Raw genomic sequence first — 57467 nt, forward strand, 5'->3', positions numbered from 1 at the left:
CGATATCGATACCATCACCTTCGAGTTCGGCTCGGCCCGCGTTCCCGACGATCAGGTACGAAAGCTGCAGTCGATCGGCCGCGCCATCAGCCGCGTCGTCTACCGCAACCCGGACGCGGTCTTCCTCATCGAGGGCCACACCGACGCGGTCGGCACCGACCTCGCCAATCTGGAGCTGTCGGATCGCCGCGCGGCCGCGGTCGCCGGCATCCTGTCGGATTATTTCGATATTCCCCGCGACGCGCTCGTCAGCCAGGGCTACGGCAAGCGCTACCTGAAGATCCCGACCGACGCGCCGGAACGGCAGAACCGCCGCGTCACCATCCGCAACATCACGCCCCTTCTGCATGGTGGCTACTGAGGCGGATTCCGGACAGGGACCTCGCAGGGCGAACCGGAAGAACCGGTTCGCCGGAGCCCTCCACAAGCGAAGGAGCCCGGCAGGTCTACTGCCGGGCTCCTTCGTTTCAGGACAAAACGGACGGATCCATCAGTGCAGGATCTGGCTCAGGAAGAGCTTGGTCCGCTCATGCTGCGGATTGGTGAAGAAGCTGACGGGATCGTTCTGCTCGATGATCTGGCCGCCATCCATGAAGATGACCCGGTTCGCCACCTGGCGGGCGAAGCCCATCTCGTGCGTTACGCAGATCATCGTCATGCCCTCGAGCGCCAGCCCGACCATGACGTCCAGCACTTCCTTGATCATTTCGGGATCGAGGGCCGAGGTCGGCTCGTCGAAGAGCATGACGCGCGGGTTCATGCAGAGCGAGCGGGCGATGGCGACGCGCTGCTGCTGGCCGCCGGAAAGCTGGCCAGGATATTTGTTGGCCTGTTCCGGGATCTTGACGCGCTTCAGATAGTGCATCGCGATGTCCTCGGCTTCGCGCTTCGGCATCTTGCGCACGTTGATCGGCGCGAGCGTGCAATTCTCCAGAATGGTCAGGTGCGGGAACAGGTTGAAGTGCTGAAACACCATGCCGACCTCGCGACGGACTTCGTCGATCTTGCGGAGGTCGTTGGTAAGTTCCTTGCCGTCAACGACAATCTTGCCCTTCTGGTGTTCCTCGAGGCGGTTGATGCAGCGGATCAACGTCGACTTGCCCGAGCCGGACGGCCCGCAGATGACGATCCGTTCGCCGCGCATGACCTTGAGGTTGATGTCGCGCAGGACGTGGAACTCGCCGTACCACTTGTTGACGCCGACCATCTCGACCGCGACGTCGGTCGAGGAAACAGCCAGTTCGGGCGGAGCGGGCTGCAGGTCGGCGGTAGCGACGGAAAGATCCGACATCACAATTTCCCCTTGAACATCATCTGCGACCCCGGTCGAGCCGTCTTTCTGTAAACGCAGCATAGCGCGACATCGAGAAACAGAATGCCCAAAACACCATGGCTGCGAAGATATATCCCGTCAGTCCCGTCACCGGCGAGGCCCATTTCGCGTCGTTGGCCGAGGCCTGGATCTGGCCGAGGAAGTCATAGAGGCCGATGATGATCACCAGCGTCGTATCCTTGAACAGCGAGATAAAGGCGCCGACGATGCCCGGTATCACGACGCGCAGAGCCTGCGGCAGGACGATCTTGCGCATCATCTGCCAATAGCCGAGGCCGAGCGCCATGGCGCCCTCATACTGGCCGCGCGGGATCGCCTGCAGGCCGCCGCGGATGGTTTCCGCCATATAGGCCGCCTGGAACAGCGCCACGCCAATCAGCGCCCGCAGCAACTTGTCGAAGGTGACGCCGTCGGGCAGGAATAGCGGCAGCATCACCGAGGCCATGAAAAGCACGGTGATCAGGGGCACACCGCGCCAGACCTCGATGAAAATCGTCGAGGCGAGTTTCACGACCGGCATATGCGAGCGCCGTCCGAGCGCCAGCAGGATGCCGAGTGGCAGCGAGGCGACCATGCCGGTGATGGCCACGACGAGAGTGACCAGCAATCCCCCCCAATTCGCCGTCTCGACTGGTTCAAGCCCGAAATCGAAGCCGAACAAGGCGAGCACGACCGCGATGCCGGCGAGCACGATGGCAAGGGTACGACCCGAACCGCGAACCGGCTGGCCCGACATCCAGGCAAACACCCGCACGGCGAGCAGCAGCAGCGCCGACAGGATCGCGTAGTCGAGCGCGAAGCGAAGCGGCGAAGGCGGCATGACGGAGCCAAGAAACAGGCCGCCCTGGTAGCGGACATGCCCACCGGTCAGCAGGATGAAGGCGGCGACCGGGAAGACGATGAGCAGATAGAGGGCGTTCAGGCGTTTGTAGGAGACGCGAGGGATCAGCATCGGGATCAGCCCGATGATCAGCATCAGGAACACGAGGTCGACGCGCCAGCGCTGGTCGATCGGATAGCGTCCATAGATGAATTGCGGCAGATAGGCCTTCACATAGGCCCAGCAGGCGCCGGCCGACTGCACGCAGGCCTGCCGGTCGGCGCCTTCCCAGGTGGCGTCGATCAGCGTGAAGCGGATGAAGGGCGTCAGCGCCCAGGCGACGAATGCCAGCAGGACGATCGTCGTGATGCTGTTCAGGGGGGTGGAGAACAGGTTTTGCCGGAGCCATCCGAGGACGCCGACGGAGCTTCTCGGCGGCGCCTGCGGCTGCAGGATCGTGGCGCTGACATAGCCTTGGCTGTTTGGTGCGTTCATGGCGCGGCCCTCACCGCTCGATCAGCGCGGCGCGCTTGTTGAAGTAGCCCATGACGAAGGAAGTCAGCACGCTGAGGCCGAGATAGAACAGCATCCAGATGCTGACGACCTCAACCGCCTGCCCCGTCTGGTTCAGCACCGTGCCGCCGACCGAGACGAGGTCCGGATAGGCGACCGCGACGGCGAGCGAGGAGTTCTTGGTCAGGTTGAGATACTGGTTGGTGAGCGGCGGGATGATCACCCGCATCGCCTGCGGCAGCACCACCAGCCGGAGGACCTGGCCGCCGCGCAATCCGAGCGACGAAGCCGCTTCCGTCTGTCCGCGGGGCACCGCCTGGACGCCGGCCCGCACCACTTCGGCGATGTAGCTCGCCGTGTAGAGCGACAGCGCCAGCAACAGGCCGATGAATTCCGGAATGATGGTCATGCCGGCATCGGACTGGAAGCCCCGACGCAGGAGTGGCCCCGTCTCGTTGAAAACCGGCACGTCGAAATAGGCCGGTCGGCCGGCAGCGAAGAAGGCTATGACCGGCAGGCCGATGATGATGGCCGTATTGATCCGACCGGTCGGCGGGCGGATGCCGGTGCGGTCCTGCCGCTCGCTTCCCCATTTCGAGACAAAGATAGAGATCGCGATCGCGATCGGCACGGCCGCCAGCACCATCCAGGCACCGTCGCTCAGAACCAGCTTCGGAACGTGCAGGCCGCCGATGTTGAGGTGAAAGAAGCCGAGGAACGTCCACTTCTCGCGCATGCCCGGCACGGCGCGCAGAACCGCGAAATACCAGAAGAAGAGCTGCAACAGCAGCGGAATGTTGCGCAAGATCTCGACATAGGCGGCCGCGACACGCGAGAGCAGCCAGTTCGAGGAAAGCCTGGCGATGCCGACGATGAAGCCGAGGATAGACGCGAAGACGATACCGAGGCCGGCGACGAGCAAGGTGTTCAGCAGGCCGATGAAGAGCGCCCGGCCGTAGGAGGAAGCCTCCGTGTAGGCCGCAAGCTTCTGGACGATGCCGAAGCCGGCCGTTCTATCGAGGAAGCCGTATCCCGCGGCGATGTTGGCCTTCTGCAGATTGCGGGCCGTGTTGTCGATGATGTCCCAGACGAACCAGCCGAGGACGAGCACGAAGACAATCTGGAACGCGTAGCCTCGGATCGTCGGATTGTTCAGAAGGGTAGCCATGCGTCCCCCTGCGGACGCCGCGCCTCTGTCAGCCAAACTTGTATCCCCTCATCAACCGGACCTTTGAGGTCAGCCGTCTTGCGACGGTGCGGCCCGGGTCTTGCTGCCCGTTGGCCGCAGCGGAATCCGGGACGGCGACAGCGCCGCCCCGGATCGATGCGCCGATTCTAGCGAATGGGCGGGGCGTACTGGATGCCGCCCTTCGACCAGAGATTGTTCAGGCCACGCGCGATGCCGAGCGGCGTCGAGGGGCCGATATTGGCGTCGAAGATCTCGCCGTAATTGCCGACGCCCTTGATCACGTTGTAGGCCCAGTCGCTGGACAGGCCGATCGGCTCGCCGAAATTGCCCTCGATGCCGAGGAAGCGCTTGATCTCCGGATTATCGGAGGTCTTCTTCTCGTCGATGTTGGCCTTGGTCAGGCCGAGCTCTTCCGCGTTCAGCAGCGCGAACAGCGTCCACTTCGCCAGCGTGAACCACTTGTCGTCGCCCTGGCGGACGGCCGGCCCGAGGGGCTCCTTGGAGATGATCTCCGGCAGGATCATGTGCTCGTCCGGATTGGTCAGCTTCAGGCGTTCGGCATAGAGGCCGGAGGCGTCGGTCGTGTAGGCGTCGCAGCGGCCGGCCTCATAGGCCTGCAGCACTTCCTCGTTCTTCTCGAACGCCACCACCTCGTAGGGCATGTTGTGCGAGCGGAAATAGTCGGCGAGGTTCAGCTCGGTCGTGGTGCCGGTCTGGGTGCAGACCTTGGCACCCGAAAGCTCGAGCGCCGAGGAAACGCCGAGCGACTTGCGGACCATGAAGCCCTGGCCGTCATAATAGGTGACGCCGACGAACTGCAGGCCGAGCGAGCTGTCGCGCGACATTGTCCAGGTGGTGTTGCGGGAGAGAACGTCCACTTCGCCCGACTGAAGCGCGGTGAAGCGCTCTTTGGCGTTCAGCGGCGTGAATTTCACCTTCTTCGGATCGTTGAAGATGGCGGCCGCCATCGCGCGGCAGAAGTCGACGTCGATGCCGCTCCACTCGCCTTTTTCGTCTGTCGCGCCGAAGCCGATCAAATTGCCGCCATTGGCGCCGCATTGAAGAAAGCCCTTGGCCTTCACGTCTTCGAGCGTGCCCGCCTTGGCTGCCGTCGCACCCGTCAGCGCCATCGCGGCGCCAACCAGAATAGAAGCAATCTTTCTGTTCATCGTTCGGCCTTTTGTTCCCCTGGAGTGCCCATCATTTCGATTGGATGCAGTATCGCCTCGTTTGCGAGATCTTGGCTCCGGCCGATCGACATGGCCGGGTCCTGCATTCATTTCGATGCGTCTAGGCCGGGCGACACCCGCCCGTCACTTGATCCAGACCCCGTGTGTCGGAACCTGAATTGACCCCTGCATCACATGGCATTATGCCAAGCGGGTCAAGGGGGCGCGCTTGTGCCGACAGACCATTGTTGAAGCAAGGTTTTTCGAAGAAGGCATGAGCGCGGGACCACGGTTCGGGCCCCCAGCCTGCTAATTTCTTCGGAGTCCTGCATGTCCCGCAATGACCATGGCCAGTCGATCGAAAAGCCGCTGACGCGCCTCGTGCGCAGCGGGCGGGATCACGGCATCACCGGTCCGTTCGTCAATCCGCCGGTCGTGCATGCCTCGACCGTGCTGTTCGAGAATTCGGACGATCTGCTGAGCGGCCAGCAGCGCTACACCTATGGCCGCCGTGGCACGCCGACTATCGAGGCGCTGGAAGGGGCGATCACCGAACTGGAGGGAGCCGAGGGTTCCGTACTCTGCCCATCCGGCCTTTCGGCCGTCTCGACCGCCCTGCTCACTGTGCTGCGCTCCGGCGATCACCTGCTGATGGCCGACAACGTCTATGACCCGGCCCGGAACTTCGCCAGCAACATGCTGAAGCGGCTCGGCGTCGAGACCACCTTCTTCGATCCGCGGATTGGCGCCGCCATCGCGGAACTGTTCAAGCCCAACACCCGCGCCGTCTATCTCGAGAGCCCGGGTTCGCTCACCTTCGAGATCTCCGATATCCCGGCGATTGCCGCCGTCGCCCATGCCCGCGACGCCTTCGTGCTGGCGGACAACACCTGGGCGACGCCCTATTTCTTCAAGCCGCTGGAGCACGGCGCCGATCTCGCCATCCTGGCCGGCACGAAATATCTCTGCGGCCATTCCGACGTGATGATCGGGACCGTCGCCGCCAATGCGCGCGCCTACAAGATGCTCCGCAGCACGCATGGCGACATGGGGCTCTGCGTCGGCCCGGACGACATCTACCTGACTCTGCGCGGCATCCGCACCATGGGCGTCCGGCTCGACCGGCAGATGGAATCGGCGCTGACCGTGGCCCGTTGGCTGCAGGGCCGCACCGAGGTCGCCCGCGTCCTGCATCCTGGCCTGCCGACCGATCCCGGCCACGCGGTCTGGAAGCGCGATATGACGGGATCGAGCGGCCTGTTCGGTATCGTCACGAACGACTGGAGCCTCGACAAGGTCAAGGCGTTCCTGGACGGCCTGCGGCTGTTCGGGCTTGGCTATTCGTGGGGTGGCTATGAGAGCCTGGCGATTATCGGACGCCCGACGCGCACGGCCGTGCCGTGGACGGTCGAGGACCGCATCATCCGGCTTCAGATCGGACTGGAAGACACGTCCGACCTGATCGCCGATCTGGAAGCGAGCTTCGCGCGCGTCAGCAATCTCAGCTGACGGCGCCGCTCTCGCGCGTCAGCTTCCGCTCGTGCAGGATGAACCAGACGTTGCGGAAATAGATGAAGAGGCCTGCTGCCTGACCGGCGATGAACACCGGATCCTTGCGGTAGATGGCATAGATCAGAAGAAGCGCGCCGCCGAGGATCGAAAAGGTCCAGAAGGCGGCGGGCACCACGCTCTTCTTCGCCCGCTCGCTGGCGATCCACTGCACAACGAAGCGCATGGTGAAAAGCGCCTGCGCGACGAAACCGAGCAGGATCCAGACGTCGAACTGCTCCACGAAGACGTGGTGCAGCCAGTTTGCAATTGCGCCGAAAAGATTACCGGCCATCGATCTTCACCTCTGTCGGGGCGGGAAGGTTCTTCCGCCGCCGGATCAACCACCAGACACCGAAGAGATCGAGCGCGCCGACGAGCGCGCGATCCAGGATGCCGTATTTGGACGTACCGTGGCGGCGATTGCGGTCGACCACGTCGACATGCGCCACCTTGTAGCCTTCACGGATCGTCAGGGCCGGCAGATAGCGATGCCAGCCGTCGAAATAGGGGAACAACAAGAAGACTTCGCGACGGACGGCCTTGAGGCCGCAGCCGGAATCGCGCGTGCCGTCCTTGAGGATCGAGCCGCGCAGCCGGTTGGCGAAGCGCGAGGCCATGCGCTTGGCGCCGGAATCGGTGCGCTTGAGCCTCTGGCCGGCGACGAGCGCGGTGCGGGGACCGCCCTGCTCCAGCGCGTCCAGCATGGCCGGCATGAACTCGGGATTGTTCTGGCCGTCGCCGTCGATGGTGAGCACGACGTCGCCGCGCGCTGCGAGCAGGCCCGTGCGCACCGCGGCGCTCTGGCCGCTCGAGCGAGTATCGCGCATCGAGCGCAGCCAGGGGCGATCGCGCATCAGGTCGCGGATCACCGCCGGAGTTGCGTCGGTCGAGCCGTCGTCGACGACGATGATCTCGAAATTGCGACCGGCCAGGGCAGCGGCGATCTCGCCGATCAGCTCGGGCAGGTTCTCCGCTTCGTTCTTGCACGGAATGACAACCGAAACCTCCGGCCGCGACAGCGGCCGGGCGGTGGCGTCATTGCTCGTCAGGACGGTGTCGCCGGGAGCGGGCATCGTCATAGGAACCGTCTCCGATGGACTTGAGCGCCGCGATCCAGATACGCCGCCCCACGAGCGCATCCAGAAGCCCGGCAAAGAGGATCGCGACACGCGCGGGACTTCCGAATGAGATCCGGATCGCCGCAGTGCGCGCGGTTATAGAGCCGGTCGATCCCCGTGCAAAGCCCCAGCCAGCGGCGGCAAAACGTCCGGCTAGCCAGAGGCTGAAGGCATAGCCGAAGATCAATCCGGCCAGGATGTCGCTAGGGTAGTGCGCGGCGACCACCACGCGGCTGCCGGCGATGACAAGACCGAGCAGGAGGAGGCCCAGACGCCAGCGCGGAACGACCAGGAAGCCGAGGGCGATCAGCGCGCCGGCCGTCGTCGCATGACCCGAAGGAAAACTCTGGAAGCTGTAGGCAAATTCGAACGGCCGCAGCACCAGAGCGCCATATTCGTCGAAGGTCGGCGGCCGGCCGCGGCCGATGAACTGCTTGACGATGTTGACGATGATGCCGGAGCCGGCGATCGCCAGAAAGATATAGGCCGCGAGCGCGCCGATCTCGGCCCAGGCGGCGCGCACCAGCGGCGGCACGATCTTCCAGCGGCCCGAGATCAGCACAAGAACCACGACGCCGGCCGGCACCAGCTCCCATTGCGACTTGCCGAAATAGGACAGCCAGTCGCCGACGAAATAGACTGCGCGCGGCAGGGCGCGGGCACGCTGGACCGACAGGCCATCGAAGGCGAGACCGACGATCAGGATCAGTCCCACGCTGATGATGACCAGCGCCAGAATGTCGGAAAGCTGGAACACCGGCGCATGGATCGACGGGCGCTGTTCAACCCGGCGGATCCGTTCGGCGATGGCCGCGCAGTTCTCGCGCGGCCAGGACAGGCGCTTGGAAAGACGGAAACGCCAGACGCTCACGGAGTCGCGCTCCGCGAGACGAGCACATGGAGATCGAGCATCCGGCCGCCATTGAGCGCATAGCCATGGACACGACCCGCCTCGTCCACCATCATTCCGAGATCCTCTGCCCGCTCTTTGAAGCTCTGCAACTGCCGGCTCTCGACAAAGGCGGCGCGGCAGTCGCCTCCGGCGAGGAAGTTGGCAGCGCCGCTGCCATCCGTCAGCAGCGTGTCCGTTCCGGCGAGAAGCACGAGGCTCGGTTCGGCATAGCCCGCGCTCGCGAAGCGCGGACCGGTGCAGGAGAGAGCCTCATGGCCGGCACGCGCCAGGTTTTCGCTGATCCGTGTCTGCTGATAGCCGGGCAGCACCATGCCGAAAATTCCGAGATACGTGATCATCGCCGACAGGACTGCGACGATGCTGCTTGATATGGGCGACAGCGTGAACAGCTTGCCGGAAACCAGTCCGACCAGGACGGCGACGAGCTGGACGAGGATGCCGACGACCGGTATCGGCTCGCCGAGCAGGACGGCGACGACGGCCGCGACGATGGCGAAGGCGAACGGGAACAGCGCCGCGCCGGAGGCGGCGAAACGCGCGAACCAGCCGCTCGTGCGGACGCCGCCCCCGTCGAGCGCAGCGGCTGTCGCCAGCGCCATCAGCGGATAGAGCGGCAGCACGTAATGCGGCAACTTGGTCGGAGTGGCCTCGACGGCGAGCCAGAATGGCACCACCGATACGACCGCATAGAGGATCGCCGGCTGCCTGAACCGGTCCATGATCCAGGAAATGCCGGCGGTGAAATAGGCGGCGGCGGGCCAGAAGGTGAAGAACATCAGCAGCAAATATGCGCCGGGCGGCGCGCCGTGCGATTCCTGGACGCTGACGACCTTGCCGATCAGGTCCTTGCCGACCGCTTCCTGGAAGAAGGCGCCTTTGCTGGCGATGCCGATCGCCACGAACCAGGGCGCGACAACCACCACCATCCAGATCAGGCCGGGCAGCGGCGCCAGTTGCTTGAACCAGCGGAACGAGCCGCCGACGAGCGACAGCAGGATCAACGGACAGGCGACCGCCGCTAGCCCGACAGGGCCCTTGATCAGGATCGAGGCGCCAAGCGCCGTCCAGAAGATCGCGGCGAGCCGGAGGTTCCGCTCTGTCGATTGCGAGAGCCAGGCACGGGCCAAAGCGCCATGCGCCACCAGGATGGTCGCCAGCAGCACGGCGTCCGTCTTGGCCAGCCGCGCCTCGACGCCGAGCAACACCGTGGACGCCATCAGCAGGCCGGCGAGCAGCGCCACGCGCGGACGCCCGAAGGCCATCGCCAGCCACCAGGTCAGGCAGGCGGCGAGAATCGCACCGATCATCGAAGGCAGGCGATAGACGCCGATCGGCGCGTCCGGTCCCGTGCCAGTCGCCCAGACAGCGACCGATTGCAGCCAGTAGATGCCGATCGGCTTCTTGTAGCGGGTTTCTTCCTGCAGTCGGATATCGAGGTAGTTGCCGGTCTCGACCATCTGGTGCGTCGCCTGCGCGAAGCGCGGCTCGTCGCGGTCGACCGGCGGCAGCGTGGCGAGGCCTGGCAGGAAGGAGAGCAGGGCCACGACCGCGATCAGGGCAAGGCTCGCCGAAGACGAGCCCGCGATCCGGTCCACCGCCCGTTCGATCCTCGTCGCGAGACGCGCCCAGATCGTGTCCGTCCCGCCTGCGGTCGCCTCGGCCCTGCTCACGCGCTTACCGTCCCATCGACATTCGTGCCCGAAGCCAGCGGGATATAGCGAACTCCGTTCGGCAGCAACAGCCGCGGAAGCTCCGCGCCGATCGATCGCATGTAGCCACGGGATCCGTTTGAGAAATCGATCACAGCCCAAACACATTCCGCATGCTAACAGTCGGGCATGGATGAATGGATCGCCCTTGGAATCATTGCCCTGATCGCGCTGCCGGTCATGGCTATCTCTGCCTTTATCATGTCGCTCGGCGCGCGTCGGCGAATCCGGGCGCTCGAATCACGCCTGAGCCTTCTGGAACAAAGGCCACCGGCCGTGTTCGGTGCGGCTGTCTCGCCGATCGCACCGTTCCCGATCGCCGATATCGAGACGCCGGCGCCCGAGGCCGACATCGTCGCCGTCCCGCCAGAGGCCGAAGAACCGCCGCCGGAGTTGATTGCGGCATCGCAGGAGACGGCCCCTACGGCGCCGAAGCGGCCGAAGGAGAGCTTCGAGCAGAAGCTCGGCGCGCGCTGGGCGGTCTGGGTCGGCGGCCTGGCGCTGGCGCTCGGCGCGATCTTCCTGGTCCGCTTCTCGATCGAGGCAGGCCTGCTCGGCCCCGGCGTTCGCATCGCCTTCGGCGCACTGTTCTCGATCGCCCTGCTCGCCCTCGGCGAATGGCTGCGCCGTTCCGACCGGATCACGGCGATCTCGCGCATCCCGGCCGCCAATGTCCCCGGCATCCTGACGGCGGCCGGCACCGTCGGCCTGTTCGCCACGGTCTATGCGGCCTATTCGCTCTATGGACTGATCGGCCCGATGGCGGCCTTCATCCTGCTCGCGCTGATCGGCATGGCCACCATGGCCGCCGCTGGCCTGCATGGCGCGTGGCTCTCGGGCCTCGGCCTCGTCGGCTCCTATGTCACCCCGCTGCTCATCACATCCGACAATCCCAACATCCTGGCGCTGATGATCTATCTGATCGTCGTAACCGCGTTTGCGTTCGCACTGGCACGGTTGCGGCTGTGGCGCTGGCTGGCGATCGCCGCCAGTGTCGCCGCGATCCTCTGGGGCGCCGCCATGGTCATGGCCGGCGCTGGGGCGATCGAGAGCGGCATCTATGCGATCGTGCTGCTGGCGCTCGCATCGGTCTTCCTCGTTGTCGACGTCCAGCGCGACGGCACAACCGACCGACCCGACTGGTTCGCCGTCGGCGTCCTGGCCGGTCTTGCCGCCCTGCTGGTGCTCGGCGCCGTCGCCCGCGACTATGCCTCCGCCAGCATCGCCGCCAGCCTGATCGGCGGCGCCATGCTGCTGCTGATCTCCCGCCGCTACGACGCCGTCGCCTTCGTCTCGCCGGTGGCCGCGATCGAGCTCATCGCCCTGCTCTTCTTCTGGCCGGCCGCTGCGCAGGCGGCGCGCGAGCCGGTCACCTACATCGTCGATGCGCTTTCGACCTACTTCCCCCTCCCCGACGCCATCCGCATGTTCGGCATCGTCGGCCTGCTCGGCGCCGCCGCCTTGATCGCGACGGCGCTGGCGCGACTGCTGGCGAAGCCGAATGCCGGCCCCTTCGCGACCTCGGCTCACGCGGGCGCTGCGAGCGCCGGCCCCGTCGTCGCGGCCATCGTCGCCTATCTCCGCATCACGGGCTTCGTGTCCAGCATCGGCTTTGCCGCGATCGCGCTGGCGCTGGCCGCCCTCTATGCCGTGTTGACGGAACGCTTCGCCCGCCGTGAACGGCCCGGCAAGGCGCTCGATCAGGTACCGACGGGACTCTTCGCCGCCGGCGCCATCGCCGCCATTGCCTGCGCCATGACCATGGCGCTCGAGGGCGGCATCCTGACGACGGCGCTGGCGCTCGCTGCGCTTGGCGCGGCCTGGGTGCAGTTGCGACGTCCGATCGGCGTGCTGCGCTACGGTGTGGCCGTCCTGGCACTGCTCGTCCTCGCCCGCGTCGCCTGGGACCCGTACATCTTCGGCGTCCGGTCCGGCGGCGGCGTCTATCTCTCCATCCTGATCGGCTACGGCATTCCGGCCGCCGCCTTCGCCGTTGCCTCCGTTCTGCTGCGGCGGGTTCGGGTCGACCGCGCCGTGTTCGCGGCGGAGGCGCTGGCAGTCATCATGGCCGCGCTGCTGGTGGTGTTCGAGATCCGCGCCATCGTCTTCGGTGGCGACCTGCTGACACCGGCAACCGCCCTCAGCGAACAGGGCCTTACGACCGCAGCAGCCTTTGCCTTCGCGCTGGGCCTGTCGCGGCTGGCGCAGAGCCGCCCGAGCCCGGTCTTCCGACTGGGCGGCGTGCTGGCCCGTATCCTCGGCCTGCTCAACGCGGTGATCGGCCTCGGCTTCGTCGTCAATCCGCTCCTGACCGGAGACCCGGTCGGCGGCGGAGCGGTCCTCAACGAAATCCTGCTCGCCTATGGCCTTCCGGCCGTCCTCGCGGGCCTCGTCGCCTTCCGCGCGCCGCCGGCGCAACTGCGCTGGCTGCAGACGGCGACGGGTGCCGTCGCGCTGATCCTCGCCTTCATGGCGGTGACGCTGGAGATCCGATTCCTGTTCTCCACCTCGCCGGATCTCTCCCGCGATGCCGTCGGTTCGGCCGAGTCCTATGCCTATTCGGCCGCCTGGCTGGCGCTCGGCATCCTGTTGCTCGCCTTCGGGCTGGTGTTCCGCCAGCGGGCGGCCCGCCTCGCCTCGGCGCTGCTGATCGTGGTCACGGTCCTCAAGGTCTTCCTGATCGACATGTCGAATCTGGAAGGCGTCTGGCGGGCGCTGTCGTTCATGGGCCTCGGCGCCGTGCTGATCGGCATCGGCCTCGTCTATCAGCGACTACTGTTCGGCGGTGCCAGATCCGCGAATGAGCCGGACGAGACGCCGCCGGAAGCCGGCGCGACGACCGGCGCCTAGACGATCCAGCAGGAACTCCCTTCGCCGCGCCCCGTTGAGCGAGCGAAGGGAGATTTCCATGCCTGATCCCAACCGCCCCGTCCTCGCCACGCCGGGACCCGACGTGCCCGATCCGGGCCAGCCGCCCAAGCCGGCGCCGCCGGTGCATGATCCGAAGCCGCAGCCCGACCAGCCGCCGCGTCCGCCGGATATTCCACCGATCCCGCCACAGGAACTGCCGGGCAATCCCGACGTGCCCAATCCGGTGCCGCCGCAGCCTATGCCGCCGATCCACGACCCGCAGCCGCAGCCGGATCCGCCACCGAGCCCGCCGGATATCCAGCCGGTGCCGCAGGAATTGCCCGGCAATTCGCCGCAGGAGTTCCCGATCACCGAACCGCGCGGCTGATCCGTCTTGACGCCCGCACGGGCCGGGGCCATGAAAGCCCCGAGCCACACATGCGCGCCACAGACACCACCTCCCCCATCCTTCTTGTCGGCCCCTCCTGGGTCGGCGATATGGTCATGGCCGCGAGTCTGGTCGCGGCCATCCGGCGGCGTTTTCCCGACCGTCCGGTCGATGTCCTGGCGCCACCGGCCTCGCTGCCGATTTCGACGCTGATCGAGGGCGTCCGCAACGCCATTCCGCTCGGCTTTGGCCATGGCCAGTTCGGCCTCTCCGGTCGCTGGAAGATCGGCCGTTCGCTGAAGAGCGCCGGCTATGGCACGGCGATCGTGCTGCCGCGCGCCTTCAAGGCGGCGATCCCGCCCTTCGCGGCGCGGATCCCGGAACGGATTGGCTATGCCGCCGAGGGGCGCAGTATCCTCCTGACCGATGCGCGCAGCGACGCCGACCGCAAGACGGCCCGCACGATCGACCGCTTCGTCGCGCTCGCAGGCCCCTCCGGCAAGCCGCCCGCCTCGCCGCGGCCTCTGTTGCAACAGCCGAAGATCGATCTCGCTGATCTCCGTACCCGCTTCGGTCTTGGCGAGGACCGTCCGGTTCTGGGCCTATGCCCCGGCGCCGAATACGGCCCGGCAAAACAGTGGCCGGCAGCGAAATTCGCGGCGCTCGCCCGTCTCGCCGACGAGGCCGGCTATTGCGTGCGCCTCTTCGGCGGTCCGAAGGACAAGGCGATCTCTGCTGAGATAGCCCAGCTCGCCGGTGTTGCCATCGATGATCTCTCCGGCAAGACCTCGCTGATTGAGGCGGCCGCCCTGCTCGGCCGCTGCGCCGCCGTCGTATCGAACGATTCGGGCCTGATGCATGTCGCCGGAGCGCTCAACCGGCCGCTGGTGGTCGTCTACGGGTCGAGTTCCGAGAAGATGACGCCGCCGACAGCACCAAATGCCGAGATCGTCTCGATCGAGCTTTCCTGCCGGCCCTGCTTCAAGCGCGAATGCCCGCTCGGCACGCTGGCCTGCCTCGAGGGGATCGATGCGCAACGTGTCTTCGCAGCCGTGCAGCGCGTGATCGCCGTGGCCGAAGCTGGGTCCGCCGGTTCCATCCATCCCTGACTTACGATATCCAACCGCCGACACGCCGATCCGGCGCGGGCTTGAGGAAGATGCCGATGAGCGTGAATTCGAGAGACGGACGCGACACGATCCTGGTGACCGGCGGCGCCGGCTTCATCGGATCCAACATGGCGCGCGCGCTCGCAGCCGATGGCTGGCGCATCGTCGTCTCCGACTGGTTCGGCACCGGCCGCAAATGGCTGAACGTCGCCGATGTCCTGCTCGATGACGTGATCCTTCCAGAGGCTACCCTTGCCTGGCTGGAGCAGAATCATCGCCGCGTCGAGGCGATCGTCCACATGGGCGCGATTTCAGCGACCACCGAGCAGGATGTGGACCTGATCGTCGAGCGAAACATCCGCGCCACGCTGGATCTCTGGGCGCTGTCGGCCCGCCACGCCATCCGCCTTATCTATGCCTCCTCCGCCGCTACCTATGGCGACGGCAAGGACGGCTTCGTCGACGAGCAGGATCCCGCGCATCTGGCGAAGCTGCGGCCATTGAACGCTTATGGCTGGAGCAAGCTCGCCGTCGACCGCCGCATCATGGATGACGTCCGCGCCGGCCGCCCCACGCCGCCGCAATGGGCCGGCCTCAAGTTCTTCAACGTCTACGGCCCGTTCGAGGCGCACAAGGACGATATGCGCTCGGTGATCCACAAGATCTATCCGACCGCCGCCGCCGGCGAAGCCGTGACCCTGTTCCGTTCACATGACCCCAATTATGCCGATGGCGGCCAGTTGCGCGATTTCGTCCATGTCGCCGATTGCGTCGATGTCGCGCGCTGGCTGATCGGCAGCCCTGCTGTCAGCGGCATCTTCAATGTCGGCACCGGCAAGGCGCGCAGCTTCGCCGATCTCGCGCGGGCCGTGTTCAAAGCTGCGGGCCGCGAGCCGGTGATCGACTATGTCGACATGCCGGAGCGGATTCGCAACGCCTACCAGTATTTCACGGAAGCCGACATGACCAAGCTGCGCCGGGCCGGCTACAACGCCGACTTCCGCTCGCTGGAGGACGGCATCCAGAGCTATGTCGGCGACTATCTCGCCAAGGGCGTCGCGCTTTGAGCGAAACCCTGCGCCCGGCGGCGTTTCTCGACCGCGATGGCGTCATCAATGTCGATCACGGCTACACCTATAAGCCGGAAGACCTCGCCTTCATCGAGGGGGCGCCCAACGCCATCCGCCGGCTGAACGAGGCTGGCTATCTGGTCGTCGTCGTCACCAACCAGTCCGGCGTGGCGCGGGGCTATTACGGCGAAGTGGACGTCGAGCGCTTCCACGCCCATATGCAGGCGGAACTCGCCAAGTCGGGTGCGAAGATCGATGCGTTCTACAGCTGCCCCTACCACCCGGAGGGCGTCGTCGCTGCCTACCGGCTCGACCATCCCGACCGCAAGCCGAAGCCCGGCATGATTCTGCGTGCGCTCCGGGATCTGCCGATCGACGCCGGCCGATCCTTCCTGATCGGCGATCTGCCGACCGACGTTCAGGCGGCGACGGCGGCGAACATTGCGGGACATCGCTTTCCCGGCGGGGATCTTGACGATTTCGTTGCCGGGGTGCTCCTACAGGCGGGCGCCCCCCTCGGGCCCAAATAGGATCTTTCGATGCTGGACGAACTGCATTCCGGACGCGTGGCCGTCATCGGCGACGTCATGGTGGATCGCTACATCACCGGCTCGGTCAGCCGGATCTCGCCGGAAGCGCCCGTCCCGGTGCTGCTGCACGGCAACATCCGCATCGTCGCCGGCGGCGCCGCCAACGTCGCCGCCAATGCGGCAGGCCTCGGCGCAGCGGTGACGCTGGTCGGCTATGTCGGCGCGGATGTCGAGGCAGACGAGCTGCGCACCGTGCTCGGCGAGTATCCGGCCATCCACCTGAACCATCTCGTCGTCGACAGGACCCGCCCGACGGTCACCAAGACCCGCGTCATGAGCGGCCGCCAGCAGATCGTGCGCATCGACGCGGAGAGCCCCGGCGCGCCCGGCGCGGAAGCCGAGGCGAACCTGATCGCCGCCGGCAGGGCCGCCATCGCCGAGGCCGACGTCGTCGTCCTGTCCGATTATGCCAAGGGCGTGCTTTCCGACGCGGTGATCATCGCGCTGATCGCCGAAGCCCGGACGCGCAACGTCCCGGTGATCGTCGATCCGAAGCGCCGGACCTTCGATATCTATCGTGGCGCGACGCTGGTGACGCCGAACCGCAAGGAACTGTTCGAAGCGACCGGCCTCAACGACGACACCGACGACGAGGCGGTCCGGGCTGCCGCGGCAGCCGGCCTGCAGTTCGATGGCGACGTCCTGGTCACGCGCGCCGAGAAGGGCATGACGCTGTGGCGCCAGACCGGGGCGGTAACGCATGTCCCGACCGAGGCGCGGGAGGTGTTCGACGTTTCCGGCGCCGGCGACACCGTCGTGGCCGCGCTGGCCGTGGCGCTTGCCTCCGGCCTGCCGCTCGAAACCAGCGTCGTCACCGCCAACGCGGCCGCGGCGATCGCCGTCAGCAAGCTCGGCACGGCCGTCGTGACCCGCGCCGAACTGGTCGCCGCGCTCGATCGCACCAGCCACGCCGAGGATCACGCCGGCGCGCTCGTCTCGCGCGAGGACGCGGCCCGGATTGTCGCCCGCTGGCAGGCGCGCGGCTCGCGCGTCGTCTTCACCAATGGCTGCTTCGACCTTCTCCACCCCGGCCATATCGCGCTGATCGAGGCCGCGGCGAAGGAAGGCGACCGGCTGGTCGTCGCCCTCAACACCGACGCCTCCGTCAAGCGCCTCAAGGGGCCGTCGCGGCCGCTGCAGGACGAGCAGGCGCGGGCCCGCGTCATGGGCGCCCTGCGCGCCGTCGACCTTGTCATCCTGTTCGACGAGGACACGCCGCTCGAAGCCATCCAAGCGATCAAGCCGGACGTGCTGGTCAAGGGCGCCGACTATCGCGAGGATCAGGTCGTCGGCGGCGATTTCGTCAAGGCGCGCGGCGGCAAGGTCGTGCTGGCCAATCTGATCGCCGGACGCTCCACGAGCGCCCTCGTCGCATCGGCACGGTCATGAAGAGCCTCGCCTACGCCAGGGCCTGGGCGATCGAGTCCGCGCTGCCGCTCTGGGCCGGTGCCGGTTTCGACGAGAAGCGCGGTCTGTTCCATGAGCGCCTCGATTTCGAGCGCCGGCCGATCGCCCTGCCCGCCAGCCGGCTGATGGTTCAGGCCCGCCAGATCGCCACCTTCTCGCGCGCCAGTCTCAAGGGCTGGCACAAGGGCGCCGACGAGGCGGTCGTCACCTGCCTCGCCAATGTCGAACGGCTCTATCATCGCGGCGACGGCCATCCCGGCTGGATCTTTTCCATCGACGCCGACGGAAGGCCGGCGAGCCGGGTTCGCGACCTCTACGCCCATGCCTTCATCCTCTACGCGCTCGCCTGGAGCCATCGCCTGACCGGTGATCCGCATGCGATCCGGCTGGCCGACGAAACGCTCGCGGAAATCGACGTCGTGCTGGCGGCGCCGCATGGCGGTTTTCTCGACGCCGCGCCGTCGATCGACCCCACCCGTCGCCAGAACCCGCACATGCATCTGCTGGAAGCCGTGCTGGCCCTTTACGAGACGACAGGGCGGGCGCGTGACTTCGCCCGCGCCGAGGCGCTGGTGACACTGGCGCTCGAAAGGCTGATCGATCCCGAGAGTGGCGCGCTGCTCGAGGATTTCTCGTCAGACTGGAAGCCGCTGCAGCCGCGCGGCGAGAATCGCGTCGAGCCCGGCCACCAGTTCGAATGGTACTGGCTGTTCGGCGAGTATCGCCGTCTCGGCGGCGTCGTGCCGGAATCGGTAACCGACGCGCTGCTGATGTTTGGTATCGACAACGGTCTTGACCAGGCGACCGGCCTGATCGTCGATGCGGTGACCGACAGCGGCAGCGTGTTGATCCCGAGCTTCCGCTCCTGGCCGCACGCAGAGGGTGTCAAGGCGCTGGTGACGGCGACCGCCGCCGGCCACCCCGGCGCCGCCCAAATGGCCGATCATCTGATGGCGAGCCTGCTGACCTTCGCGCCGGATTCGCTCGAAGGCGGCTGGATGGATCGGATCGACGCCGACGGCACGCCGCTCGTCGACCACATGCCGGCGTCGACGCTCTATCACATGATGGGCGCGATCTTCGAAGCCGACCAGGCCTTCGGGTCAGACGCTACCGAGTGAGGCGAGCCGCAGACGCCGCGCGAGGGCGCTCCAGACGCGATCCGGCGCCTGGTCGGCCATGCAGGGCGGACCCTCGCCGAAATCCGGCTTGATCCGGCAGCGCGCCTGCTCGCACGGCGCACAGTCTCGCGTCGACAGGAACTCCTCGACATCCGGCCCGACAAGGCCTGTCAGCCCGGGATTGGTCGGGCCGTAGAGGCCGATCGTCGGGATGCCGAAGGCTGCAGCGAGGTGGCCGAGGCCGGTATCGACGGTGACGACGCCGGCCGCATTGGCGATCACCGGGATGATGCTCTCCAGCCCGCCCGCGGGCACCTGCTCGACATTCGGCATGTCGGCGGCGATCCTGCCGGCGCGCTCGGTCTCGGTCGCGCCATGGGCGAACAGCTTCACGCCAAGCCCGGCCGCGCCGCAGCGTTCGGCAACGCCACGCCAGCCCTCGACGGTCCAGGTCTTGGTAGCCCAGCTGGTGCCGTGGATCAGCACGACGCCGTCGCCGCTGCGCGTGCGGATGCCGGTATTGGCGAAATCCGGCACCAGGCCCGCATCCGCCGCCGTCGTCGGCATCGGATAGCCGAGCGACTGCGCGAACAGCTTGCGGATGCGCGTCACCATGTGCTCGGTCTCGGGGATGTCGTGCCCGACCTGGTAGAACCACGTCGCCATGGCCTCGCGGGCGCTACCCTTGGCGAAGCCGTGGCGTGGGGTCACGCCGGAAAACACGCCGACGAGCGCGCTCTTCATCAGGCCCTGGGCATCGATCAGAAGGTCGTAGCCGCCGCCCCGAAGCATGCCGACGGCGTCCTTCATCTCGGCGAAGGTCTCACGCGGCTTCCTCTTCATCCGGCGGATCGGCAACGCAATGACGTTTCGCACCGACGGATGAAGGCGCGCGAGCGGCGCAAAGGTCTCGTCGACGACCCAATCCAGCTCAAGGCCGGAAATCGCACGCGCAGCGTCCGTCACCGCCGGATAGGTGTGGACGACATCGCCGAGCGACGACAGTTTGACGAGAAGAACGCGCATCATGACCCTGCTGGGGATCAGCCTTCAATAGCCAATGCCGCAATCGCGCCGGCTTCGCAAGCGTCGGCGATCGCCGGTTGACCCTGCCTCGCATAGTTTTTACCAATAGTGAAACTTCATGCGGGAGACGACAATGACACGGCTTGCCACCCTCCAATCCATGCTGCGCCAGAACGGCGTCGACGCGGTGGCGCTCGGACCGGGCCCGCACATGGCCTATATCGCCGACGTCCACCCGCATGCCGACGAGCGGCCCTGTCTGCTGATCGCGACGCCGGCCGGCGCCGCCATCCTGATGCCGGAACTGAACGCCGACGAGATGCGCCGGCAGACCGACCTGCCCTTCTTCACCTGGTCCGACGCGACCGGCCCGCAGTCCGCACTTGCCGCGCTGATCCAGTCGCTCGGCATCGAGAAGGGCACCAAGCTGGTTCAGGTCGACGAGACGATGCGCGCCGATTTCGCGCTGCTCGTCATCGAGGCGCTCGGCCAGCCCAAGACTGCGTTTGCCGCCGAGAGCGTCGGCCGGATGCGTCTTTCCAAGGATGAGGCCGAGAAGGCCGAAATCCTGCGCAACGCCGAGATCGATGACCGCGCCATGGAAGCCGCCTTCGCGGCGATCCGGCCGGGCGTCACCGAACGCGAGATTGCCGACGCGGCGCGCGCCGTGTTCGAGGAAGCCGGCGCCACGCCGCTCTTCACCATCGTCGGCGCCGGCGGCAATGGCGCTTTCCCGCACTATGCGACGGGCGACCAGCCGGTGGCGGTCGGCGACGCTATCGTCATGGATATCGGCGCCCGCTCCGGTTCGTTCTCGAGCGACCTGACCCGTATGGCCTTCGTCGGCACGCCGAGCGAGGAATATCTGAAGGTCCATGCAGTGGTCGAAGCGGCCGTGCAGGCGGCCTGCGCCGCGGCGCGTCCCGGCGTCGCCGCCCGCGAGGTCGACGCGGCGGCGCGCGGCGTGATCACGGCGGCGGGCTATGGCCCCTATTTCACCCACCGCACCGGCCACGGCCTGGGTCTCGAAGGGCATGAACCGCCCTATCTGACCTCGACGAGCGACACGATCCTGGAGGAAGGCATGGTGTTCTCGATCGAGCCCGGCATCTACCTGCAGGGCAAGTTCGGCATTCGCCTGGAGGAGATCGTCATCCTCGAGGCGGACGGCCCGCGCATCGTCAGCCGCCTGTCGCGCGACGTCTTCGTCGCGCCAGCCGAGGCATGAGCATGAGCGCCGACGTCGACGATCCCTTCACGCTCGACGTCATCGCCTCGTCGCTGTCGGCGGCGGCGGACGAAATGTTCGCCGTGCTGCGCAAGGCGGCGATGAGTCCGATCATCTACGAAGTGCTCGATGTCGGCACCGGCATCACCGACGCGCGCGGCGAGCTGGTCAGTTCGGGCGCGGGCATCCCGACCTTCGTCGGCATGCTCGACAAGGCGGTGAAGGCGATCATCGCCCTCACCTCGCCCGACGACATCCAGCCCGGCGATGTCTTCGCCACCAACGATCCCTATTTCGGCGGCGTGACGCATCTGAACGATGTCGTGCTGGCGATGCCGGTCTTCGCCGAGGGGCGCCTTGTCGCCTGGACCGCGAATGTCGGTCACTGGAGCGATCTTGGCGGCGCCGTGCCCGGGTCGATGTGGACCGAGGCACGCGACATCTTCGCCGAGGGCCTGCGGCTGCCGGCGGTGAAGCTCTTCGAGGCGGGCAAGCCGATCAAGCCGGTCTTCGCCATCCTCAAGGCGAATTCACGCCTGCCCGATCTCCTTGAAGGCGATCTCTGGGCCTCGATCGCCAGCGTCCGCAAGGGCGCCGAGCGGGTCGAGCGCCTTGTCGATTCCTATGGCGCGGCAACCGTCGAAAACGCCATCGCGGGGATGTTCGCCTATGCCGAGGCGCGGTCGCGGCAGGGACTGGCGCTGCTGCCGAAGGGCCGGCTGCAGGTCGAGGAACGGCTGGACGATGGCTCGCTCTGGCGCGCCGCGATCGAGATCACCGAAGATCGCTTCATCGTCGATCTGCGCGACGCGCCGGACGAAAGCGCCAAACCGAACAATCTGAGCCGCGACGGCGCGATCATCGCCTGCCAGCTGATCTTCAAGATGGCGACGGCGCCCGACATGGTCTGCAATGCCGGATCGTTCCGCCCGCTGGAAGTGTTGACCCGCGAAGGCTCGATCTTCGATCCGCGCCCGCCGGCGCCGCAGGGCTACTATTTCGAAACCCGCGTGCGCCTCTACGACATGCTGTGGCGCGGCCTGGCCGAGGCGTCCCCCGAGCGCATGCCGGCCGGCCATTTCGCCTCGATCTGCTCCATCGTCGTCGCCGGCCGGCATCCGGCCCATGGTCGCCGCTTCACCCTGGTCGAGCCACAGGTCGGCGGCTGGGGCGCGACGGCGACCCGCGACGGCATCAACGCGCAGTTCTCGGCCGGTCACGGCGACACCTACAACTGCCCGGTCGAAATCGCCGAGGCCCGCTACGGGCTCGACTATCGCCGCCTGTCGCTGAACGACGAACCGGGTGGCGACGGCCTGCACCACGGCGGCAAGGGCATCGTGTCGGAATATGCGGTGCGCGGCACGGAGACAGTGATGACGGCCGGCTTCAGCCGCAGCGTCGAGCCCGTCTGGGGCCTGAATGGTGGCGAAGCGGGCACCACCAATCGGGTCGAGATCCTGCGCACGGACGGTTCCGTCGAGCGCCATGCGGTGGCAAGCGCGGTTCCGGTCGCGCCGGGAGACAGCATCCGTATCACTACGGCGCAGGGCGGCGGCTGGGGCAAGCGGGCTTAAGCCAAAGGGTGGCAAGCGCCGAAGCCGGCGCTCGCGTTTCCTTCGGTCGAGAAGTTCCTATGCCGTGACGGGCGTCGGCTCGTTCAATGCGCGCCGGTGCGAGACAGCCGCCCACAGCACCACAGCGGCGCCGAACTGGTGCAGCAGGGCGAGGTCGAGCGGCACCACGGCGATCAGGGTTGCAATACCGATGCCGGCCTGCGCGGTGACGAGCAGCGCCAGATGGCGGGCGCGCCGGGCCGCTGCCGAACGGGGCACCAGCTTCCAGGCCTGAAAGGCATGGATCAGCGCGGCGATAAACAGCAGATAGGCGACGACGCGATGGTCGAACTGCACCGTCATCGCGTCCTCGAACACGCTCCGCCACTTGGGATCGTAGTCATAGACGCCAGTCGGGATGAAATTGCCGGCCATCAGCGGCCAGGTGTTGTAGGTCAGCCCCGCCTTCAGGCCGGCGACGAGACCGCCGAGGAAGATCTGCAGAAAGACGACCACGACCATGAAGGTCGCCATGCCCTTGAGCGGCGCGGAGGCCTTGCGATTCTCGCCGCGATCCGGCGCCAGTCCGCGGCTGATCCAGACGGCGGCGCCGAGGATGAAGCAGGCGATAATGAGATGGATCGCCAGCCGGTACTGACTGACGCTGATACGGTTCACGAGGCCGCTGGTGACCATCCACCAGCCGATGGCGCCCTGCAGGCCGCCGAGCGCGAACAGGCCGAGCAGGCGCGGCACCAGCCGGCGCTCGATCCGGCCGGTGGCCCAGAGCAGGACGAAAGGTACAAAGAAGACGACGCCGACCAGGCGCCCGAGCAGGCGGTGGCCCCATTCCCACCAGAAGATCTGCTTGAACTCGTCGACCGTCATGCCCTTGTTGACGATCTCGTATTGCGGAATCTGCTGGTATTTGGCGAATTCTTCCTGCCACTCGACATCGCCGATCGGCGGAATCACACCATGGATCGGCTTCCACTCGGTGATCGAGAGACCCGAGCCGGTCAGGCGCGTGGCGCCGCCGACGACGATCATGGCGATGACCATCACGATGACGGCGCCGAGCCAGATGCGGATCAGCGCGCGGTCGCGCTGCCTGTCCCGCACAGGGGACTGCTTCACCGTGCTGTTCGCCGCCAAACCATCCATCGCCATCGCGCACCTCAAGAGATCTCGACGGTTGGGCTTAGCGGCTCGGCGCGCCGCGGACAACAGACCCCGCCCCCGGCGTACCAATCGGCCGCGCGACATCCGGTCGCGCAATGTTAGGCCCTGCCAAGGTCGATCACGGCCTTTGCGGTTCGGCGGCGAACGCGCTATGCCCTCGGCCAAGCCCTCCCCAGCAGCAGGTCATGCACGAAAGGCCAGACATGCCCATCCGGCTCCGCAAATTCATCGGCATGATCGCGCTCGTGGTTCTGGTGATCGTCTATGCCTTCGTCGCCATGGTGATCGCCCAGCTGAAACTGCCGGAAGCACCGCGCTGGGCACAGATGCTCTACTATGTCGTCGTCGGGCTCGCCTGGATCTTCCCGGCCGGCGCCATCATCGCCTGGATGCAGAAGCCTATCGAGCCGAAGCGCTAGGATTCCGGCCGACCCAGCCACGAATCCGCCGCTCCAGCGCGATCGGAACGCCGGAAAGCAGCAGGTCGATATAATGAGCGGACTGATAATGGCCGTTCATCGAAATCCGCGGCAGCGCCGTCAATCGGCTCCTGGGACCGAGCACGCCGCGTCGCGTCGTCACTGCGGTGGCGAAGCCGAGCTCGGCGGCAAGATCGAACTCGCGCTGCCCTGCCGAACGGAGCGAGCCATAGGGATAGGCGAAATGGCGCGGCCGCTTTCCCGTCATCACCTCAATCCGCTCGCGGCTCTCGATCATCTCGCGGCGGGCGCGGCGCGGATCCAGCCTCGCCAGGGCGTAGTGACCGACGGTATGAGCGCCGATCGTCGCCAGCGGGTCGGCGGAGAGCGCCCGGATCTCGTCCCAGTCCATCATCTCCTGTGCCAGCATCTGCCGCGTGTCGATGCCATGCGCCGCCGCGATGCGCCCGATCGCTGCGCGCTGCTCGTCCTCGCCGACATTGCACAGCTCCCGGGCGAGCGTCCGCGCCGCGACGCGCTTCTCCGAAAGGCTTGTCGCCGGCAGGTCTAGTTCGCGGTCGCCGATCCGCACCTGCACGCGCCGGGTGCGCTCGATCAGCAGAACGATGACCTCCCACCAGGGAACCGCCGTCCCGTCGATCAGTCCCGTCGACACATAGACCGTGAAGGGCGCCGCTTCCGCCTTCAGGATCGGATAGGCGTCGGTGAAATTATTGCGATAGCCGTCGTCGAAGGTAAGGACCACGAACCGGCCCCCGCGTTCACGGTCAGCCAGTCGGCGCCTCGCTTCGTCGAGGTCGACGATATCCAGTCCATGGACACGGGTGCGCTGGATGACCTTGGCGAGAAACCCGGGCGTGACCTCGAGATGGGCATTGGGCTGGAAACGCGAAGGGCTGGCCGGCCGAACGTGATGGAACATCAGGATCGCGCCGGCGCCGCGCGCATGCGGCGCGAACAGTCGATGCGCGCCGCTCCAGTAGAGCGCGTTCAGGCCTGCCTTGTAGCCGGTAGTCTTCAGCCCATGCATCGGTGATCCCAGCCCGCCCGCGCCGTATAGCCGCCGCTGCGTCATACGAACCCGATGTTTACGATAGGTTGATATCGTTGCAAGAACTTATGGCAACCGTGGAATCGCACGCATGGACGGATCAGACGCGCAGGCGCCGACGAGACGCATCGCCGTTACGGATCTCGACATTTCCATGCATGCCTCGCCACGCGCCATCGCGGACGACTGGCGAAGGCTGGAAGGATCCCTGCAGGTCTCCGTCTACCAGAGCTTCGACTGGATCGATTGCTGGACGGAGGCGGCGGCCGGACCGCAGCGCATCCGGCCTGCCATCGTCGCGATCCGCGATCAGGGGCGTCCGCTTGCCATCCTGCCGCTCGGCATCGAAAGGATCGGCCCGCTGCGGATCGGCCGCTTTCTCGGCGGCGAGCATGCGAATATCCGCATGGGCCTGTTCGATCCCGCCTTGTCGGCCACGCTCGACAGGACATCGACTTTGGCCCTGCTGAGGCGCGTCGCCAAGACGATCGGCCGCATCGACCTCTTCGATCTCGACGCCCAGCCGCGCGAATGGGCGGGGGCCGCAAACCCGCTGGCGGCCCACACCGAGGCCGCACCCGCGCGCTGCGATGTCGGCATGATGCGGCTGGAGCCGGACTTCGCCGCCGTGCTCAAGGCGCATCGGGGCGCCAAGAAGGCCAAGAAGCGCCGCTGGCAGACCAACACGCTCGAACCCGTCGGTGGCTTCCAGTTGCGACGCGCCGGCTCGGAGGCCGAGGCGCTCGCCATTCTCGATAGCTACTTCGCCCAGAAGGCGGCGTGGTTCCGCGCCCAGGGCATCGACGACAGCTTCGCCGAGCCGGGCGTCGCGGAATTCTTCCGTGCCCTCGTCCGCCGCCGTTGGAGCGGAGACAGCAGCTTCGTCATGGAACTCGACGCGCTGGAGATCGATGGCGGCATCCGCGCCATCCTCGGCAGCGGCACCCGGTCCGGACGCCTGAGCGGATATTTCATGTCCGTTTCGGATGACGACTGGCGGCGGGTCAGCCCCGGTGAACTAATGCTCTACGAGGTTATCGCCGCGAGTTGCGAGCGGGGCCTGACGGCGCTCGACCTCGGACGCGGCGACGAGCGCTACAAGGCGTCCTGGCTGGACGTCGTCGAACCGCATGTGCGCGCCATCGTCCCGGTGACGCCGGCGGGACGGGCCGCCGCGACCGTCTTGCGCCTCGCCGATCGTGCCGAGCGCGCCGTCCGCGACAATCCGAAGCTCTGGAGATTGGCGAAGACCGTCCGGCGTTGGCGCGGCCAGGCCGAGAAGCCCGGCGCCGCCGAATCGGACTGATCAGGCGACGGCGTCCTCGAGCTCCGGATCCTCGGCGACAGTTGGCGCCTCGGCGATCAGCACCATGACCTCGGCCGAAGTTGCCGCCTTCATCGCCTCATAGGCGCGTGCCGCGCGCGGATCGCTGGCGCTGCCGTCGGCAACGACGATCACGGCGCCGGACTGCGCCGCCAGCTGAAGTGCCATCTCGGCGTCCGCGTCGAGCAGGATCTGGTCATAGGTCTGGTCGAGCGCATCGAGGATGCTGACAAAGCGCTCGCCCTTGGCCGTGTCCGGGCCGAATTCCAGGAGGCCGTGCGGGATGAGGTGGGCCCGCGAGCGGCGGTCCCGGAAGATCACCTGCGCGAACGAGGCGATCCCGGCGAAGAGATCGGTGAGGCCCGGCAGGCGATCGCCCGCCGACATCGCCTTGCTGTCCGCCCCGTCGGCATGGAGATCGATCAGGAGCACGCGGTTGCCGCGACGCGACAGCGCGCGGGCGAGCGCGACCGCCGCGAGCGGGCGGCCGGTCGAACCCAGCTCCGCCATGGAAACCAGGACGCGGCGCGCCTTCGATTCGACCACGTGGTCGACGATCGAGTTCAGCGAATCCTGCGCCTCGGCGGTCAGGCCGCGCGCCAGGGCGGGCATCGGCGGATCCAGCGGCTGCGGCTCCGTCGCTTCGTCCTGCCAGCGAATCTTGCCGTCGACCGGAACGGCGTCGGCGACCATCGGCGGCGCGCCGATCGAGATGCGGCGGAGCGCCCGGCCAGAGGTAAGCTCGCGGATCATGATGACGGCGATCGCGAGCAGCAGCAGCGCCACGGTGGCCGCCGCCGTGATCGGCAGCTTCTTCGGGAAGGTCGGCTCCAGCGGCACGGCGGCGCGCGAGATGATGCGGGCGTCCGCCGGCAGGTAGTTGCCGTCCTGGCGCGACGAAGCCTCGCGATAACGCTTCAGATAGCTCTCGAGCAGGTCGCGCTGCGCGGTCGCCTCGCGCTCGAGCGCCCGAAGCTCGACCTCGTCATTGTTGGTCTGCCCGGTCGCCGCCTTGGCGCGGGTGATGTCCTGACCGATATCCGCCTCGCGGGCACGCGCCGTCGCCGCCTCGCCGTCGAGGCTCTGCAGGATACGGGTCACCTCGCGGCGAACCTGGCCGTCGAGGTCGCCCAACTGGGCGTTCAATTCGCGGATGCGCGGGTGCGCCGGCAGCAAGGTCGCCGAAAGCTGCGCGATCTGCGCCCGGAGCGCCACCTGCTGCTCGCGCAGGCGCTGGATCAGCTGCGAATCGCGCACATCCGGCACGTCCGGCGTCGCGCCGCTGGCGAGGCTCTTGCGGACCATGTCGGCCTTGGCCTCGGCGGCGGAACGGGCGGCGACGAGACGCGCCAGCTCGGCGTTCAGATCATTCAGCTTCTGCTGCGCGAGCGAGGTGTTGTTCTGCCCGCCGGAAAACAGGCCATGCTCGGTGCGGAAGGCCTCCACCTTGGCCTCGGCACTGGTGACCTTGGTGCGCAGTTCGGCGATCTGCGATTCAAGCCAGCGGGTGGCATCGGCGTTGGTCGAGCGCCGCGCCTCGCGTTCCAGCGCGAGATACTCGTCGGCAACCGCATTGGCGACCCGCGCGGCAAGCTGCGGGTTGGTCGAAGAGAACCCGACCGTGATGACCCGGGTCTTGTCGATGGAGAAGACGTCGAGCCGATCGGCGAAACGCTGCAGCACGCGCTCTTCCACCGAGCCCTCGGGCACGGGCCGGCCGAGCCCGATCCGGACCAGCATCTGGTCGAATCCGGGCAGGAAACGCGGTTTGTTGAATTCCTTGAGCGAGGCGAGGCTGAGCGAATCGACGACCGTCGTCGCCAGGTCGCGCGACCCGATAAGCTGGACCTGGCTGGCGACGCCCTCGGAATCGAGAAGCGCCCTCACCTCCTCGGTGCCGGTCCCGGCGCGGGTGATTTCCGATTCGCCGCTCTCGATCAGGATCTTGGCTTCGGCCGAGTAGCGCGGCGTGACGAAATTGAGGCCGACATAAAGCGCGCTGGCGAACAGGACAGCAGCCAGCAGCAGCCATGGCAATGCGCGCAAAAGCGCGCCGAACAGCGCCCTGACGTCGAGCTCGACATCATCGATTTGCCCCAACCGGCCATCCGTCATAATCGCGCCCAGTCTCCCTGCCGACGCGGCATGATCGTAAGTCAGGGTAACTACTGCGTTAATTTCGCTCGTGGGCGGTTAAGGGCTTCCGCCGAACGATGTGGGCACGAGCGGCAATTTTACCTCGCATTAACCATGCGCGACTGACAGTCCAGCCTATCGATTCACTCGCGAGCCGGACGCTGCCCTGATGCGATTCTTCCTTATTGTCGCGACGCTTATCGGCGCTGCCCTGCTCGGTGGCTGCACCACCGCCTATCCGCCGCAGGACCCCGCGACCTACAAGGCGCTGATCGCCCCCTATCGCCTCGACAGCGGCGATCGCCTGCGCGTCATCGTGTTTGGCCAGGCGGACCTGACGAACAGCTACACCATCGACCAGGCCGGCTACATCTCGATGCCGCTGATCGGCGCGGTGGCTGCCCGCGGCCGCAGCACCCAGGAAATGGAAGGCGACATCGCCGCCAAGCTGCGCAAGGGTTTCGTGCGCAATCCCGACGTTTCGGTCGAGGTCGATCGCTACCGCCCGTTCTTCATCATGGGCGAGGTCGCAAGCGCCGGGCAGTATCCTTATGTCAACGGCATGACCGCGCAGACGGCCGTCGCCATCGCCGGTGGCTTCACGCCACGCGCCCAGCGTGCCGACGTCGACGTCACTCGCCAGGTGAACGGAAAAGTCACGACTGTCCGGCTATTGCCGACGCAGCCGATCTATCCCGGCGATACCGTCAACGTGCGCGAGCGCTTCTTCTGACCCAAATGACCGAGCAGCTGGACGAACCTCACGCGCGCAAAGGCGCCAAGTTCAGGATCGTTCACTGCTTCCGGTCACCCGTCGGCGGCATCTTCCGACATGTTCGCGACCTCGCGGAGGCGCAGGCGGCCGAAGGACACAGCGTCGGCATCGTCTGCGATTCCTCCACGGGCGGCGCGCGGGAAGAAGAGTTGATCCAGGCGCTGTTGCCGCATCTCGAACTCGGGCTGCACCGCACGCCGATGCAACGGCAGGTGTCGCCATCCGATCTTCTCGCCTTTTTGCGGCTGTTCCGCCGCATCAGGGCTCTCGATCCCGATATCCTCCATACGCATGGCGCCAAGGGCGGCGTGTATGGGCGCGGTATCGGCACGCTCTTGCGGGTCTTTGGTTCCAGCGTGGCTCGCATCTACTGTCCGCATGGCGGAAGCCTGCACTATGACGCCGGGACGCGCTCGGGGCGGCTGTTCTTTCGCATCGAGCACTTCCTGGAGACGATGACCGACGCACTCGTCTTCGTCAGCCACTACGAGGCGCAGGCCTATGCTCAGAAGGTCGGCGCGCCGCGCAAGCCGTGGCGGATCGTGCCGAACGGAATCCGCGAAGAGGAGTTCGAGCCGGTCGTCGCCGTCCCGAACCCGGCCGATTTCCTCTATATCGGCATGATGCGCGACCTGAAGGGCACCGACGTCTTCATCCATGCCCTCGCCCGCCTGCGCGACCGGCGCGGCGTCGCTCCTTCAGCCGAAATCGTCGGCGACGGTCCCGACAAGGAGAGTTACGAGGCGCTGGTGCGCCGTCTCGGCCTGGAGGCGACCACCCGCTTCCACCCGGCCATGGCAACCCGCACCGCCTTCGGCATGGCGCGGATGGTCGTCGTGCCGTCACGAGCCGAATCGATGCCCTATGTCGTGCTGGAAGCCGCCGCGGCGGCACGCCCGATCATCGCCACGCGGGTCGGCGGCATCCCGGAGATCTTTGCTTCCGAGCAAGGCCGCCTGGTTGCCCCGGGCGACGCGGGGGCGCTGGCCGATGCCATGGGTGACCTGCTCGACGATCCGGCGCGCGCCGCGGAGGAGGCGCTGCGCCTGCAGCACCTCGTCCACCCGCGTTTCTCGATCCGCCACATGACGAATGTGGTCGGCGCGCTCTATCGCGATTGCCGCGAGGACGGCGTCGAGCCGATCCACAAGCCCCGGCCGATCCTCTGAGTTCGACGAGAGCTTGGTCGTGTTTTCTTCACGCGACCCGGGATCCACTTCGCTCGAAAACGCTCTAGCGCGCCGTCCACACGGCAAGTTCATAGCCGTCCGGATCGGTGAAATGGAACCGGCTGCCGCCGGGAAAGTCGAAGGTCGGCGTCGTGATCGGCGCGCCAACGGCCTCCAGACGCTTCTGCGTCGCGGCAAGATCGTCGGCATAGAGAATGACCAGGGGGCCGCCCGGACGAACGGGGCCGGTCGTGAAACCTCCGGTCAGGCGGCCATCCGTGAACTCGCAATAGTCCGGACCATAGTCCGTGAAGGTCCAGCCGAACACGCCGCCATAGAAAGCCTTTGAGCGAGCGATGTCGCTGACGTTGAACTCGATGTTGTCGATCTGCCGGTCTTTGCCGCGCGTACCCATGGTTCATGCTCCTGAAGTCGAGGAAAAGTGGGAACCATGGTGGCGAAACGTCATGACGGCGTCTTGAACAAATCGGCCAATCAACCGCCGAGCTGGCGCACATAGGTCGCGGCAGACATGCCGCAGAGGACCTGGATCTCCCGCCCGAGATGGGCCTGGTCGGCATATCCGACCTCCGCCGCCATCTCGGCCAGGCTGGCGCAGTCGGCACAGCGCGCCGCCGCCTGAAAGCGCTGGAACCGCAGGATGCGGTCGAGCGTCTTCGGCCCGTAGCCAAAGTGCTGGCGGCTGCGGCGTAGCAAGGTGCGCTCGCTCATATCGAGACGCCGGCGCAACGTTGCGACCGGCTCGGCGCTGCCGAGCCCGCGATGCAACCAGGCGAACATGCGCGCCGCGGCTGGATCCGGGTCCGGCTGGGAAGGCGCCCGCTCGGCCAGCGCCCGCAAAAGCCGGCGCGCCTGAGCCACGGGCGATGCGGCGTCGCCGACCCGATCGTTGATATCGGCGACCGCGCGCGCGTCCCAGAGATCGGCCATGTCGACGGCGCGTCCAACGATCTCGCTCATCGGCAGGCCGAGCCAGCCCGAAGCCGCGCCGGCGCGGAAGCGCGCGCCGAGGACGACCGCCCCGGCCTTCAGGATGGGCCGGGCCGTCGTGATGTCCGGCCCCGCGACATGGAGGCGGCCCTCCCGCCAGATCATATCGACGCAGCCGTCGGGAACCACCTCGACCGGCCCGGAATGATCCTGCGCCGCGCGGTGCAGCCAGACACACTGAAAATGCGCGCCAAGCGCCGCCGGAGGGAGATACTCACGGTAGACACCAGCACCATCGGCCGGCGCCGCAACGCCGAAATCCCTCTCCAGCAATGCGCTCTCCTGCCTCCTCAATCCTTCGCCGCCACTCACTGTAGCGGACAATGCCGTCCATGTGGCTTCATTTCCCCGGGCGAGACGGGGCGGCAAAGGTTTGTTAGCGCTCGCGGCCTAAACTGTTGGGATATTGTCGGTTTCCATCAGGCCATGACGATCGATCCCAATCAAAGCCTCGAAGCGTCGCCGCACCGTGCCTCGCTGAACCAGCATGCGCGCGAGGTCGCCGCGGCGCTATCGAAGGAAGCCATATCGCCACGCCTGCTTGCCGGCGCGGTCCAGGCGATCGAGGCGATCGCGCTCATTCTCATCGGCCTTGCCTTCTGGCCGAGCGCATCTTCGGCGGCCGTGCCCGGCCTGAGCGAACTCCTGCTCGTCGTCGCTGCACCATTGATCGCCATCTTCGGCATCCGTTCAATCGGCGGCTACAGCATTGGGGCGCTCCGCGACTATCTACCGGTGCTGTCGCGCATCCTGATCGGCTGGGCGCTGACCATTGCCATCGTTGCCGCCGGCAGCTTCTTCTTCGAGCTCCAGAGCGATGGGCGCCGTGCCTGGCTCGGCATCATGTTCCTTGTGGGCGCGACCTTCTTCATCCTCGAGCGCGTCACGATCGCCGCGCTCGTCCATCGCTGGACCGGACAAGGCCGGCTGGAACGCCGCGCGGTGATCGTCGGTGGCGGCGAGTTGGCGGCCGAGTTGCTCGAGGCGCTCGGCGACCAGGGCCGCGCCGATGTCCGTATCTGCGGCCTGTTCGACGATCGTGGCGGCGATCGCTCGCCCGACGAAGTCGCCGGCGTCCCCAAGCTCGGCACCGTGGCAGAGCTCGTCGAATTCGCACGACTCGCCCGCATCGACCTCCTGATCGTCGCGCTGCCGATGAGCGCCGAGAACCGTGTGCTTCAGCTCTTGAAGCGGCTTTGGGTGCTGCCGGTCGATATCCGCATCTCGGCGCTTGGCAGCAAGCTCCGCTTCACCCCGCGCTCCTATTCGTATGTCGGCCCGGTGCCGCTGGTCGACCTGTTCGATCGGCCGATCGCCGGCTGGGATTCGCTTCTGAAGCGGGCCTTCGACATCGTCATCGCGACCCTCGCCCTCATCGTTCTGTCGCCGGTCATGCTGCTCACGGCCATCGCCATCCGGCTCGACAGCCCGGGGCCCGTGCTGTTCCGCCAGAAGCGCTACGGCTTCAACAACGAGGTCATCGAGGTCTTCAAGTTCCGCTCGATGTATCACCACATGAGCGATCCGGCGGCAAAGGTCGCCGTCACCAAGGGCGATGCCCGCGTTACCCGGATCGGCCGCTTCATCCGCCGCACTTCGCTCGACGAGCTGCCGCAGTTGGTGAACGTGCTGCGCGGCGAACTCTCGCTGGTCGGCCCGCGGCCGCATGCGGTCAACGCCCACACAGAGAACCGGCTCTGGGACGAGGTCGTCGACGGCTATTTCGCCCGCCACAAGGTGAAGCCGGGCGTCACGGGCTGGGCCCAGATCAATGGCTGGCGCGGCGAAGTCGACACGCCGGAGAAGATCCGCCGCCGCGTCGAATTCGACCTGCAATATATCGAGCGCTGGTCAGTGCCCTTCGACCTCTACATCCTCATGATGACGCCGTTCTCGCTGATCAACTCCGAAAACGCCTATTGATGCGCGTCGTGACGAGGCCCCAGGCGATCCCGGCCCGCTTGGTCGCCAACGCGACCATCGCGGTCCTGGTCTTCCTGAGCGGCTTCGTGCTTTTCGAGCCGGCGCCGTCGGACCTGCTGCTGTGCCTCGTCGTCGCGATCTGGGCATTCGTCGGCCTGAAGCTGAGCCGGCCCATGCTGCCAATGATCGCGCTGATGCTGGCCTACATGGCCGGCGGCCTGCTTTCCTTCACGCAGTTGCAGGCTTTCCAGAAGCCGGTCGTCTACATGGCGACGACGGGTTTCCTCATCATCTCGTCGATCTTCTACGCCGCCGTCGTCCAGGTCGATACCGAGCGTCGGCTCAAGGTGATCGAGCGTAGCTACATTGCCGCCGCCGTGATCTGCGCGCTGATCGGCATCCTCGCCTATTTCGGCAAGATGCCCTATGCGAGCCTCTTCACCCTCTATGACCGCGCCAAGGGCACGTTCAAGGATCCGAACGTCTTCGGCCCATTTCTGGTTTTGCCGCTGGTGGTGCTGACCCGCGCGGTGTTGACGGACCGCCTCAGCCGTTCGTTCTGGCGCATGACCGGCATACTGGTCCTGCTGGCCGGCATCTTCCTGTCCTTCTCGCGCGCCGCCTGGGGCCTCGCGATCTTCGCGCTCCTGCTGGTGACGCTGCTCGCCTTCCTGACCGAGCCGCGCCAGAGCCACCGGCTACGGATGCTCGCCTATATCCTCGGTGGCCTCCTGATCACGGCGTTGCTGCTGGCGCTGCTCCTGTCGATTCCCGTCGTGCAGGATCTCTTCGCGCAACGCTTCAAGCTGGTGCAGGAATATGACGGCGGCCGCCTCGGCCGGTTCGAGCGGCACATCATCGGCTTCTTCATGGTGCAGGAGCTTCCGTTCGGACTCGGCCCGTTCGAGTTCGGCAAGATGATGGGCGAGGACGAGCACAACATGTGGCTGAAGGGCTTCACCGCCTATGGCTGGCTCGGCGGCTTCTCCTACATCGTCCTCGTCATCTGGACGCTGGTGATCGCCACGCCGCTGGTCTTCAGGAACCGCCCCTGGACACCGTTCGTGCAGAGCGTCTACGCCGTCTATCTCGGCCATCTGATGATCCACAACGTGATCGACAACGATCACTGGCGGCACGTCTTCCTGATCTACGGCCTGCTCTGGGGGCTCTATGCGCTCGAATGGAAGACGCAGCGCATGGCGCGGATGCGGCCCGCCGCCCCGTCACCCCTAATCTTCGGGCCGGTCGCCCTGCCCCGTGCCGGCTGAACGGCATCACTCGAACGAGTAGAGGCGGAACAGGTCGCTCGGCGCGACGAACAATTCTCGCGCCCGTTTGAAGCCGGCCTCCTCCGCCAGGCTTCGCCACCCCGATACCGTTTCCGGGAAATCGGCGGCCGAAACGTGGTTCCAGGTCACGTCCCATTCGGCGGCATCGAAAGCAGTCCAGAACGGACGCTGCGCCTGCCACCGCTCCAGCCAGCCCTCCCGGTTCTCGCCGTCCGGGCTGGTATTTTCATAGATCAGGAAGCGCCCATTCTCGCCGATGATGGACCGAACGGCGCGCATGACGGAGCGCTTCTCCGGTGTGCGCAGATGATGAAGCGAAAGGCCGATCCAGACGAAATCTACCGGCTCCTCGCGCTGCGACAACACTTCGGCGAAGTCGCCCTCCTTCAGCACGAACGGGCAACCGAGCGCCGACAGGTTGGCATCCGCGATATCCAGCGCGGCGCGAGAGAGGTCGATGCCCTCATAGTGCACGATGCCGGCCCCGCGCAGCGCGTCGATGCTGGCGCCCGCATCGCCGCAGGCAATGTCAAGAAAGGAGAACGACTTCCCGCTCATCTCCCGGGCCAGGACGCTGCGCAGGCAGGCATAGGCCTCGCGATGGAACAGGTAGTTGTTGTCGATGAACTTCCGATAGATCTTCCAGTCACGCTGGAAGATCTGCTGCGACGGCAGGCTGGCTCGAGCCGATACATGCCGGTCAAGCTGCCGGTGGGTACGAAGCACATCGACCATGGATCGATCTCCGTTCGACCGCGGCAGGCGCCTCGCGGTCGCGGCGCCAGTCTAGCACAGGATCGGAGCTGGGCGTGACCACGCGGGCGGCAAGGGGCCGTCCCGCCGCTCCGGCTGTCTCGCCGAAACGTGACCACCCAGGGCGTGTCGCCACCCCTGCCCGAGCCGGACGAAACCGAGCCGTGCAGCGGGCCCGCGGCGGGGCACGAAGCGCTCTGGAGCGTGCTCGGCACGCAGGCGCGGCAACAGCGCTTCCCGCCGGACAACCGATTGTGATCCTGCCAGCCTCAGGCGAACCCGCGCCGCCGCGAGCAGCGGGAGCCTGTGATGTCGAGGGAACTAGCGGCCGCAGAGCGCCTTCAGGCGATCATCCGCCTGGATCTCGCGCAACAGCCGCCCCAGCCCCTCGTCGGAGACGATCTCGACGGCTTCGGAGAGATGACACCAGCGACGCTTGCGTTCGCAACGCTCGCGCCACTCCAGCAGAGTTCCACGCACCCGCAGTGGAAACATCGTGACAATGCAATCGACCGAGGACTGGTCGTTCAGGATCTTCGCATAGCTGTAGGACCCGAGCGCCTCGCGGTGAATGTCACCCACGACTCCCGCTTCCTCAAACGCTTCGGTCGCGGCGCTGTCGGGCGCCGAGCGCCCCGGCGCCAGCCAGCCCTTCGGGAACAGCCAGCGTCCGCGTTCCCTCGACGTGACGAGCAGCACGCGGATCTCGCCATGCTTGTTGCGCCGCCACGGCAAGGCACCGAACTGCTGGAAGACGTCGCCTTCTTCGAGAGGTTCACGCCAGCGCGACGGGCGCTCGAGGATCAATTCGTCCATCAGTGCCGAGCCCCGCGTTGGACCAGCCCGGGCCGCCGCGCCCCGCGAGCGCGCACAGACGTGCGCTGCGCGCCTGACGCGTATCGGGAAGAAATCGGAAGGCTAAACGAAACAGACATCAAAAACTCCGGCCGCGAGAGCCACACAAGAGGCATCAACCGCAAACGATGATCTGGACCCGGAGAGGAAGAACTGCGCGGTATTCAGTTCGCCAAGAAGCCGCTCCGGGAAAAATCGCACATTTTTCCGGTCGGCCTCGAAACAAAAAGATGAATCACCATCGACATGATGAGTTCTATGATCCGCGATTCTGACCAAAGTATGATTCAGTTTAGAAAATTGTCGACCTGCCCTCAAGCCATATAACGACCCGCCGATTTGGTATGTGATCGAGGTCACTCAAGGTTGGGCCGGAGTGTAGATACGCTCAAAGGAGAGGCAAACGAATAGAAAAAAGGCGCCGGACCGCTTCCGGCCCGGCGCTGAATTTCCGCCGACTACCTTTCTGGCGACAGGCGGAAGCTAAAGGGCCACGACCTGCTGCGTCTGGATCGACTTGTCGGCGGCGAGCACGATCTTGAGGCTCTTCACGCCGTCATTCATGTGATCGGTCAGGTCGAGATCCTCCTCGATCGCCTTGAGCAGGTAGAGTTGCTCCCGCTCGCACAGGGCATTGTGGTCAGGCTCGTCCGAAACGTCGATGCGTTCGTCCGGCCGGCTCATATCGGCATAGTGGCGAAGGATCTGGCTGGTCTTGGTATGGGCGTTGATATCGTCCGACTTCACGCCCGAGTTGTTCTCCGCCATGACGATCGAAGCCGAACCCTTCGGGCCGAACACGTCCTTCACGAAGAAGGCCTGCTCCGACACCATCGGCCCCCAGCCGGCCTCGTACCAGCCGACCGAGCCATCCTCGAACATCACCTGCAACTGGCCGTAATTGTTGATCGGCACCTCGTCCGTCAGGCGCGCGCCGATGGCGTGGACGCGAACCGGCTTGGCAGAGGTCATCTGGCACATGACGTCGACATAATGGACGCCGCAATCGACGATCGGCGGGAAGCTCTGCATCAGCCGCTTGTGCCATTCCCAGGTCTCGCCGTTCGACTGCTGGTTCAGGTTCATGCGGAAGACAAGCGGCGTGCCGAGCTCGCGCGCGATCTCGATGAACTTCACCCAGCTCGGATGCTGACGCAGGATGTAGCCGATGACGAGCTTGCGTTGGGTCCGCTTGGCGACTTCGACGACGCGCTCGGCATCCTCGGCCGAGATTGCCATCGGCTTCTCGACGAAGACATGCGCGCCCGCTTCCATCGCCTTGATGGCGAAATCGGCATGGGTGTCCGGCATGGTATTGATCGAGACGACGTCCGGCTTCAGCTCGGCCAGCGCGGTTTCGAAATTGTTGAACTTCGGCACGCCCTGGAGCTGCGACGGCAGTTCGACCTTGTCGATGTTGCGCGTGCAGAGACCGACCAGTTCGTAGCCATCGATCTTCGCATAGGCGAGCGCGTGGCTCATGCCCATGTTGCCCAGACCGACGACGAGTACGCGTTGCTTGGCCATTTTCCTCACCCCTATTCGATCCTGATGACATTGCCCGTGCGGGCGGATTCCTCGGCAGCCAGCGTCGCTTCGAGCGCCGCGGCGGCATCCTCCGGCACGCCCATGACCGGCGTCTGGCCGGCGAGCGCGCAATTGGCGAAATAGGAAAACTCGTCGCGCAGCGCTCCGCCCCGCACGCCGTTGAACTCCGGCCAGTAGGTCGTGTCCGGGCTATGCAGCTTGTCGCTGGAGACGATGCCAAGGTTCGGGAAGGTGTCCTGGACGTGTATGATTCCCTCGGTGCCGATGATCGACATGCGCTCGTCTATGTCGAAAGGCGTCTTCTCCGGCATGCACCAGACCGTCTCGAGCGTCGCCGTCGCCCCGCTCGCGAAGCGGTACATCGTCTGGCCGATGTCGGGATGCCTAAGGTTGCGCACCGAGATGGTCTGCGCATAGGCGGAAACGATCCTCTCGCCTGTGAACCACAGCATGACGTCGGTGTCGTGGATGGCGTCTCCGACGATCGGGCCGATCTTGTTCAGGATGGTCGGCGTCCAGGCGGCGGGGATGTTCCGCCGCGACGACAGCGCGACGATCTTGCCGATCTTGCCGGCGTCGATCGCCTGTTTGGCCATGCGGTAGCGCGGATTGAAGCGCACGATGTGACCGACAAACAGGATGCCCTTCGCGCCCTTCGCCGCCTCAACGATGGTGCGCGCGTCCTCGACGGTCGAGGCGATCGGCTTCTCCAGGAAGACGTGCCTTCCCGCCTTCAGCGCAGCTACGGCCGGGCCGACGTGCTGGTCCCACATGGTGCAGATCGAGACGGCGTCGATATCCGGATCGGCAAGCATGTCGTTGTAGTCGACATAGGTCTTGGCGACGCCGAACTTGGCGCCCATGGCAGCAAGGCGATCCGGCTGACGGGTGCAGAGCGCCGCCAGTTCGAGATTGGGAACACCGATGATCGTCTCGCAGTGGATCTCGCCGAACCAGCCGAGCCCGATGACGCCGACGCGCAGTCTGTCCATGTCTCTCCCCCTCAGAAATCTTCGAGTGTCAGTTCGCGCGACATGACGATGTTGCCGGCGGAGAGGCCGCAATCGACCGGCAGCACCGTGCCCGTGACGGCGCTGGCCGCGTCCGACGCCAGGAAGACGATGACGCGCGCCACTTCGGCCGGCTCGACGATGCGACCGAGCGGATACCAACGCTGCAATGTCTCCAGCACCTTCGGGTCCTTGGCCGCGCGCTGCTCCCAGAGCGGCGTCCGCACCGTTCCCGGCAGCACGATGTTGGCGCGGACGCCATAGCGGCCATACTCCATGGCGATCGCCTTGGTCATGGCGATCATGCCAGCCTTGGCGGCGCTGTAGGCAGGGTCGCCGAGCGCATGGAGGGCGTTCACCGATCCGACATTGACGATCGCACCCCAGCGCCGGTCCACCATGCCGGGCAGGACGGCATACGCACAGGTATAGGCGCCGCCCAGATTGCCGTGCATGTCGGACTGCCAGCCGGCCGGATCCGTGGCAGCAAGTGTCGGATGCGACGAATAGCCGGCATTGTTGACGAGAATATCGACAGCGCCAAACGCGGCGAACGCCTCGGCGACCTGATCCGCCGAGCCGATATCCACCTCGGCCGCGCGGGCCCGGATGCCCTCGCCCTTCAGCGTCTCGACGAAAGAGCGCACGGCTGGGCTCTTGTCGACCGCCAGGATCGTCGCCCCATCGCCGCCGAACTGGCGACAGAGCATCTGGCCGATACCGCCGGCGGCACCCGTCACCGCCACCCGCTTGCCCGCAAAGGCACCACTCATCGCGAACCCTTTCGATGCCCGTCGATCCGGCGAAGGCGGGATCGACGCATATGAAGATGCAGAGCGACCGACCGGCGACAGCCGGCTCACTCGCCGAACCAGCCGTCCTTCAGGTAGCGCATGTATTCGAAGACCATGCCATGGCGGCGGACGAAGACGACCTCAAGAAAATCGCCGACGATGAAGGGCGGGATCAGCACCTCGGCATCCCCAAGCAGCGGCTCGATTTCCTTCACCCGATACGCCACATGCGGATTGTTGCGGACGAACTCCGGCACCTGGCTGTCGGGCGCATAGCGCAGGAACTCGATATGCTCGGGATGATGACGCGGATTGGTCACCCAGAGCCTGCTCTGCTCGACCCAGTTCTCGTTGGGCTGCGGCTCGGTCGTGGTGATCCCGACATGATCGAATTCGAACATCTGCCCCCCCCCCCCGGAAAGAAGAGGGGCGACGGCAAACCCTGCCGACGCCCCGCTTTATTCAGAGAACCGCTTCGATCGCGGCGACGTCGACGGCCTTGTAGGCGTCCGAAAGCTGGAACGCCTCGGCGTCGGCCTTTACCTTGGCGTGGTCGAAATCGTTTGCCGCGGCGATGAACTGGTTGGTCGTTACGTCGGCAGCCTTGAACACCTGCGACACCTGGCCGATCGCGGCGATCGCGTCGAAATAGCCCTGCCAGCTGTCCTCGATGTGGAAGCCCCACGCCTTGCGCTCGTCCCAGCGCGCATGCATCAGCGCCGTCTGCTGCATCAGCGATTCCGTCGCCACCGTCGGATCCATCTGGCTCGCCAGGCCGGGGAACTGCTCCATCGTGATCTGGGTCGCGGCGCGCGGATTGATCCAGCCGAACTCCATGCCCATCGCCCAGCCGCGGAGATACTTCTCATAGGCCGCGACCTTGGCCGCGTCGGCGAGATCGGACTTGCGGATGACGTAGGAATTGGCCGGGAACTTCGAGACGTTCTTGCCGAGCAGGTAGTCGAAATCGAGCCCCTGCCCGCGCCACTGCGCCCGCAGGCCTTCCCACGACAGCGCCGCATCGGCCTGGCCCTGCGCCAGCGCCTGGCCCCAGGCGCTGACCTCGACATACTTGACCTTGCTGGTATCGACGCCGGCCGCCGCCAGCATCGGATTGGTGATCGCCTGCCAGCCGGAGGAGCCAAGCGCGATCGTCTTGCCTTCGAGGCCCTTCAGGTCCGCCGGGGCCTTGCCCTTCGGGAAAGCGAAGTTGAACACGTCGCCCGCCATGACGTGATAGGCGGAGACGAGGTCCATGCCCTGCTCGAGGCCGAGCGAGAGGATGCCGGGCGAGGGATAGCCGAAATCGGACTGTTTCTGGTCGACGAGCTTGACCGTCGCCGTGCCGTCCTGCGGACCAGCCTCGATCACCGTGTTCAGATCGCCGAAATAGCCGTATTTCTTGGCGACCCAGTAGGCGAAATCGTCGAGAACCTCCAGCGTGCCGCGCGGCGACACCCAGCGCACGGTGATTTCATCGGCCTCGGCCGAGCCGGTGCCGCCAAGGCCGATGGCCGAGATGGTCACGCCTGCCGCCGTCACCTGAAGCAGCCGGCGACGATTGATCATCATGTTCGATATGTCCGTCATAGCAGTTCCCTCGTTTCTGTCAGGCAACGGCCGGCTCAGGCTTCCCAATTGGCCCACTTTTTTCCGACCCAGAAAAAGAAGACGTAGATCGAGATGCCGATGATCGCGAGCAACGTGATGACCGCGAAGAATTGCGGCATCCGGATCATCGACGAATAGTAGTTGAGGCGGTTGCCGAGGCCCTCGGCGCCGCCGACCATCTCGGCGCCGACCGTGGTCAACAGGCCGAAGATGGAGCCGACCATCAGGCCGACGATGATCATCGGCATCGCCATCGGAATGCGGATCTTGGTGAAGATCTGCAGCGTGGAGGCGCCGAAGGAGCGGGCGAGCGCGATCTTGGCGAGATCGACGCGTCGGAAGCCTGTCGCGGAATTGATCATCACCATCGGTCCGGAGGCGAGCGCCACCGCGATGATGCGCGGCTCCCAGCCAAAGCCGAAGCGCAGCACCAGCAGGGGCACGAGCGCCAGCATCGGCGTCGTCACCAGCAGCAGGATGTAGGGGGTGACAATCTTCTCGGCGAAGGGGAACTGTGTGATCACCGCCGCGAGCACGAAGCCGATCGAGGCGCCGATGGCGAAGCCGATCAGCAGCTCGCAGATCGTCACGACGAGATGCGGCCAGATGAACTTCCATTCGGTGATCAGCGCCATGCCGATCTGGCTCGGCTTGGGCATGATGTATTGCGGCACCTGGAAGATGCCGAGCAAAATCTCGGTGCCGCCGATGATGACCACGGCGACCAGGATGATGATGAGGGTCTCGAAGGCGCTGCGGCCGCCGCCCGACGTCAATGACGACAGGCCTCCGGAAAGGCTGGCGCCGCCTGAAGCACCCGGCTTGGCGCCGAAAGTCGGAATCTGGTCGCGAAGTTGGCTGTCCACTTGCACTATCCTTGAACTCTGACTGCGACCGTCAGGCTTTGCGGTGGTCGATCATCGCCTTGATCGCGTTGACGCGTTCGATGAACTCAGGCGTCGACTGCACGTCGACGCCGCGCGGGCGCGAGAGGTCGACATCCACGATCTCCTGGATCCGGCCCGGTCGCGCCGACATCACGACGATGCGGTCTGCCAGGAACAGCGCCTCGACGATGGAGTGCGTGATGAAGATGATCGTCTTCTTCGTCTCCATCCAGATTTCCTGGATGAGCAGATTCATCTCGTCGCGCGTGAAGGCGTCGAGCGCGCCGAAGGGCTCATCCATCAGCAGCACGGAGGGATCGACCGCCAGGCTGCGCACGATCGAGGCGCGCTGCTGCATGCCGCCGGAGAGCTCGCGCGGCATCTTCGTCTCGAAGCCCTTGAGGCCGACGCGCTCGAGCAGAGCCTTGATGCGCGCCTTGTCCGGTGGGATCCGCTTCAGCTCGAAAGGCAGCTCGATGTTCTTTTCGAGATTGCGCCAGGGCAGCAGGTTCGCCTCCTGGAAGATCATCGCGATCTCGGGATGGGGCTTCAGGATCGGCTCCTGGCCAAGACGGATCCGGCCGCCGCTCAGTCCGTGCAGGCCAGCCATCGACCACAGCAGGGTCGACTTGCCGCAGCCGGACGGACCGAGGATGCAGAGGAACTCGCCTTCCTTCACTTCGAGCGAAACGTTGTCGAGCGCGTGTACGATACCGCTGCGCGCCTGATAGAACTTGCTCGCCCCCTCCACGACCATCTTGGTCCTGGCAGTGACGTTCGCCCGTGACGAACCAAGAGCTCCGATAGCGTTCACGCTAGGCCCCTCCACATTCCCTGAATCCGTCGGCGGCCTTTTGCGGCTCGATCCGTCGGGCATGTTCCCCGGCCACTCTTGCTGAGCAGCTCGTTCCTGAAATCATGTTACAGAACTCCGGACACTGCAAGCACTAAAGCGCGGGCGTCAAAAATGCATCCAAACCGACCAATACCCGCCAATTTCAGCCATTATGAAGGGTGTTCTGGTCGCCATTCCACAATCTGGCACGCAAGCTCTCCGAATTCGGAGCAACGCCGATCCGCTTGCCGATTGCCAAAAATCGTGTAATTCACTTTCGCAACTGGCACGCTGGCGGGGGCCGCGACGCCTCCGCCGCACGGGTTTCGAGGAGAGGCCGCATGGTCAAACGCAGCAGCCCGATGACGACGGCGGCTGTCGACATCGTTTCGCGCATCGAGCGCGTCGAAGGCGAGCTCTCGCCCGCGGAGCGCCGGGTCGCAGAAGTGGTTCGGCAGGATTTCGAGGCTGCGACGCGCTTCAACATCGCCGACCTGGCCGCCAGGGCCGGCGTCAGCCAGCCGACCGTGACGCGGTTCTGCCGCTCTGTCGGCTGCGCGTCATTCAACGAATTCAAGCTCGGCCTGGCGACGACGCTGACGGTGGCGGCGGTCTATCTGCGCTCCGATCGCGTCTTCAGCGACGACGTCGGCCAGCTGGCCCAGACCATCATGATGCGCGCGGCGACCACGGTGCGCGAGACGCTGGATCAGCTCGACACAGCCGCCGTCGGCGCCGCGATCGCGGCCTTCGCCAAGGCACGCCGCATCGACATCTATGGCCAGGGCGGCGGCTCCGCGGCCATGGCCGAGGATGCGAAGCTGCGCCTGTTCCGGCTCGGAATCCCCGTCTCCGCCTATGCCGACAGCCACCAGATGCGCATGTCGGCCGCCACCCTGCAGCCCGGCGATGCCGTCTTCGCCATCTCGAACAGCGGCCGCTCGCGCGCCGTCGTCGAGGCGGTCGAGATCGCCGCCTCGTTCGGCGCGACGACAGTGGCGCTGACGCGGCCCGAGACGCCGCTCGCGGCCGCCGCCTCGGTCGTCATCCCGATCACCATCGCGGAGGACGAGAACGTCCTGCTGCCGACACCATCGCGCTATGCGCACATGGCCGTCATCGACACGATCGCGGCAGGTGTCGCCGTGAAGCTCGGCGGCAAGGGGCGCGAGGCGCTCCGCCGCGTCCGCTATACGGTGGCGAGCATCGGCATCGCCATCCCTACCCCCTCGACCGATCCGACCCCTTTGGCATCGGCCAGCAAACCGCGTGAATAGGCCATGACGACGCGCCCCGCACACGATCTCGTTCTGCGCAACGCCCGGATCTATGACGGCAAGGGCGGCGCGCCCTACCCCGGCGAACTGGCGATCACCGGCGACCGGATCTCCGCCGTGGGGCCGGCAGGGACCATCCCGCCGGGAACCGGTGAACGCGAGGAGGATCTTGGCGGTCTGGCGCTGGCGCCGGGCTTCATCGACGCCCACACGCACGACGACCGCATCGTCCTCGACGCGCCGGAAATGCTCCCCAAGATCAGCCAGGGCGTGACGTCGGTGGTGGTTGGAAATTGCGGCATCTCGCTTGCCCCCGTCACCTTCACGGACAACCCGCCGCCCCCCATGAACCTGCTCGGCGACGCCCGGGCCTATGCCTTTGCGAGCTTCGCCGACTACGCCGCGGCGATCGCCCGAGTGGTGCCCGCCGTCAATGTCGCGGCGCTGATCGGCCATTCGGCGCTGCGCCTCGCGACCATGGGCGACATCACGCGCAAGGCCTCGCCGAACGAGATCGAGGCGATGCAGGCGCATGCCGACGAGGCCATGGCGAACGGCGCGATCGGCCTCTCGACCGGCCTGTTCTATCCCACCAATGCCGCCGCCGACATCGACGAGGTGACCCGGATCGCCGGCCGCTTCGCCGAGCATGGCGGCGTCTACGCCACCCACATGCGCGACGAGTTCGAGCACGTTCTGGACAGCATCGACGAGACCGTGACGACGGCGACCGCCGCCGGCATTCCGCTGGTGATCTCACATCACAAATGCGCCGGCGTATCGAACTGGGGCCGCACGCTGCAGACGCTGCCGAAGATCGAGGCCGCCGCCTCGCGCCATCCGGTCAATGTCGACGTCTACCCCTATGCCGCCGGCTCGACCAATCTGCGCGCCGACCTGGTCACCGACACCTATCGAATCATGATCGCCTGGTCGCGGCCCCACCCGGAGATGCAGGCGCGCGACCTGATCGACATCGCCGCCGAATGGGGCGTCGACATCCACGAAGCCGCGCGACGGTTGCAGCCGGCCGGCGCGATCTATTTCCAGATGGACGAGGCGGACGTGCGGCGGGTGATGAGCTCGCGGCTGGCCATGATCGGCTCGGACGGCCTGCCGCATGACCATCACCCGCATCCGCGTCTCTGGGGGACGTTTCCACGCGTCATCGGGCATTACGCCCGCGACGAGAAGCTGTTTCCGATCGAAGCCGCCATCCACAAGATGACCAGCCTGCCTGCCCGCGTCTTCCGGTTGGCCGGTCGCGGCAGCCTCGCCGCCGGCGCCTTCGCGGATCTGGTGGTGTTCGATCCGGAGACGATCCTCGACCAGGCGACCTATGACCAGCCGCTCCGCCGCTCAATCGGCATCGGCCGGGTCTATGTGAACGGCAAGCTGTCCTTCACCGCCGAAGGCGGGGTAATCGGCCGCGCGGGCCGCCTGATCGGCGGGCGCAACGACGGCTGACATCTGGACGCTCGGGATGGCCGCGTCGCCCCGCGCCGGAGCGATCTCATACGTCAGAGACATATCAAGGATCGAGGCATTCCCGCAACGCAGCGGTGTCGCTGCTGGCGGCACATCGTCGCTCGCTGTCGGATCCGGTGCTGCTTTTGAAATTATGGTCGGAACGGCAGGATTTGAACCTGCGACCCCTTGTCCCCCAGACAAGTGCGCTACCAGGCTGCGCTACGCTCCGTCACCATCGGATTATCAAATCCGCATTCCATTCAGGGGCTTGGCCCTGAAGCGGTCGAAACCGCGTCGGCATCGTTGGGGTCGCCTGCCGATGCGCCGCTGTTAGCATGGTTCGATCGGGCTTGTCACCCGGCAATTCGGCCCGATCCCGCGCATCCGCATTCATTTCGGTGGATTGATCGAGAAGCCCCGGAACCTGCGACAGAACCGGCAACGCGGCGCGGGAAGCGACGCTAGCGCACATTGTCGAGGATGCGCTTGCACTCCAGGAGTTCCATCAGCGTCGCCTGCAGCCGCTCGCGGTCGCCATGGCCGAGAGCGGGCTGCGACGGTGCGGCCGCCGCCCTTTCGGCCGCCCGCGCAGTCGCGGGCTCGTAGTCGCCGGGCTCGGCGGAGGCCATATGCGGTCGGGTCGACGTCATGCCGGGCTCGCGCCGGGTTGCGGGCTGCGGCGGGGCGTAGATCGATTCCGCTCGCGATGACGCCGCGCCGCGCTCGGGCGGCATCGGCAAATCGGCTACCAGCGGCGGCAAATAGTCGTCAGCCGAGGAAGGCAGGTCGGGCGGCGCGGTCGGAATGCGAGACGGCGCGGGCGAAGGCTCATGCGCCCGGCCGCCAAAGGACGGCTCATGCTGCTGGCGGTCAACGGAGACCCGAACGGCTGGCGCGTCGGCATGACGATCCGGATGCGTGGCGCGCGAACCGAAGACCGGCTCACGACGGCCATCGGTATCGCGATCGGAATCCTGCTGTTCCGGCTCGTCGAAATCGTCGTCGGCACCGGAATCGAAATCGAGGTCCTCGGCGACCTCACCGCTGAAATCGTCCGCCTCGTCCCCCTCCGGAGCCGGATCCAGGCCGAATCCCTGCCCGGCGGCGATGACATGGCGAAGACCCTGTTCCTTCAGGATCCTCTGCACACCCTTGATGGTATAGCCTTCGCCATAGAGCAGGCGGCGGATTCCCCGCAGCAGTTCGACGTCGTCGGGGCGATAATAGCGGCGACCACCGCCGCGCTTCATCGGCTTGATTTGGGCAAACCGGGTTTCCCAGAACCGCAGGACATGCTGTGGCAGGTCGAGTTCCTCGGCCACCTCACTGATCGTCCGGAACGCGTCAGGACCCTTGGACATCAACTCTCACACTGTGGCGCCCGCTTCGTCCGGCTGCGGGGATCACTCATCCTCGGATGTGTCATGCCCGTTCGGGACCAGAGAGCCATTAATCCTCTGCTTGAGGACGTTGCTGGGCTTGAAAACCATCACGCGGCGCGGCGCGATCGGAACTTCCTCGCCCGTCTTCGGATTGCGCCCGACGCGCTCGCCCTTGGAGCGGACCAGGAACGATCCGAACGAAGACAGTTTGACAGATTCGCCCCGGACAATACACGCGCTGATCTCGTCGAGGACCGACTCGACCAGTTCGGCGGATTCCGTTCGCGACAACCCCACCTTCTGATACACCGCCTCACAGAGGTCGGCGCGCGTGACAGTCTTGCCTGACATGGCCTCGTTTCCCGATGTTCTGCTTGGCGACCCAACGTCACTTCCCCACAGGCAAGCCTATTGCCAGAGCGAGGACCGGTCAACGTCCTTGATCCTAAGGTGCTAGCATCTCAGGCAGATTTCCTACCAGCGTAGGAGAACGGAGCCCCAGGTGAAGCCGCCGCCCATCGCCTCGAGCAGGATCAGGTCGCCCCGCTTGATGCGGCCGTCGTCGCGCGCCACCGAAAGGGCGAGCGGAATGGAGGCGGCCGAAGTGTTTCCGTGTAGCGAAACGGTGCGAACGACCTTGTCGCTCTCGATGCCGAGCTTCTTGGCGCTGCCGTCGATGATGCGAAGGTTGGCCTGGTGCGGCACGAACCAATCGACATCCTCAGCGCCATAGCCGGTCGCGCGGAAGGCGTCCTCGATCACGTCAGTAATCATGCCGACCGCATGCTTGAAGACCTCCCGGCCCTCCATGCGCAGGTGGCCGACGGTTCCGGTCGAAGACGGACCGCCGTCGACATAGAGCTTGTCACGGTGGCGGCCGTCCGAACGCAGATGCGTGGTCAGCACGCCGCGATCCTCGCGGGTGCCGTCCTGGACGGAGGCGCCGAGAATGACGGCGCCGGCCCCGTCGCCGAACAGCACGCAGGTGGTGCGGTCGGACCAGTCGAGGATGCGGGAGAAGGTCTCGGCGCCGATCACCAGGATGCGCTTGGCCTGGCTGGCGCGGATGAACGCGTCGGCAGTCGACAGCGCGAAGACGAAGCCGGAGCAGACGGCCTGCATGTCGAAGGCCGCGCCATGCTCCATGCCGAGCTTGCGCTGCACCGTGACAGCGGTGGCGGGAAAGGTGTCGTCCGGCGTGGCGGTGGCGACGATGATCATGTCGATCTCGCCAACCGTAAGCCCCGCATCGGCCAGCGCCAGCTTGGCGGCGGCGGTGGCGAGGTCTGAGGTCAGTTCGCCCTCCGCCGCGATGTGACGTTCACGGATGCCGGTACGCTGGACGATCCAGTCGTCCGAGGTCTCCACCATTTCCGACAGCTGGGCGTTGGTCAGGGTCTTCTCGGGCAGGTAGCTGCCGCAGCCGAGGACGACTGAACGGATGAAACTCACATTACACCTTCATCGACGATCGCTGCCACTCCCCGCGCGAAGCCGGCGCGGTGATAGTCGGAGAGATCCTGATTGATCTTGGACAGGAAGTCATTCTTGGCCATGCTGTAGCCGACCTCGATGGCGTTGGCGAAGCCGACGCCGTCCGTGCCGCCATGGCTCTTGATGACAACCCCGTTGAGGCCGAGCAGGACCGCGCCGTTGGACGCGCGCGGATCGAGCTTCTGGCGCAGCTGCTGGAACGCGCCCTTGGCGAAGAGATAGCCGATCTTGCCCATCAGCGTCCGGCTCATCGCATCGCGCAGATGCGTCGAGATCTGGCGGGCGGTGCCCTCGGCGGTCTTCAGCGCGATATTGCCGGCGAACGCTTCGGTGACGACGACGTCAACCGTGCCCTTGCCGATATCGTCGCCTTCGACGAAGCCCATATATTTCAGGTGCTTGAGGTCGGCTTCGCGGAGGAGCTGGCCGGCGACCCGAACCTCTTCGAGCCCCTTCATCTCCTCGACGCCGATATTGAGCAGGCCGACGGTCGGCTTCTCGATGTCGAGCAGGGCACGCGCCATCGCGCCGCCCATCATGGCGAAATCGATCAACTGCTGGGCATCGGCGTTGATGGTGGCGCCGACGTCGAGCACCACGCTCTCGCCCCGCAGCGTCGGCCAGATCGCCGCCAGCGCCGGGCGTTCGATGCCGGCCATGGTGCGCAAGCAGAACTTCGACATCGCCATCAGCGCGCCGGTGTTGCCGGCGGAGAGCGCGACATCCGCCTCGCCCTTCTTGACGGCGTCGAGCGCCCGCCACATCGACGACTTCCAGCGGCCCTTGCGCAGAGCCTGGCTGGGCTTGTCGTCCATCTGCACGGTGACGTCGCAATGCGTGAAGGTCGAGGCCGCCTTGACGCGCGGATAGGATTCGAGGAGCGGCACGACCGCCCGCTCCTCGCCGAAGAGCTGGTAGCGCAGCTCGGGACGACGGACGAGCGCGATATCGGCTCCCGCAAGCACCGTCGCGGGTCCGTTATCGCCGCCCATTGCGTCGATCGCTATTCTAATCGCTTGAACCATTCCGCCCCTGTTCGACGCGGCCGCTCTGAGCGAAGAGCCCGGCGACGACGGCGCTGGAAAATAACTGTTTCAGCCGGTGAGACAACACTCTTTCAATCACCGTGTGGCCGATTCAAGGCCTTTGCTATCATTTATCGCGCAGCTTCGACAGGGCGGCGAAGGGCGAGCCGGGGTTTGTCCCCCCGTCATGCTCGCCACCCTCCAACGAGGCTCCGGGCGCACGCGGATAGGGATCGAGCGCCAGCGCCAGCTGCTCCGCCACGATCGGCCCGAAGTCGATCGAGTTCCCCTCGAGCGGCTCCGGCGGATCCTCTTCGTCATAGACGACGATCACCTCGGCCTCCGCGACCGTCTTCGGATCGGCGGCGATCGCGTCGGCCGGCAGGAAGCTCAGCGAGAATCGGTCGTCGATATGGGCGGGCACCGGCTGCAGCGTGATGACGCAGGCCTGCACGACATCGGCGCGCAACCGCCCCTCCACCCGGACGCCCTTCACGCCCCAGGGCGTGATGTCGAGATCGGCTTCGAGGCTGTCGAGCGCCAGCAGGTCGAAATCCTTCGCAAGCTCCGCACGCTCGGCGGGCTCGGCGACAAGATGCAGCTTCTGGCCCGAGTTGCCGAGATGGGAGACGTCGAAATGTCGGTGGAACTGGAGCTCGGTCATCATGCTGCCGCGGAAGGAGTGGGAAGGGAGGCGTAGTCGAGGCGACCAGAGAAGATCGTCGAAAGCGACTCAGCCGCGAGCGTCGTGACCGACGCCTGGACATAGCTCGCGATCTGCCCGCCGACGCCGGTCGGAGCGCCATCCGGAAATATGTTGCGCTCGATCGCGTCGACCAGCTTGGTCCGGTCGCCGGAGGCGAGCGCCTCGTCATAAGCGCGAATTCGGCCGAAAAAGGCCTCGGCCATCTTCTTCAGCTTCTTGGGCACCGAAAGGTCGCCGACGCCCATTTCGCGCAGCGTTCCGTCCATGTCCTTCAGGAAGATGTCGAACACATCCTGGCCCAACTGGCGGTCTTCCGGGCTTTCGTCCTTCAGGCGGTGGAACATCAGGAAGCCATGCAGGACGATCATATCGAAACGACCATCGAGCGTATCCGGCACGGCAAACTCCGTATAGAGCGCAGGCTGCCGCGCCTGTGCCACGATGGCGCCGTAAAGCGAATATGCTATGGCCTCGTTCCTGCGATTGCGAGCGAACAGGCGGCGGAACATTCGACCGATCTCCAAATCCGGTTGGTCAGATGGGCACGGTGACAGCGCACTCTTGCCAGAGATGGTGCTGCCCCCTGCCCTTGCAAGGAAGATTGCCACGAGCCCTAGCGCAGGCTAGGGAGAATGCCAACCCAGCGACTGGGCGAGGAGAATGGAATGGAATTCAGCATGAGAGATCGGCGCTTGGCAGCCAGCCCCTTCGTGCGCCGCGCCGGCGTCGGCATGCTGGCTGCGGTTGCGATCGTTTCGCTCGGCGCGTGCTCGAAGATCGCGACCGGCACCGGCAGCCTCGGCGGCCTCAACGAGACGTATCATTCGGGCTACGTGCCGCCGCCGAACGCGGTCGAGCAGGTGCCGATCGGCGCCAGCCGCGAGCAGGTGCAGATCGTGCTCGGATCGCCCTCGACCACCGCCGAATATGACGGCGAGGTCTATTATTACATCAGCCAGACCCGCAAGCGTCCGGTCGCCTTCATGAACCGCAAGGTCGTCGACCAGAAGATCCTGGCGGTCTACTTCAATAAGAAGAACGAAGTCGACAAGGTCGCCAACTACGGCATCCAGGACGGCAAGATCTTCGATTACGTCAGCCAGACGACGCCGACGGGCGGCAAGGACCAGGGCTTCCTGGAGCAGGTCCTGACCGGAACGGTCGGCATGGGCACCAATCCGTTCGGCACCTGATCCTGGCGCCGTCCCGATGGGACGGTAGCGAATCAGCCAACCGATTTACCCAATGAAAAGGCCCTCCCCGCATCGCGGAGAGGGCCTTTTCTTGTCGGGTTGCCACGAGCGGCGATTCGCGCTGATCGTACCGCGGCCGGATCCGGTCCACGCTTGCGGGCGCGGACCGGAATTGGCCTCGAACTCTACTGCGCGAGCACCGCGAGCAGCAGCAGGGCCACGATGTTCGTGATCTTGATCGCCGGATTGACGGCCGGACCGGCCGTGTCCTTGTAGGGGTCTCCGACGGTATCGCCAGTGACCGAGGCCTTGTGCGCGTCCGAACCCTTGTAGTGGGTCTGCCCATTGCTGTCGGTGAAACCGTCCTCGAACGATTTCTTGGCGTTGTCCCAGGCGCCACCGCCGGACGTCATCGAGATCGCGACGAAGAGCCCGGTCACGATGACGCCGAGCAGCATGGCGCCGACGGCCGAGAAGGCTTCGCTCTTGCCGGCGATCCAGTAGATCAGGAAGTAGACGACGATCGGCGCCAGCACCGGCAGGAGCGAGGGAACCACCATCTCCTTGATCGCCGCCTTGGTCAGGATGTCGACGGCCCGGCCATAATCCGGCTTTTCCGTCCCGGCCATGATCCCCGGCTTCTCGCGGAACTGGCGGCGCACTTCCTCGACGATCGAGCCTGCCGCCCGGCCCACCGCCGTCATCGTGATGCCGCCAAACAGGAAGGGAATCAGGCCGCCTAGCAGCAGGCCCGCCACCACATAGGGGTTGGACAGGGTGAAGTCGGGAACGACGCCCTTGAAGTACTGGAAGGCGGTGGCGCCCTCCTTGTTCGCCTCGGCGATGAAGTGGGTCAGGTCGTAGTTGTAGGCGGCGAACAGCACGAGCGCGCCGAGGCCGGCCGAGCCGATGGCATAGCCCTTGGTGACGGCCTTGGTGGTGTTGCCGACCGCGTCGAGCGCGTCGGTCGACTTGCGCACTTCCTTGGGCAGGCCCGCCATTTCGGCAATGCCGCCGGCATTGTCGGTGACAGGGCCGAACGCGTCGAGCGCCACCACCATGCCGGCGAGTCCGAGCATGGTCGAAACCGCGACGGCGGTGCCGAACAGGCCGCCGAGCGCATAGGTCGAGATGATGCCGGCGACGATGACGAGGGTCGGCAGCGCCGTCGATTCGAGTGACACCGCCAGGCCCTGGATCACGTTGGTGCCGTGGCCGGTCACCGAAGCCTGCGAGATCGAACGGACCGGGCGGAAGCCGATGCCCGTGTAGTACTCGGTGATCCAGACGATCAGGCCTGTCACGGCGAGGCCGACAAGGCCGCACAGGAACAGGCGCGTTCCGGTGATCATGAAGCCCCCGACCGTGCCAATCTCGCCCCAGCCGACGAGCAGGTGCGTGGCGATAGCGAGGCCGGCGATCGAGAACAACGCCGAGGCGATGAAGCCACGGTAGAGTGCCCCCATGATCGACTGGTTGGCGCCGAGCTTGACGAAGAAAGTGCCGGCGATCGAGGTCAGGATGCAGACGGCGCCGATGCCGAGCGGATAGAGGATGATGCTGCCGAAGGCCGGCGAAGACGCGAAGAAGATCGCCGCGAGCACCATGGTGGCGACCACGGTCACAGCATAGGTCTCGAACAGGTCGGCCGCCATGCCGGCGCAGTCGCCGACATTGTCGCCGACATTGTCGGCGATGGTGGCCGGATTGCGCGGGTCGTCTTCGGGAATGCCCGCCTCGACCTTGCCGACGAGATCGCCGCCGACATCCGCGCCCTTGGTGAAGATGCCGCCGCCGAGACGGGCGAAGATCGAGATCAGCGAAGCGCCGAATCCGAGCGCGACGAGTGCATTGATGACGATGCGGTCATCCGGCGAATAGCCAGCGACATGCGTCAGGATCAGGTAGTAGCCGGAGACCCCGAGCAGCGCGAGACCTGCCACCAGCATCCCGGTGATCGCGCCGGACTTGAAGGCGATCTCGAGGCCTTCGGCGAGGCTCTTGGTCGCCGCCTGGGCCGTGCGCACATTGGCGCGTACCGAGACGTTCATGCCGATGAAGCCAGCGAGGCCGGAGAGGATCGCGCCGATAGCGAAGCCGATCGCCACGGTCAACGAAAGCAGCCAGGCCACCAGGATGAAGATCACCACGCCGACGATGGCGATCGTGGTGTACTGACGCCGGAGATAAGCACTTGCGCCTTCTCGAACCGCCGCCGCGATTTCCTGCATTCGCGCAGAGCCGGCATCGGCCGCGAGGACCGATCGCGTCGCCCATATGCCATAGGCGAGCGCAAGCAACGCACATAGAATAATGAGATAGATCACGTCCACATTCCTCCTCTGGCCGGCCTCTTTGCTTACGGCCATCCGAGGACGCCGCGCCGGCTTCACCGTGCGGCGGGAAAGAGCAACGTTCCTCCCAGCTTTTCCCCCCGTAAGGTCGAGTTGAGAACGCCTTTACGACGCGGTCAAGCTTTCTCCCGACTTGTCGAGCGGCGCAGCAGAAATGCCCAGGTCAAGGCGATGAGGCTCACCATCACGACCGGGAAGACGATCATGTTGATGAAGGCCCAGCCGGGGCCGCCGATCAGCTTGCCGGAGAGGAGCGACGCCATCGCCGCCGAGCCTAAGACAAGGAAATCATTCAGACCCTGGACCCGACCCTTCTCTTCCGGCCGGTAGGTTTCGGACAGCATGGACGTGGCGCCGATGAAGCCGAAGTTCCAGCCGAGGCCGAGCAGGATCAGCGTGATCCAGAAATGCGCCAGCGTAATTCCCGAGAGGCCTACGACGGCGCAGGCGGTCAGGAGCGCCATGCCTGCGATGACGATTCGGTCCTTGCCGAATCGGACGATCAGGCGACCGGTGAAAAAGCTCGGCGCGAACATCGCCAGCACATGCCATTGGATGCCGAGCGCGGCGTCGTTCTGCGTCAGTCCGCAGCCGATCATCGCAAGCGGAGCGGCGGTCATCACCAGGCTCATCAGCGCGTAGGAGGAGATGGCGCAGAGCACCGCCGCGATGAAGCGCGGCTGGCGCGCGATCTCGCGCAAGGGGCGCCCGGCGGGACCGCCATGGGCGCGCGGCTCCTCGCGCGGCGGCGCGACATCGCGCACGAAACCCGCGATAAGGAGGCCGATGAAGCCGAGGCCGGCCGCCGCCAGGAAGCTGCCGGCGAAGGCGATCGGGCTCAGCCAGTCATTGGTGAGGATGATGGCCTGCGGACCGAGGATGCCGGAAAAAATGCCGCCCGCCATGACGAGCGACATCGCCTTGGTCCGCACCGCCATGCTGCCGGCATCGATCGCGGCGAAGCGGTACTGCTGGTTGAACGCGCCGGACATGCCGATCAGGAAGAGCGCCACGACGAACAGCGCGAACGTGCCCTGCATCAGCGCGTAAGTGGCGAGCAGGCCGCCCAGTACGGCCGGCGCGGCCCCCAGCACGAAGCCCCTGCGGCGACCGATCCGGCTCATCAGCATGGCAGCCGGAATCGTAGTCAATGCCGAACCGACCGTCGAGGCGGTAACGGGCAGCGTCGCAAGCGACTTGTCTGGTCCGAGGAGATAGACGCCGGCGAGGCCGCCCAGCGTCACAGCGATCGGCAGGATCGATCCGTTGACTGCATTGGCGGCCATCAGCACGAACGCGTTGCGCCGCACCTTCCGATCGAGTTCCAGCATGTTCTGCGCGTCCACGATACTCTCCTGCCCACGAACGGGATCGACAGGCCCCGCCCGAAGCAAATTCGTCTATCAGAAACGCCAGCGATAATCAGAAATGATCGTGCGAGGCCCGATCGAGGGCGATTCTTTCTCCGCGATCATTGATCACGGCCGGTGCGCCCTCGCCCGCGACGATCCGGCCAATCACCGTGACGGGTATACCCGCGCGCGCGGCCGCGGCCTCGTAGGCGGCAAGACGCGCCTCCGGCATGGTCGTCAGGACCTCGTAGTCGTCGCCGCCCGTCAGCACGCTGGCGAACGCCGTCAGGTCGCCCTCGACCAGGGCGCGCGCCGGCTGCGACAGCGGAATGCGGGCCGCCTCGACGACCGCCGAAACGCCGGACGTACGCGTGACATGGCTCAAGTCGCCGATCAGCCCGTCGGATATGTCCAGCGAGGCATGGGCATGGTCGCGGACGGCTTCCGCGAGGCCGAGCCGCGGCTGCGGATGCAGGTAGCGGTCGAGGAGGTGGGAGGCGCCCTCGCCCGCCGCGGCGCCGTCGAGCGTGCCGAGCCGGAGCCGCAGCCCCAGCGCCGCATCCCCGATCGTGCCCGACACGACGATGAGATCGCCGACCTCGGCTCCGGAACGGCGCACGATGCGCCCGGCCGGCACCTGGCCGAGCGCCGTGATCGACAGCATCAGGCCGTCCGGAGATTTGACCGTGTCGCCGCCGAGAAGGGGAATGCCATAGCGCTGCTGGTCGTCGCCGAGGCCGGCGGAAAAGCCGGCCATCCAGTCTTCCGTCCAATCGGCCGGAAGGGCGAGGCCGAGCAGATAGCCGACCGGATTGGCGCCTTTGGCGGCGAGGTCGGAAAGATTGACGCGCAGCGCCTTGCGGGCAATCGATTCCGGCGGATCGTCGGGAAAGAAATGCACGCCGGCCGCGACCATGTCCTTGGTCAGGACAAGATCGAAGCCGGGCTCGGGCCGCATCAGCGCGGCGTCGTCGGTCAGCCCGAACGCGCCTGGATCCTCCGCCAGCGGTCGCAGATAGCGGGCGATCATCCCGAACTCGCCGGGCCGCTCCCCCTGCGCCGGCATGATCAGGCCTTGCCGCCCTGCGGATCGTCGCTGAACTCTTCGCCGCGCAGCTTGCGAGCCACCGTGTCGAGCACGCCATTGACCATGCGCTGCTCGTCATTGGGGCCGAAGAAGGCGCGGGCGATGTCGACATACTCGGTGATGACTACGCGCGCCGGCACGTCCTTGCGGCCCATGAGTTCGTAGGTGCCGCAGCGCAAGATGGCGCGGAGCGTGACGTCGATGCGCTTCAGCGGCCAGTCGGGCGTCAGCGAGACATGGATGGCCGGATCGAGATTGCGCTGCTCGCGCACGACGCCGGCGATGATGTCGCGGAAGAAGGCGGCGTCGGCGTCGCGATACTGGTCGCCGTCGAGTTCCTTGCCGAGGCGATAGTTCTCGAATTCGGCCACGACCTCGGTCAGCGTCTGGCCGCCGATATCGAGTTGGTAGAGAGCCTGGACGGCGGCCAGCCGGGCCGCGCCCCGCTGATTGGCCGGGCGGAACATGCGCGGCGTCGGCGGGGCCTTGTCGGTAGTGGCCATTCTCAGAGCCCGAATTTGCTGCGAAGGGCGACCATGGCGAGCGCGGCCTCGGCGGCGGCGCCGCCCTTGTTCTTCTCGCTGACGCGGGCGCGGGCATAGGCCTGCGCGTCGTTCTCGACGGTCAGGATACCGTTGCCGATCGCCAGCGACTCGATCACCGCCATGTCCATGATGGCGCGGGCGGACTCGTTCGCCACGATGTCGTAATGCGAAGTCTCTCCGCGGATGACGCAGCCGAGCACGACGAAGCCGTCATAGCTGACCTCGTCTTCGTCCATGGCCGCGAGCGCCATCGACAGAGCGGCCGGAATCTCGAGCACGCCCGGAACCGAGATGCGGTCGAAGGTGGCGCCGGCAGCTTCGATCGC

Annotated in this window: 53 protein-coding genes, 1 tRNA gene and 1 pseudogene (2 of these 55 cut by a window edge); 20 read left to right on the top strand and 35 right to left on the bottom strand. The window is 66.0% G+C overall.

The window, feature by feature from the left end; all coding sequences use genetic code 11:
- Positions 1 to 361, top strand: the end of a protein-coding gene (locus OSH07_RS05350) for an OmpA family protein (RefSeq protein ID WP_266337583.1). It extends 980 nt beyond the left edge of the window; the window shows 361 of its 1341 coding nt (coding positions 981-1341); the start codon falls outside the window, past its left edge; it ends in the stop codon at positions 359 to 361.
- Positions 362 to 490: 129 nt separating this feature from the next.
- Here the strand turns inward: OSH07_RS05350 and OSH07_RS05355 are convergent, their stop codons facing one another.
- The 4 genes from OSH07_RS05355 to OSH07_RS05370 all read right to left on the bottom strand — a co-directional run bounded on the left by OSH07_RS05355 (position 491) and on the right by OSH07_RS05370 (position 5024).
- Positions 491 to 1291, bottom strand: a complete 801-nt coding sequence (locus OSH07_RS05355) for an amino acid ABC transporter ATP-binding protein (RefSeq protein ID WP_277614166.1) — start codon at positions 1289 to 1291, stop codon at positions 491 to 493.
- A gap of 19 nt (positions 1292 to 1310) precedes the next feature.
- A complete protein-coding gene (locus tag OSH07_RS05360) occupies positions 1311 to 2648 on the bottom strand; it encodes an amino acid ABC transporter permease (RefSeq protein ID WP_266337584.1) in 1338 nt (445 codons plus the stop codon).
- A 10-nt stretch (positions 2649 to 2658) separates the two neighbouring features.
- On the bottom strand, positions 2659 to 3834 hold the full coding sequence (locus tag OSH07_RS05365) for an amino acid ABC transporter permease (protein ID WP_266337585.1): 1176 nt from the start codon (positions 3832 to 3834) through the stop codon (positions 2659 to 2661).
- A 167-nt stretch (positions 3835 to 4001) separates the two neighbouring features.
- Entirely contained in the window at positions 4002 to 5024 is a 1023-nt protein-coding gene (locus OSH07_RS05370; protein ID WP_266337586.1) for an amino acid ABC transporter substrate-binding protein, read from the bottom strand.
- Between the two features lie 330 nt (positions 5025 to 5354).
- On the opposite strand from OSH07_RS05370, the gene metC reads away from it, so the two are divergent.
- Positions 5355 to 6533, top strand: a complete 1179-nt coding sequence (gene metC / locus OSH07_RS05375; protein WP_266337587.1) for a cystathionine beta-lyase — start codon at positions 5355 to 5357, stop codon at positions 6531 to 6533.
- Here the strand turns inward: metC and OSH07_RS05380 are convergent.
- The 4 genes from OSH07_RS05380 to OSH07_RS05395 are packed head-to-tail and all read right to left on the bottom strand — an operon-like array spanning position 6526 to position 10201.
- A complete protein-coding gene (locus OSH07_RS05380) occupies positions 6526 to 6867 on the bottom strand; it encodes a lipid-A-disaccharide synthase N-terminal domain-containing protein (RefSeq protein ID WP_266337588.1) in 342 nt (113 codons plus the stop codon). The two genes, metC and OSH07_RS05380, sit on opposite strands and share 8 nt — an antisense overlap.
- On the bottom strand, positions 6857 to 7654 hold the full coding sequence (locus tag OSH07_RS05385) for a glycosyltransferase family 2 protein (protein WP_266337589.1): 798 nt from the start codon (positions 7652 to 7654) through the stop codon (positions 6857 to 6859). The genes OSH07_RS05380 and OSH07_RS05385 overlap by 11 nt, the downstream gene beginning before the upstream one ends.
- Positions 7611 to 8564, bottom strand: a complete 954-nt coding sequence (locus OSH07_RS24430; RefSeq protein WP_266337590.1) for a phosphatase PAP2 family protein — start codon at positions 8562 to 8564, stop codon at positions 7611 to 7613. The genes OSH07_RS05385 and OSH07_RS24430 overlap by 44 nt, the downstream gene beginning before the upstream one ends.
- On the bottom strand, positions 8561 to 10201 hold the full coding sequence (locus tag OSH07_RS05395) for an ArnT family glycosyltransferase (protein ID WP_266337591.1): 1641 nt from the start codon (positions 10199 to 10201) through the stop codon (positions 8561 to 8563). Before OSH07_RS05395 ends, OSH07_RS24430 begins: the two co-directional genes overlap by 4 nt.
- A gap of 390 nt (positions 10202 to 10591) precedes the next feature.
- On the opposite strand from OSH07_RS05395, the gene OSH07_RS05400 reads away from it, so the two are divergent.
- From OSH07_RS05400 to OSH07_RS05430, 7 genes are read left to right on the top strand one after another with little or no spacing between them, the layout of a single operon-like run.
- Positions 10592 to 13165 carry a DUF2339 domain-containing protein gene (locus OSH07_RS05400; protein ID WP_266337592.1) on the top strand — a complete coding sequence of 858 codons (2574 nt, stop codon included), beginning with the start codon at positions 10592 to 10594 and terminating at the stop codon, positions 13163 to 13165.
- Positions 13166 to 13223: 58 nt separating this feature from the next.
- The gene (locus OSH07_RS05405) at positions 13224 to 13553 is read left to right on the top strand and encodes a hypothetical protein (protein ID WP_266337593.1); all 330 of its coding nucleotides are present in this window, start codon (positions 13224 to 13226) and stop codon (positions 13551 to 13553) included.
- 50 nt (positions 13554 to 13603) lie between these two features.
- Complete coding sequence (gene waaF, locus OSH07_RS05410) at positions 13604 to 14662, top strand: lipopolysaccharide heptosyltransferase II (protein WP_266337594.1); 1059 nt, start codon at positions 13604 to 13606, stop codon at positions 14660 to 14662.
- Between the two features lie 56 nt (positions 14663 to 14718).
- Positions 14719 to 15729: an ADP-glyceromanno-heptose 6-epimerase gene (gene rfaD / locus OSH07_RS05415; protein ID WP_266337595.1), complete on the top strand. Its 1011-nt coding sequence runs from the start codon at positions 14719 to 14721 to the stop codon at positions 15727 to 15729.
- Entirely contained in the window at positions 15726 to 16262 is a 537-nt protein-coding gene (locus tag OSH07_RS05420; RefSeq protein ID WP_266337596.1) for a D-glycero-alpha-D-manno-heptose-1,7-bisphosphate 7-phosphatase, read from the top strand. The genes rfaD and OSH07_RS05420 overlap by 4 nt, the downstream gene beginning before the upstream one ends.
- Before the next feature lie 9 nt (positions 16263 to 16271).
- The gene (rfaE1, locus tag OSH07_RS05425; protein WP_266337597.1) at positions 16272 to 17711 is read left to right on the top strand and encodes a D-glycero-beta-D-manno-heptose-7-phosphate kinase; all 1440 of its coding nucleotides are present in this window, start codon (positions 16272 to 16274) and stop codon (positions 17709 to 17711) included.
- The gene (locus OSH07_RS05430) at positions 17708 to 18850 is read left to right on the top strand and encodes an AGE family epimerase/isomerase (protein WP_266337598.1); all 1143 of its coding nucleotides are present in this window, start codon (positions 17708 to 17710) and stop codon (positions 18848 to 18850) included. The genes rfaE1 and OSH07_RS05430 overlap by 4 nt, the downstream gene beginning before the upstream one ends.
- Here the strand turns inward: OSH07_RS05430 and waaC are convergent.
- Positions 18833 to 19879, bottom strand: coding sequence for a lipopolysaccharide heptosyltransferase I (waaC, locus tag OSH07_RS05435; protein ID WP_266337599.1), 1047 nt, complete (start codon positions 19877 to 19879; stop codon positions 18833 to 18835). The genes OSH07_RS05430 and waaC overlap by 18 nt on opposite strands.
- A 130-nt stretch (positions 19880 to 20009) precedes the next feature.
- Here waaC and OSH07_RS05440 point away from each other — a divergent pair, with 130 nt between their 5' ends.
- Together OSH07_RS05440 and OSH07_RS05445 are read left to right on the top strand one after the other, a co-directional pair.
- Positions 20010 to 21104: a M24 family metallopeptidase gene (locus OSH07_RS05440; RefSeq protein WP_266337600.1), complete on the top strand. Its 1095-nt coding sequence runs from the start codon at positions 20010 to 20012 to the stop codon at positions 21102 to 21104.
- Between the two features lie 2 nt (positions 21105 to 21106).
- A complete protein-coding gene (locus tag OSH07_RS05445; protein ID WP_266337601.1) occupies positions 21107 to 22681 on the top strand; it encodes a hydantoinase B/oxoprolinase family protein in 1575 nt (524 codons plus the stop codon).
- Between the two features lie 57 nt (positions 22682 to 22738).
- On the opposite strand, the gene OSH07_RS05450 is transcribed toward OSH07_RS05445, so the two are convergent.
- On the bottom strand, positions 22739 to 23830 hold the full coding sequence (locus OSH07_RS05450; RefSeq protein WP_266337602.1) for a COX15/CtaA family protein: 1092 nt from the start codon (positions 23828 to 23830) through the stop codon (positions 22739 to 22741).
- A 215-nt stretch (positions 23831 to 24045) separates the two neighbouring features.
- Between OSH07_RS05450 and OSH07_RS05455 the strand changes: the two genes are divergently transcribed.
- Entirely contained in the window at positions 24046 to 24261 is a 216-nt protein-coding gene (locus OSH07_RS05455; RefSeq protein WP_266337603.1) for a DUF2842 domain-containing protein, read from the top strand.
- Here OSH07_RS05455 and OSH07_RS05460 read toward each other — a convergent pair.
- On the bottom strand, positions 24242 to 25312 hold the full coding sequence (locus OSH07_RS05460; RefSeq protein ID WP_266337604.1) for a polysaccharide deacetylase family protein: 1071 nt from the start codon (positions 25310 to 25312) through the stop codon (positions 24242 to 24244). The two genes, OSH07_RS05455 and OSH07_RS05460, sit on opposite strands and share 20 nt — an antisense overlap.
- A 112-nt stretch (positions 25313 to 25424) precedes the next feature.
- Here OSH07_RS05460 and OSH07_RS05465 point away from each other — a divergent pair, with 112 nt between their 5' ends.
- A complete protein-coding gene (locus tag OSH07_RS05465; protein ID WP_266337605.1) occupies positions 25425 to 26639 on the top strand; it encodes a GNAT family N-acetyltransferase in 1215 nt (404 codons plus the stop codon).
- Here the strand turns inward: OSH07_RS05465 and OSH07_RS05470 are convergent, their stop codons facing one another.
- A complete protein-coding gene (locus tag OSH07_RS05470; RefSeq protein WP_266337606.1) occupies positions 26640 to 28757 on the bottom strand; it encodes a GumC family protein in 2118 nt (705 codons plus the stop codon).
- 205 nt (positions 28758 to 28962) lie between these two features.
- Between OSH07_RS05470 and OSH07_RS05475 the strand changes: the two genes are divergently transcribed.
- Together OSH07_RS05475 and OSH07_RS05480 are read left to right on the top strand one after the other, a co-directional pair.
- Entirely contained in the window at positions 28963 to 29526 is a 564-nt protein-coding gene (locus OSH07_RS05475; protein ID WP_266337607.1) for a polysaccharide biosynthesis/export family protein, read from the top strand.
- Between the two features lie 5 nt (positions 29527 to 29531).
- Positions 29532 to 30737, top strand: a complete 1206-nt coding sequence (locus tag OSH07_RS05480) for a glycosyltransferase (protein WP_266337608.1) — start codon at positions 29532 to 29534, stop codon at positions 30735 to 30737.
- A 64-nt stretch (positions 30738 to 30801) separates the two neighbouring features.
- Here the strand turns inward: OSH07_RS05480 and OSH07_RS05485 are convergent, their stop codons facing one another.
- On the bottom strand, positions 30802 to 31152 hold the full coding sequence (locus OSH07_RS05485; RefSeq protein WP_266337609.1) for a VOC family protein: 351 nt from the start codon (positions 31150 to 31152) through the stop codon (positions 30802 to 30804).
- Between the two features lie 80 nt (positions 31153 to 31232).
- On the bottom strand, positions 31233 to 32021 hold the full coding sequence (locus tag OSH07_RS05490) for an AraC family transcriptional regulator (RefSeq protein ID WP_266337610.1): 789 nt from the start codon (positions 32019 to 32021) through the stop codon (positions 31233 to 31235).
- A 153-nt stretch (positions 32022 to 32174) separates the two neighbouring features.
- Between OSH07_RS05490 and OSH07_RS05495 the strand changes: the two genes are divergently transcribed.
- Positions 32175 to 33671, top strand: coding sequence for an undecaprenyl-phosphate glucose phosphotransferase (locus OSH07_RS05495; RefSeq protein WP_266337611.1), 1497 nt, complete (start codon positions 32175 to 32177; stop codon positions 33669 to 33671).
- 8 nt (positions 33672 to 33679) lie between these two features.
- Entirely contained in the window at positions 33680 to 34942 is a 1263-nt protein-coding gene (locus tag OSH07_RS05500) for a hypothetical protein (protein ID WP_266337612.1), read from the top strand.
- A 6-nt stretch (positions 34943 to 34948) separates the two neighbouring features.
- Here OSH07_RS05500 and OSH07_RS05505 read toward each other — a convergent pair whose 3' ends face one another.
- From OSH07_RS05505 to OSH07_RS05545, 9 genes are all read right to left on the bottom strand, one after another.
- Positions 34949 to 35698 (bottom strand): class I SAM-dependent methyltransferase, encoded by a 750-nt coding sequence (locus tag OSH07_RS05505; protein WP_266337613.1) that lies wholly within the window; start codon positions 35696 to 35698, stop codon positions 34949 to 34951.
- Between the two features lie 339 nt (positions 35699 to 36037).
- Positions 36038 to 36532: an NUDIX hydrolase gene (locus OSH07_RS05510; RefSeq protein ID WP_266337614.1), complete on the bottom strand. Its 495-nt coding sequence runs from the start codon at positions 36530 to 36532 to the stop codon at positions 36038 to 36040.
- A 522-nt stretch (positions 36533 to 37054) separates the two neighbouring features.
- Positions 37055 to 38098, bottom strand: a complete 1044-nt coding sequence (locus tag OSH07_RS05515) for a Gfo/Idh/MocA family protein (RefSeq protein WP_266337615.1) — start codon at positions 38096 to 38098, stop codon at positions 37055 to 37057.
- An 11-nt stretch (positions 38099 to 38109) separates the two neighbouring features.
- Complete coding sequence (locus tag OSH07_RS05520) at positions 38110 to 39111, bottom strand: Gfo/Idh/MocA family protein (protein WP_266337616.1); 1002 nt, start codon at positions 39109 to 39111, stop codon at positions 38110 to 38112.
- An 11-nt stretch (positions 39112 to 39122) separates the two neighbouring features.
- Positions 39123 to 39902 carry an SDR family oxidoreductase gene (locus tag OSH07_RS05525; protein ID WP_266337617.1) on the bottom strand — a complete coding sequence of 260 codons (780 nt, stop codon included), beginning with the start codon at positions 39900 to 39902 and terminating at the stop codon, positions 39123 to 39125.
- Between the two features lie 86 nt (positions 39903 to 39988).
- Positions 39989 to 40324, bottom strand: coding sequence for a hypothetical protein (locus OSH07_RS05530; RefSeq protein ID WP_266337618.1), 336 nt, complete (start codon positions 40322 to 40324; stop codon positions 39989 to 39991).
- 61 nt (positions 40325 to 40385) lie between these two features.
- Positions 40386 to 41513 (bottom strand): ABC transporter substrate-binding protein, encoded by a 1128-nt coding sequence (locus OSH07_RS05535; RefSeq protein WP_266337619.1) that lies wholly within the window; start codon positions 41511 to 41513, stop codon positions 40386 to 40388.
- 35 nt (positions 41514 to 41548) lie between these two features.
- Complete coding sequence (locus OSH07_RS05540; RefSeq protein ID WP_266337620.1) at positions 41549 to 42400, bottom strand: ABC transporter permease; 852 nt, start codon at positions 42398 to 42400, stop codon at positions 41549 to 41551.
- Between the two features lie 31 nt (positions 42401 to 42431).
- Positions 42432 to 43235: an ABC transporter ATP-binding protein gene (locus OSH07_RS05545; protein ID WP_266337621.1), complete on the bottom strand. Its 804-nt coding sequence runs from the start codon at positions 43233 to 43235 to the stop codon at positions 42432 to 42434.
- Between the two features lie 362 nt (positions 43236 to 43597).
- Between OSH07_RS05545 and OSH07_RS05550 the strand changes: the two genes are divergently transcribed.
- The gene (locus OSH07_RS05550; protein ID WP_266337622.1) at positions 43598 to 44533 is read left to right on the top strand and encodes a MurR/RpiR family transcriptional regulator; all 936 of its coding nucleotides are present in this window, start codon (positions 43598 to 43600) and stop codon (positions 44531 to 44533) included.
- 3 nt (positions 44534 to 44536) lie between these two features.
- On the top strand, positions 44537 to 46000 hold the full coding sequence (locus OSH07_RS05555; protein ID WP_266337623.1) for an N-acyl-D-amino-acid deacylase family protein: 1464 nt from the start codon (positions 44537 to 44539) through the stop codon (positions 45998 to 46000).
- 155 nt (positions 46001 to 46155) lie between these two features.
- On the opposite strand, the gene OSH07_RS05560 is transcribed toward OSH07_RS05555, so the two are convergent.
- From OSH07_RS05560 to OSH07_RS05590, 7 genes and pseudogenes are all read right to left on the bottom strand, one after another.
- Positions 46156 to 46232, bottom strand: a tRNA-Pro gene (locus tag OSH07_RS05560).
- Positions 46233 to 47120: 888 nt separating this feature from the next.
- Positions 47121 to 47364: pseudogene (locus OSH07_RS05565) on the bottom strand (MerR family transcriptional regulator); the annotation flags it as partial.
- A 42-nt stretch (positions 47365 to 47406) separates the two neighbouring features.
- Positions 47407 to 47736, bottom strand: coding sequence for an integration host factor subunit alpha (locus tag OSH07_RS05570; protein ID WP_266337624.1), 330 nt, complete (start codon positions 47734 to 47736; stop codon positions 47407 to 47409).
- Between the two features lie 123 nt (positions 47737 to 47859).
- Positions 47860 to 48837, bottom strand: coding sequence for a beta-ketoacyl-ACP synthase 3 (locus tag OSH07_RS05575; protein ID WP_266337625.1), 978 nt, complete (start codon positions 48835 to 48837; stop codon positions 47860 to 47862).
- Positions 48834 to 49904, bottom strand: coding sequence for a phosphate acyltransferase PlsX (gene plsX, locus OSH07_RS05580; protein ID WP_266337626.1), 1071 nt, complete (start codon positions 49902 to 49904; stop codon positions 48834 to 48836). The genes OSH07_RS05575 and plsX overlap by 4 nt, the downstream gene beginning before the upstream one ends.
- Positions 49905 to 50031: 127 nt before the next feature.
- On the bottom strand, positions 50032 to 50571 hold the full coding sequence (locus tag OSH07_RS05585) for a YceD family protein (protein ID WP_266337627.1): 540 nt from the start codon (positions 50569 to 50571) through the stop codon (positions 50032 to 50034).
- On the bottom strand, positions 50568 to 51218 hold the full coding sequence (locus OSH07_RS05590) for a ubiquinol-cytochrome C chaperone family protein (RefSeq protein ID WP_266337628.1): 651 nt from the start codon (positions 51216 to 51218) through the stop codon (positions 50568 to 50570). Before OSH07_RS05590 ends, OSH07_RS05585 begins: the two co-directional genes overlap by 4 nt.
- 69 nt (positions 51219 to 51287) lie before the next feature.
- Between OSH07_RS05590 and OSH07_RS05595 the strand changes: the two genes are divergently transcribed.
- On the top strand, positions 51288 to 51803 hold the full coding sequence (locus OSH07_RS05595; protein ID WP_266337629.1) for an outer membrane protein assembly factor BamE: 516 nt from the start codon (positions 51288 to 51290) through the stop codon (positions 51801 to 51803).
- 185 nt (positions 51804 to 51988) lie between these two features.
- Here OSH07_RS05595 and OSH07_RS05600 read toward each other — a convergent pair whose 3' ends face one another.
- The 5 genes from OSH07_RS05600 to ribH all read right to left on the bottom strand — a co-directional run.
- Entirely contained in the window at positions 51989 to 54172 is a 2184-nt protein-coding gene (locus OSH07_RS05600) for a sodium-translocating pyrophosphatase (RefSeq protein WP_277614167.1), read from the bottom strand.
- A 101-nt stretch (positions 54173 to 54273) separates the two neighbouring features.
- A complete protein-coding gene (locus OSH07_RS05605; RefSeq protein ID WP_266337631.1) occupies positions 54274 to 55503 on the bottom strand; it encodes an MFS transporter in 1230 nt (409 codons plus the stop codon).
- A 76-nt stretch (positions 55504 to 55579) separates the two neighbouring features.
- Positions 55580 to 56575 (bottom strand): thiamine-phosphate kinase, encoded by a 996-nt coding sequence (gene thiL, locus OSH07_RS05610; protein WP_266337632.1) that lies wholly within the window; start codon positions 56573 to 56575, stop codon positions 55580 to 55582.
- Positions 56576 to 56577: 2 nt separating this feature from the next.
- Positions 56578 to 57099 (bottom strand): transcription antitermination factor NusB, encoded by a 522-nt coding sequence (gene nusB / locus OSH07_RS05615; protein WP_266337633.1) that lies wholly within the window; start codon positions 57097 to 57099, stop codon positions 56578 to 56580.
- A gap of 2 nt (positions 57100 to 57101) precedes the next feature.
- On the bottom strand, positions 57102 to 57467 hold the 3' portion of the coding sequence (gene ribH / locus OSH07_RS05620) for a 6,7-dimethyl-8-ribityllumazine synthase (protein ID WP_266337634.1). The gene runs 87 nt beyond the window's last position; 366 of the gene's 453 nt are visible here — the last part of the coding sequence; its start codon lies beyond the right edge, outside the window — the gene reads right to left on this strand; its stop codon occupies positions 57102 to 57104.

It is taken from the genome of Kaistia nematophila (assembly GCF_026343855.1).
Lineage (GTDB): Bacteria > Pseudomonadota > Alphaproteobacteria > Rhizobiales > Kaistiaceae > Kaistia > Kaistia nematophila.

Bases quoted from the DNA above. Each gene is read 5' to 3' on its own strand.
- OSH07_RS05355 (WP_277614166.1), bottom strand. From the start codon at position 1,291: ATGTCGGATCTTTCCGTCGCTACCGCCGACCTGCAGCCCGCTCCGCCC.
- OSH07_RS05360 (WP_266337584.1), bottom strand. From the start codon at position 2,648: ATGAACGCACCAAACAGCCAAGGCTATGTCAGCGCCACGATCCTGCAG.
- OSH07_RS05365 (WP_266337585.1), bottom strand. From the start codon at position 3,834: ATGGCTACCCTTCTGAACAATCCGACGATCCGAGGCTACGCGTTCCAG.
- OSH07_RS05370 (WP_266337586.1), bottom strand. From the start codon at position 5,024: ATGAACAGAAAGATTGCTTCTATTCTGGTTGGCGCCGCGATGGCGCTG.
- metC (WP_266337587.1), top strand. From the start codon at position 5,355: ATGTCCCGCAATGACCATGGCCAGTCGATCGAAAAGCCGCTGACGCGC.
- OSH07_RS05380 (WP_266337588.1), bottom strand. From the start codon at position 6,867: ATGGCCGGTAATCTTTTCGGCGCAATTGCAAACTGGCTGCACCACGTC.
- OSH07_RS05385 (WP_266337589.1), bottom strand. From the start codon at position 7,654: ATGACGATGCCCGCTCCCGGCGACACCGTCCTGACGAGCAATGACGCC.
- OSH07_RS05405 (WP_266337593.1), top strand. From the start codon at position 13,224: ATGCCTGATCCCAACCGCCCCGTCCTCGCCACGCCGGGACCCGACGTG.
- waaF (WP_266337594.1), top strand. From the start codon at position 13,604: ATGCGCGCCACAGACACCACCTCCCCCATCCTTCTTGTCGGCCCCTCC.
- rfaD (WP_266337595.1), top strand. From the start codon at position 14,719: ATGAGCGTGAATTCGAGAGACGGACGCGACACGATCCTGGTGACCGGC.
- rfaE1 (WP_266337597.1), top strand. From the start codon at position 16,272: ATGCTGGACGAACTGCATTCCGGACGCGTGGCCGTCATCGGCGACGTC.
- OSH07_RS05430 (WP_266337598.1), top strand. From the start codon at position 17,708: ATGAAGAGCCTCGCCTACGCCAGGGCCTGGGCGATCGAGTCCGCGCTG.
- waaC (WP_266337599.1), bottom strand. From the start codon at position 19,879: ATGATGCGCGTTCTTCTCGTCAAACTGTCGTCGCTCGGCGATGTCGTC.
- OSH07_RS05440 (WP_266337600.1), top strand. From the start codon at position 20,010: ATGACACGGCTTGCCACCCTCCAATCCATGCTGCGCCAGAACGGCGTC.
- OSH07_RS05445 (WP_266337601.1), top strand. From the start codon at position 21,107: ATGAGCGCCGACGTCGACGATCCCTTCACGCTCGACGTCATCGCCTCG.
- OSH07_RS05450 (WP_266337602.1), bottom strand. From the start codon at position 23,830: ATGGCGATGGATGGTTTGGCGGCGAACAGCACGGTGAAGCAGTCCCCT.
- OSH07_RS05455 (WP_266337603.1), top strand. From the start codon at position 24,046: ATGCCCATCCGGCTCCGCAAATTCATCGGCATGATCGCGCTCGTGGTT.
- OSH07_RS05460 (WP_266337604.1), bottom strand. From the start codon at position 25,312: ATGCATGGGCTGAAGACTACCGGCTACAAGGCAGGCCTGAACGCGCTC.
- OSH07_RS05465 (WP_266337605.1), top strand. From the start codon at position 25,425: ATGGACGGATCAGACGCGCAGGCGCCGACGAGACGCATCGCCGTTACG.
- OSH07_RS05475 (WP_266337607.1), top strand. From the start codon at position 28,963: ATGCGATTCTTCCTTATTGTCGCGACGCTTATCGGCGCTGCCCTGCTC.
- OSH07_RS05480 (WP_266337608.1), top strand. From the start codon at position 29,532: ATGACCGAGCAGCTGGACGAACCTCACGCGCGCAAAGGCGCCAAGTTC.
- OSH07_RS05485 (WP_266337609.1), bottom strand. From the start codon at position 31,152: ATGGGTACGCGCGGCAAAGACCGGCAGATCGACAACATCGAGTTCAAC.
- OSH07_RS05495 (WP_266337611.1), top strand. From the start codon at position 32,175: ATGACGATCGATCCCAATCAAAGCCTCGAAGCGTCGCCGCACCGTGCC.
- OSH07_RS05505 (WP_266337613.1), bottom strand. From the start codon at position 35,698: ATGGTCGATGTGCTTCGTACCCACCGGCAGCTTGACCGGCATGTATCG.
- OSH07_RS05510 (WP_266337614.1), bottom strand. From the start codon at position 36,532: ATGGACGAATTGATCCTCGAGCGCCCGTCGCGCTGGCGTGAACCTCTC.
- OSH07_RS05515 (WP_266337615.1), bottom strand. From the start codon at position 38,098: ATGGCCAAGCAACGCGTACTCGTCGTCGGTCTGGGCAACATGGGCATG.
- OSH07_RS05520 (WP_266337616.1), bottom strand. From the start codon at position 39,111: ATGGACAGACTGCGCGTCGGCGTCATCGGGCTCGGCTGGTTCGGCGAG.
- OSH07_RS05525 (WP_266337617.1), bottom strand. From the start codon at position 39,902: ATGAGTGGTGCCTTTGCGGGCAAGCGGGTGGCGGTGACGGGTGCCGCC.
- OSH07_RS05530 (WP_266337618.1), bottom strand. From the start codon at position 40,324: ATGTTCGAATTCGATCATGTCGGGATCACCACGACCGAGCCGCAGCCC.
- OSH07_RS05535 (WP_266337619.1), bottom strand. From the start codon at position 41,513: ATGACGGACATATCGAACATGATGATCAATCGTCGCCGGCTGCTTCAG.
- OSH07_RS05550 (WP_266337622.1), top strand. From the start codon at position 43,598: ATGGTCAAACGCAGCAGCCCGATGACGACGGCGGCTGTCGACATCGTT.
- OSH07_RS05555 (WP_266337623.1), top strand. From the start codon at position 44,537: ATGACGACGCGCCCCGCACACGATCTCGTTCTGCGCAACGCCCGGATC.
- OSH07_RS05570 (WP_266337624.1), bottom strand. From the start codon at position 47,736: ATGTCAGGCAAGACTGTCACGCGCGCCGACCTCTGTGAGGCGGTGTAT.
- plsX (WP_266337626.1), bottom strand. From the start codon at position 49,904: ATGGTTCAAGCGATTAGAATAGCGATCGACGCAATGGGCGGCGATAAC.
- OSH07_RS05585 (WP_266337627.1), bottom strand. From the start codon at position 50,571: ATGATGACCGAGCTCCAGTTCCACCGACATTTCGACGTCTCCCATCTC.
- OSH07_RS05595 (WP_266337629.1), top strand. From the start codon at position 51,288: ATGAGAGATCGGCGCTTGGCAGCCAGCCCCTTCGTGCGCCGCGCCGGC.
- OSH07_RS05600 (WP_277614167.1), bottom strand. From the start codon at position 54,172: ATGGCCGTAAGCAAAGAGGCCGGCCAGAGGAGGAATGTGGACGTGATC.
- thiL (WP_266337632.1), bottom strand. From the start codon at position 56,575: ATGCCGGCGCAGGGGGAGCGGCCCGGCGAGTTCGGGATGATCGCCCGC.
- nusB (WP_266337633.1), bottom strand. From the start codon at position 57,099: ATGGCCACTACCGACAAGGCCCCGCCGACGCCGCGCATGTTCCGCCCG.